Raw genomic sequence first — 52,510 nt, forward strand, 5'->3', positions numbered from 1 at the left:
GAGTTCATCTTGCTCTCGATAAAAATCTATTTCACCTAATAAATGCTGTCTATGACCAAATGAATTTTTAAAGCCGTCCCAAACATCTTCTGCATCACTGTAACCACCAGCTATGGCTTCCACTTGATTACTCATCGCACCACCGTAATAGCTAGGCAGTTGATAATTTACTTCACGTAGTCGCTCATTAGGGCTGCCACCAAGATTGTGCATCACTAAACCGCTTTTCACCATTAACTGCGCTTTATCGGTGGCGACTTTCGTCAACAACTTATTACAGCGAATAACGCTTCTTTGCTGTTCGGCATCCTTAATGATCATTTCAGCTAACAGTCGAGCTTGTTCATTATTACCGCACGCTGCAAAATTATCATTGGCGTAAGCAAGCACACTAAACATGCTTAATGTTATGCAGATAAATATTTTCAAGTGAAATCCTTTTAAGTGTTTTTAAACGAAAAATTAACGAGTTATGCCGTTAATATTAAAATCATTAAACGTTAAAATAACTTTAATTGCCAATAGCCAACATCAAGCCACTGATCAAATTTATAACCAACGTCTTTAAAATGTGCCACTTTTTCCATGCCAAATTTTTCATGAAGTGCCACGCTGCTTTCATTGGGTAAAGTGATCCCACCAATTAATATTTTTATCGGGGTAGATTTAAGTTGTTGAAATAATGCTTGATATAAAAGACTACCAAGCCCTTTTCCTTGTGAATCTTTTGTCAGATAAATGGACACCTCACTGGCAAATCGATAAGCAGAACGGTCGCGCCATGGCGCAGAATAAGCATAACCCACGATTTTATTGTCAACTTCGGCCACAAACCAAAAATGACCTGCTCGTTGAATTTTTTCAATTCTTTTTTCAATATCTTGAGCGACGATCACTTGTTCTTCAAACGTGATCACCGTGCTTTCAATATAATAATTATAGATATTGGCTATTTGCGGAGCATCATTTAGCTCTACTTCTCTTAATATTGTATCAACCATAAACCTTAAGTGTCTTAGAGAACTGTTTGGAGAGTAATTTGTTATCAATTTTTCAATAACTTAATGAAAATAACGGCAATTGAAATTTTTGGCAAGTAGAAATGTAAATAACATAAACGAAATGAGGCGAGTTATCTTCAATATAGCGTTCATCCTGAACATCGTCGCTCATTGACATCCTTGGCACCGCGACATACCGTTCATCCTGAACATAAAAAAGGCTATGTATTGCTACATAGCCTTTCTTAAATGTTAACGTGCTAAATTATGAAGCGTTTTTTACAAAAGGCTTGATAAAATTGTGTTGAACGTTTCACTTGGACGCATAGCTTTTTCAGCTAATGTCGTATCTGCGAAGTAATAACCATCAATATCCATTGCTGGACCTTGAGCAGAGTTTAACTCATCAACAATTTTAGCTTCTTGCTTAGTTAATGCTTGCGCAACTGCCGTAAATGCAGCTTTAAGCTCTTCATCAGCGGTTTGCTCTGCTAATGCTTGTGCCCAATACATACCTAAGTAAAAATGAGAACCACGGTTATCTAATTCACCCACTTTACGTGAAGGTGACTTATTTTCATCTAAGAATTTACCCGTAGCCGCATCTAAAGTATCTGCCAGTACTTGCGCTTTAGTATTGCCCGTTGTTACCGCTACATGCTCTAAAGACGCTGCCAATGCTAAAAATTCACCTAGTGAATCCCAACGTAAATGGTTTTCTTTATTGAATTGCTGAACGTGCTTAGGTGCTGAGCCACCTGCACCCGTTTCAAATAAACCACCGCCATTCATTAATGGCACAATTGATAACATTTTTGCAGACGTTCCTAATTCTAAAATTGGGAATAAGTCAGTTAAGTAATCACGTAATACGTTACCAGTGACAGAAATAGTATCTTCACCTTTAGCACAACGCGCTAAGGTATATTCACACGCTTGTACAGGCGCTAAAATTTGAATATCTAAACCTGTTGTATCGTGGTCGGCTAAATAAGTGTTAACTTTTTTGATCATTTGGGCATCATGGCCACGGTTTTCGTCTAACCAAAATACTGCCGGCATACCACTTGCTCTTGCACGGGTAACCGCTAATTTAACCCAATCTTGAATAGGAGCATCTTTCGCCTGACACATTCTGAAAATATCACCTTGGGCAACATTTTGTTCGATTAATGTTTCACCATTTTCAGTAACAACACGAACGGTACCATTACCTGTCATGGTGAATGTTTTATCGTGTGAACCATACTCTTCAGCTTTTTGAGCCATCAAGCCAACGTTTGGCACTGTACCCATAGTTGTTGGGTTGAATGCACCATTTTCACGACAAAAATCAACAACTGCTGAGAAAACACCAGCATAGTTACGATCTGGGATCATAAACTTAGTATCTTTTTGTTTTCCGTCAGGGCCCCACATTTGACCAGAAGCACGAAGCGCTGCCGGCATAGAAGCATCGATAATTACATCGCTTGGAACATGTAAGTTAGTAATACCATTATCAGAATCAACCATCGCCATTTCTGGACGAGAAGCATAAACCGCGGCTAAATCTGCTTCAATTTCTGCTTTTTTATCAGCAGGTAAACGCGCTATTTTCGCGTAAACATCACCAATACCATTATTAGCATCAACACCTAACTGTTCAAAAGTTTCTGCATGTTTTTCAAAAACATCTTTATAGAAAACTTTAACACAATGGCCGAACATAATTGGGTCTGAAACTTTCATCATGGTCGCTTTTAAATGAAGCGATAATAAAACATCTTCTTCTTTCGCTTTGGCAATTTCAGTTTCGTAAAATTTAACTAAAGCATCTTTACTCATCACAGAAGCATCAATGACTTCTTTATCAAGTAACGGTAAATTTGATTTTAATAAGGTAACGTCACCATTGTCAGCGACAAATTCAATGTTTACGTTTGTAGCACCATCAACAGTTACCGACTTTTCGCTGCCGTAAAAATCACCCGATGACATATGTGCCACATGTGATTTAGACTCTTTAGACCACGCACCCATTGAGTGTGGGTTATTACGAGCATATTGTTTAACAGAACCTGGCGCACGACGATCAGAATTACCTTCACGTAATACCGGGTTTACCGCTGAACCTAATACTTTCGCATACGTTAATTTGATTGACTCTTCTGCTTCATTTTGTGGTTCTGCAGGATAATCAGGTAATGCATAACCTTTATCTTGCAATTCTTTAATAACCGCTTGTAATTGAGGAATTGATGCAGAAATATTAGGTAATTTGATAATATTTGCTTCAGGCGTTTTCGCTAATTCACCTAATTCACTTAAAGCATCACCAATTTGTTGCTCTGGCGTCAAATATTTAGGAAAATTAGCAATAATACGACCTGCTAAAGAAATATCGCGTGTATCTACATCAATACCTGATGACGCAGTAAATGCTTGGATAATGGGTAATAGTGAATAAGTCGCCAGTGCTGGCGCTTCATCTGTGATGGTATAAATAATTTTAGATGATTCTGTGGACATTTTTCTTCCTACTTTGATCTGCGAGCGTGCGACAAAGTGAATATTCATTCAACTTAAATAGGTTGATATCCACCTTATCAAAAATTTATTTAGCGCGCGCATAGTATAGGAAATCATGCCATATTTAAATAGCTTGATAAGAACGATTAGTAATAAAACGGAGTAAAAAAGCGTGGTAGAAAGAAGAAATTGGCAAAATAAAAGAGCAAAACCAAGCCATGCAAAAAAGGTCAGACCAGTGAACGATGAAAAAAAAATAGTTTTGCTTAACAAACCTTTTAATGTTTTAAGTCAATTTACTGATGATGAGGCAAACCATAATAACAAAAGAAAGACTTTAAAAGATTTTGTGCCAATTAAAGATATCTATGCGGCAGGACGTCTTGATCGAGATAGTGAAGGTCTACTTTTGCTGACCAATGATGGTAAATTACAGCATAAATTAGCGAATCCCACGCAGAAAACTGAAAAAACCTATTGGGTACAAGTAGAGGGGGCGCCGCAAGAAACAGATCTAAATTTATTACGCCAAGGCATCGAGTTAAAAGATGGCATGACAAAACCGGCTAAAGTAACTGTGATGGATGAACCCAATATCTGGCCAAGAACACCGCCTATTAGAGAAAGGGCAAACATTCCTACCACCTGGCTTGAAATATCAATTACCGAAGGCAGAAACAGGCAAGTAAGGAGAATGACCGCCAATATCGGTTTTCCAACCCTTAGGTTGATTCGTTATAGCATAGGGAAATATACCATAGCAGGAATAGAAAATGGCCAATTTAAAACTCTGAATATAAGGAATAATTAATGAGTCACTTAACCCAAGGACATGGCAGCGAACAATTTAAACCCAATACAACGGTTGCCGCAGTTATTGTGCATCAAGATAAGTTTTTATTGGTGGAAGAAATTGAAAATAACCAACGAGTTTTCAATCAAGCTGCTGGTCATTTAGAAGCTAATGAGAATTTAATTGATGCGGCTAAACGGGAAGTTTTTGAAGAGACAGGCTTACTAATTGAACCTCAATATTGTAGCGGTATCTATTATTTTCATCGACCTGAGATTGCACTGTATTTTTTACGTTTTTGTTTTGTCATAGAGTTAACCGAGCCGCTTAAAAGCTCCCCTAATGATGAGGAAATAATTGCGACACATTGGCTAACTTATGATGAAATTAAATCAAAAGAAACGCAATTAAGAAGCCCAATGGTTCTACAGTGTATTGACGATTATTTAGCCGGCCAAAAAGTAACATTAGACATTTTCAAAACCAATCTTTAACTTTTATCGCCTGTGAAATAGCGCAAATAGACCTTCCAAAAAATATATAACTTTCATCGTGAGAATCTCTTGTTAGGTACTATGACCAACTCATTGCCCGTGCTATAATTTCGCGCCATTTTCTTTAGGCCTTTTGTAATACAACATAAACATTAGGAAAAACGAGTAATCAATGTCTATTAGTGAGCCATTAAACGAAAAACGTCCACAAGATACCAAAGTCATTGTTGGTATGTCAGGTGGAGTAGACTCTTCTGTATCAGCACATCTGTTGATTGAACAAGGCTATCAAGTTGAAGGCTTGTTCATGAAAAATTGGGAAGAAGATGATACCGATGAATACTGCGCCGCTGCTGAAGACTTAAAAGATGCTCAACAAGTGTGTGAAAAACTCGGTATAAAGTTACACACAATTAATTTTGCAACCGAATATTGGGACAATGTTTTTGAATATTTTTTAGCAGAATACAAAGCCGGTCGTACACCTAATCCTGATATTATGTGTAATAAAGAAATTAAATTCAAAGCTTTCCTTGAGTTTGCATGTGAAGACTTAGGTGCTGACTACATCGCGACAGGCCATTATGTTCAACGAAAATTTATCACTGATGAACAAGGTAATGGTCAATGGGCTATGTTACGTGGCTTAGATAATAATAAAGATCAAAGTTACTTTTTATATACGCTAAGCGATAAACAAGTTGGTCGTACTTTATTTCCCGTTGGTCATATCGAAAAACCTGAAGTGCGCGCTATCGCTGAAAAAGCGGATTTAGTTACCGCCAATAAAAAAGACAGCACGGGAATTTGTTTTATTGGTGAACGTAAATTTAAAGACTTTCTGGGGCAATACTTACCTGCACAACCGGGAAAAATAGAATCTGCTGAAGGTGAAGTTATTGGTGAGCATGACGGATTAATGTATCACACACTAGGCCAACGTAAAGGACTTCGTATTGGTGGTTTAGCAAATGCGGGGGAAGAGCCTTGGTACGTGGTTGAAAAAGACCTGTTAAGAAATGTGTTAATTGTTGGACAAGGTCATAACCACCCTCGTCTATTCTCTAAAGGATTAATTGGCAATCAGCTCCATTTGGTGAATCGCAAAAAACTTGATAAGCCGATTTCTTGCACGGTAAAAACACGCTACCGCCAAGAAGATGTTCCTTGTACTCTAACTCCGGTAAGTGAAGTTGAAGGTACTTTTCAGGTTATGTTTGATGAACAGCAAAGCTCAGTTACACCCGGTCAGTCTGTCGTATTTTATCAAGATAATATTTGCTTAGGCGGCGGCATTATTAATACTCTTATTCGTTAAGCGCATGGGTTAAGGTTAATTATATTTTATGCAAGCATTTGAAGAACAAACTATAACACTCGCAGCAGTTTGCCAAGTTGCATTGTTAGTACAAAAATTATCTAGACAAGGACAAACACTCGACGAGGAGTTTGTTACTTTATTAAATAGTGTAATGGTTACCTCTCCTGACAGTACATTAGAAGTTTATGGTCGAGATATCAGTCACTTATCTCTTGGTTTACAAACCTTGATGTCGCATTTAGGTAACCAAACAACCCAAAAAGATCCGGAAATTACTCGCTATGTTGTCAGCTTATTAAGTTTAGAGCGTCGATTAAGTAAAAAACCTAAACAGCTTGCTGAATTAGGGAATAGAATCGAACAATGTCAACGCCAATTAGCCCATTATGATATTGATAGTGAAACGCTCGTTGCAAGTTTAGCTAGTATTTACAGCGATATAATTAGCCCGATTGGCACCCCTATTCAAGTGGCCGGTAACCCAGAAATATTAAAGCAACCTGTTAATCAACATAAAATTAGAGCGTTATTACTTGCAGGTATTCGCTCAGCGGTTTTATGGCGACAAGTAGGTGGTAAACGCAGAACTATTTTATTCTCACGTTCAAAAATTGTTGGATGTGCAGAGCAATTATTAAAACGTATATAAATATTAATCATGTTAACGACGCTTTAATTTAACCATTAAATAATTACAGCCAGTTAACGAAATTAGGAAATATTATGGAACTTTCAGCATTAAGTGCAATTTCACCAGTAGATGGTCGTTATGGTAGCAAAGTAAAATCATTACGCCCTATTTTTAGTGAATTTGGTTTAATTAAATATCGCGTAACGGTTGAAGTACGTTGGTTACAAAAATTAGCAGCAACACCAGAAATTAACGAAGTTCCAGCCTTTAGTGCTGAAGCGACAGCGGCATTAAATGCGATTGTTGATAACTTTAGTGAAGAAGATGCATTACGTATTAAACACATTGAAGCAACAACTAACCATGATGTTAAAGCGGTTGAATACTTTTTAAAAGAGCAAGTGGCCAACAACGAAGAATTAAATGCGGTAACTGAGTTTATTCACTTTGCCTGTACCTCTGAAGATATCAATAACTTATCTCATGGTTTAATGTTAACTGAGTGTCGTGAGCAAGTTTTACTGCCGGTAATAGATGACATATTAACAGAAATTAAAGCACTAGCCGTTGAATATAAATCCATCCCTATGATGTGCCGTACACATGGTCAGCCTGCCTCACCGAGTACTATGGGTAAAGAATTCGCCAATGTTTATGTACGTTTAAAACGTCAACGTGATCAAATCGCTAATGTTGAATTTTTAGGTAAAATTAACGGTGCAGTCGGTAATTACAATGCTCACCTTTCCGCTTACCCTGAAGTAAATTGGCATAGCTTTTCTAATGAGTTTGTCACCTCATTGAACTTAACGTGGAATGCCTTTACTACCCAAATTGAACCACATGATTATATCGCTGAATTATTTGATGCGGTTGCTCGATTCAATACTATCTTAATTGATTTCGACCGCGACATTTGGGGTTATATTGCCATTGGTCACTTCAAACAAAAAACAATTGCGGGTGAAATTGGCTCTTCAACAATGCCACATAAAGTAAACCCAATTGATTTTGAAAATTCGGAAGGTAACTTAGGAATTGCGAACGCATTATTCGCTCACTTAGGACAAAAATTACCTGTGTCACGCTGGCAACGTGATTTAACAGACTCGACCGTTTTACGTAATTTAGGTGTCGGATTTGCTCATTCTTTAATTGCTTACGGTGCAACACTCAAAGGTATTAGCAAACTGCAAGTTAATGAAGAAAACTTACTGGCTGAATTAGACAGCAACTGGGAAGTATTAGCAGAGCCCGTACAAACGGTGATGCGTCGATACGGTATTGAAAAACCGTATGAAAAATTAAAAGAGCTTACCCGTGGTAAACGTGTGAATGGCGATTCAATGCGTGCCTTTATAGACAATTTAGACATGCCTGAAGAAGCAAAAGCATCTTTAAGAGAAATGACACCTGCTAGCTACATTGGCCGCGCCGTTTCATTTATCAATGAATTAGACTAATAAGCGTCATACCACGCTGATTTAGGTAACTAAAAAAGGAACCCATAGGTTCCTTTTTGTTTTTAACGATCAACACATTATTGAGTAAGAGTGAACGATTATGGAAAGTATTCAATGGGGTGCTCTAACACCTGAAACATTCTTAACAGAATATTGGCAAAAAAAACCATTGCTCATCAAGCAAGCCATCCCTAATTTTCAAGGAACAATTGAAGCTGATGAACTTGCCGGTTTAGCGATGGAACAAGAAATTGAATCCCGTATTATTGCTCAAAATCCAGATAATTCTTGGCATGTTGAACATGGCCCTTTTGATGATTTTACAAAGTTCGGTGAAACAAATTGGACCTTGTTAGTTCAAGCGGTAAATAACTGGTCGCGCGATACCGATCGTTTAATTTCGTTATTTACCTTTATTCCACGTTGGCGCATTGACGATGTAATGGTAAGTTTTTCAACACCAAACGGTGGCGTAGGTGCGCATTTAGATCAATACGATGTGTTCATTCTTCAAGGTGAAGGTAAGCGACGTTGGCAAGTGGGTGCTCCAAATAGTACATTAGAAACGTTAATTCCCCACCCTGATTTAAAACAAGTCAGTGATTTTTCGCCTATTATTGATGAAATAACAGAAGCTGGCGATCTATTATATATCCCGCCAAATCATCCACATAATGGTGTATCAATCGAAAATTCTGTCAATTATTCAATCGGTTTCCAAGCACCCAGTAATCAAGATTTATGGTCGGCATTTGCCGATAAAATGATTGATGAAGAATTAGGCGAGCAGCGTTTTTCTGATGCAGACAGACAAGTTTCAAGCAGCCCTTATCAATTACATGAAAAAGATATCAATCAAATAAAAAACTTTATGTTGAATCAACTTGCTGATGAACAATTTTTTTCAAACTATATCAGTGAATATTTAACACAAAGTCATCATACCCTAGAATTGTTAATTCCAATGGAAGCATTTACTACTGAACAAGTTTCAGGTTTTTTAGAAGATGATGAGATTCAATTTTCGCCGGTTTCTGGCATAAAAGCGTTATATTGCACAACGCCTTTAGCTAGTTTATTTATTAATGGCGATAAATTTGAATTATCAGAAGAAACTATCGGATTAGGTCAATATCTTGCTGGATCTGAGCCAATGACAACAAAAAAAGCAAAAAGTTTCATGACTTGTTTGAAAAACACTCAATTGTTAACTAGTGTGTTAAATAAGGGTTATTGGTATATAGAATAAAATCATGTCATATAGTATAGGACGAGTGCAATGGGAGAAAGCAGCTCCCTTGCTTAAAAACGTAAGAGAAAAAGTTTTTATATGTGAATGGCGCATGCCAAAAAAAATAGTGTTTGATAATAAAGATCGTCACGCTGTTCATTTACTGGTGTGTGACGATGTTACCCAAGAGCCTATTGGTACAGGACGCTTATTAGCCACAGGAGAAATATCTCGGATTGCTGTATTAAAGGCATACCGTAAAGAAAACGTTGACCATATCATTATGCATGGCTTATTAGCCATCGCCAAAGAATTAAACTTAAATGAAGTTTTCATTTATAGTCCGTTAGAAAATATCGATTACTTTAGAAAGTTTAATTTTATTAGTGCCGGTGCGGTGTTTATGGAGGCAGGTATGCCTAGACAGAAAATGCAATGCTCAATTAACGCCATTAAAAGTGCAAAATATTACCTTAGCCATTAACCATATGTGGTTAAATTATTTAGGCTTTTAGGTAATATTTATTTTATCTATCAGCTGGCACTAAGTTGATCACCAAATCTCATCTTTCGTAAATATTTTATATAAATTCTCTGCTCTACTGATCAATATATTGGCAAACTCTTGCTGCTCAGCTATACCAGCTTGTAATAATTGATCCGCTTGCAATTGCCATTTATAAGAAAAATGACGTACGGCTTCTCTCGCATCTTTTGCAGCAGTGGTTTCAATATAATCAGTAGGTAAATCGCCCGCTATAACCCAAACACTTGATTTATCGATTAAATTTAATTTCCAAACTGAAAAAAGTGGAATGATATATCTACTGTCAGCATCAGACACACTGACAGTAACTAAACCTTTATCTGCTAAAAATTTAGTCGCTACTTGATATTTATCTTTTAACCATTGCTGTTTTTCTTCATCTGTTAATTGAGAAAGTGAACTCATACTGCTTTGCCTTAACTACTTATCGTCTGCGAGTGAGGATATATAAAGATTTATTTTGACGCAAGCTATCCTTGAACTCTTCATTTTTTGCTCCTGAACTTGTGTACAAAATTCGCCACAAAGTTAAGTCAGTATACGTACAGTTTATTTTATCCCTGACTAGCTATAGCTCATGCTAAGTGGTAATGTGCGCAGCAAGAAATATTACAATATAGGTTTCAAAGAGACCAACTTAGCACACGAGGATCAAGTAGTGGCATTTTTCGATTTAGTAGATTTTGATGATCATGAACAAGTGGTATTTTGTAGTGATAAAGCAACTGGCTTAAAGGCCATTATTGCTGTGCATAACACAGCATTAGGACCTGGTGCTGGAGGTTGTCGTTTCTGGGATTATGATAATGATGAACAAGCACTAACCGATGTATTAAGACTGTCTAAAGGAATGACCTATAAAAATGCAATGGCGGGCTTGAAACTCGGTGGCGGTAAAGCTGTCATCATTGGCAATCCAAAACAACTTAAGTCAACAGCGCTTTTTGAAGCCTTTGGTCGTGCGGTTAATAATGTAGGTGGTCGATATTACACAGCTGAAGACGTTAATATCACCACCAGTGATATGGCGATTGTAAATAGCCAAACAGAATTTGTAGCAGGACTAGACGGAAAAAGTGGTAATCCTGCGCCATTTACCGCTTTAGGGACCTTTTTAGGCATTAAAGCAGCCGTTAAATTTAAACTCGGTAAAGATGATTTATCAGGATTAAAAGTCGCTGTGCAAGGTTTAGGAAGTGTTGGTTACGATTTATGTGCAAAATTACATGCAGCAGGCGCTAGCTTAGTGGTTACTGATATCAACCAAGAAGCCTTAGATAAAGCTGCCAGTGAATTCGGTGCAACTATCGTCGCTTTAGATGATATATATCATCAAGACGTTGATGTATTCTCTCCTTGTGCTTTAGGGGCTTCAGTGAACGATGTAACCATTGATTTATTTAAAGCTTCAATCATAGCTGGCTGTGCTAATAATCAATTAGCCGCGGCTAAACACGATCAACTATTAAAAGATAAAGGGATATTATACGCTCCTGATTATGTGATAAATGCAGGGGGCATTATCAACGTAGCATTAGAGATTTACCCTCAACCTTATTGTGAAAATGAAGCGACAAAATTAGTCGAAAAAATTTACCATACTTTAATGAATGTTTTTGATAAAGCGGCCAATGAGAATAAACCAACGGGGATTGTTGCCGATGAAATGGCCCGTGAAATTATCACGCGTGGAAATCAAGATTAATATTACGAGGGATTTCTTTACGTAATATAGTTTTTGATAAACATAACATTAAAGTATTCGCTTGATTTTAAAAATAAAAAACCGATCTTATGATCGGTTTTTTGCTTTATCCTTTCAGGTTTAATCTTTAACGTTTATCACTTAATGTTTAAGAATCAAACAGCACACGTATTAAGCAAGGGAAGCCACTAACACTTCAACAGGATGTTTGGTTTTTAAATGACCTAATCGTTTAACTTGGCTACGACATGAATAACCGGTAACAACCACTTGTTCTTCTTTCACCTTCGCTAATTTAGGCTGCCAGCTTAACTCAAAAAGCCCTTTTGAATTTGCCAAGTTGACGTGTTCATGACCATAAGTACCTGCCATACCACAACAGCCAACCGACACTTTATTTAATCTTAAGCCAAAATAATTAAAAATGTTTACCCACTCTTGTTCACTGCCTGCCAGCGCTGTTTTTTCCGTACAATGGGCAAATAACTGATAATCAGTATTATCTTCAAGCAACTTTTGTTCAATTTCTAGTTTATTGTGATCGATCATCGAAATAAGCCATTCATGAGCAAGTAACACAGTAAAGTCGCCACGCTCACTACCTAAAATTTGCTTGTATTCATCGCGATAACATAACGCTAATGAAGCATCCATACCGATCATCGGAATCGCTAATTCATGTAACTGATTTAAAAAGTCCGCTGTATTTTTTGCAGTTTTTGCAAAGCGCGTTAAAAAGCCTTTCACGTGTTGTGGTTTACCGTTAGGTTTAAACGGCACCAACACCGGTTTAAAACCTAATTTATCAATCAGCTGCATCAGTTTTTCAACGACGCCCGCATCATAAAAGGATGTGAAAGGGTCTTGCACTATCAACACATACGGTGCTCTTTGTTCTGCCGACAACGCTTTAAACCGTTCTAAATCAAAACGCTCAAATCCATTTCTTTCAGTTCTAATTTTTAATGTAGGCACCGATAATAATGGTGTATCAACGTAACCTATTGTCGCTTTTGACACGTTTTCGTATAGTTTATTGTCTAACACTAAGTTAACAAAGTTTGGCGCTTTTGCCATGATCGGCGCAAGTTGTTCAACATTGGCGACTAAATGATCTTTCAACGGGCGAAAATACCGTGAGTGATAAACATTTAAGAAACGTGCCCTAAAGTCTGGCACATCTACTTTTATCGGACATTGACTTGCACAAGCTTTACAAGCTAAACAGCCTGACATGGCATCCATCACTTCATGTGAAAAGTCTTGTTGGTTTGCTTTACCAAGTTTATTTTTCACTTTATTGAGTAACTGTTTAACTGACCAACCGTTAATATTTTTTTCTAGCGATAAAATATCAACACCTTTATTTTCTAATAAACGTAACCACTCACGCATTAAACCCGCTCGCCCTTTTGGCGAATGTCGACGATCCCGAGTAATTTTACTGGATGGACACATAGGACTATTCGCATCGTAATTAAAACATAAACCATTTCCGTTACATTCTAAGGCGGATTTAAATGAGTCTTTAACCTCAATAGGAATTTGTCGGTCAAACGTCCCGCGTTTTACTGCATCTACCGAAACTAATTGCTCAGTAGACTCTATTGGCGTACAAATTTTTCCTGGGTTCATTTTATTGAGTGGATCAAAAACAGTTTTAATTTTTCTTAATTCATTAAATAGTTCTTCACCAAAAAATTCAGGACTATATTCACTACGATAACCTTTACCATGTTCGCCCCACATTAAGCCCCCATATTTAGCGGTTAACGCCACCACTTTATCGGAGATTTCACGCATAATGACTTCTTGCTCAGGATCACACATATCAAGTGCCGGACGAACATGTAATACCCCCGCATCAACATGACCAAACATTCCGTAATGTAATTGATAACTGTCAAGCAATTCACGAAACTCTGCGATAAAATCGGCTAAATTCTCGGGAGGTACTGCAGTATCTTCTGCAAACGCCAATGGTTTTTGACTACCTTTGGTATTCCCTAACAAACCCACTGCTTTTTTACGCATCGCATAAAGCTTATCAATACTGGCAAGATCAGAAGTTACTTGATAACCAATAACCCCCGTTTCATTGACAATATCTTTGTCTAATTGAGTGGTTAGTAATTTAATTTCTCTAGCTAAAGCTTCAGGACTTTCACCGTTATATTCAACGATATTAATACCATCCATCACTTTATCTTCAACATCAGTAATTAACTCACTGACTGAGTGCCAAACAATGTCTTGTTTAGCTAAATTTAAGACTTTCGAATCTATGGTTTCAACTGAAGTAGCATTCGCTGCAACTAAGGTTGGAGAATGGCGAAGTGCAGAATCAAAGCTATCATATTTGATATTAATTAAGGTTTTTGCTTTGGAAATAGGCGTTAAATTTAACTTTGCTTCACAAACAAAGGCTAAAGAGCCTTCTGAGCCAGTGATCAAACGTGATAAATCAAGCGTTTGTAAATCATCACTAATAACATGCTCAAGATCATAGCCAGTCAAAAAGCGATTCAATCGTGGAAATTTATTTAAAATTTTATCCCGTTTATCAACACTTGTGGCAAGTACTTGTTTCAGGATTCTCCCTAAGGTGGTATTTTCAGTTGCTAACTCAACCGTATGAGCAACTGACATCGGTGCGGTAGAGATAGCTTCACCATTGGCCAGCACTGAGGTTAAACCAAGAACATGATCTGATGTTTTACCATAAACTAACGAGCCTTGACCTGATGCATCAGTATTGATCATGCCGCCAATAGTCGCCCGATTACTGGTTGATAAATCAGGCGAAAAGAAAAAGCCATGTGGCCTTAAAAAATCATTTAATTGATCTTTAACAACTCCTGCTTCAACTTTAACCCAGTTTTCTTCAACGTTTATTTCCAAAATACGATTCATATATTTTGATAAATCGACAATTATGCCCGGCGTTAAACTTTGGCCATTGGTACCTGTACCGCCTCCGCGAGCACTAAATTTTATTTCTTGAAATTTATCTTGGCTCGCAAGTTCAGTGATTATTTGAATATCATGTTGGCAACGCGGATGTATGACTAATTGCGGTAATTGTTGGTAAATACTGTTATCGGTTGCCACAGCTAAACGTGCGCCATAACTCGTACTGATATCACCAGTAAAGTTAAGCAAAGACAAGGTTTTCGCGTAATCTTGATATAACGGAGCAACAAGCTCTTGAGGATCTAACCGAGGTAACATAACAGCTTTAATACTTACAAAAAGAAAAGTGCAGAAAGTATATCATGGTCATTTTAATTTTTGACAGGCAGATATCAAAAACCTTAAGAACTTTTTCAACTATTATGAATATTTTTTTACTCAAAAAACCATGCAAATAGCAATGATGTTGTTCAGCCAGTGCATCGCTAAATTAATTTTTAATGCACTCTTTTAAACAACTCAAATGATCAAGAACCGTGAATAGAATTTACCATGAGGTAAAATGAACGTTTTTTTGCAAAGAACACTTTATGTTATAGCCCGTCAAGACAACAACATTATTAAAATAAGTCCTGAAATTGAAATGGCATCATTTATTACAACGAATAATTAAAGACATAAGAATGAACTCCGTTTTCTTGAATAATATCTAGCGTACCAGAAAGATCACTGAATTCCCCTTCACCTGAGCCAGCTAAAACGGTGACGGTTAACGATTGTGATGTTTTATCCATAACGCCACTATGAACCAGTGTAAACGCGCCCGTTTTCCTCTTTAATTGGCCAGAAAACTCTTCAATAGCGTAATATACCGCAGTCCCTGCTACCGTTCTTTTGCTGATCATTTGGCCAATACCTGTGCCAGTTAAATCGCCGGTATAAGTTTTATCTATTAACATTCTACCGGCTGGGCTCTCATCGTCTTGAGGTGTTAAACTTATATTGAACTGGCCTTTAGCTATCATCATATCTCTCGGTGCGTTATCTGTTATTTAAAACTTGTTAATATTGACTTAATGTTGGTTAGATAAAGTTAAATGTCGAATTTATTCATTCGATTTATCTTTATCTGTCTTAGAACTTTTTTGTAATTTAGTGCCAAGCGCAATACCTATCGCGATACCAATTGCTAAACCAACACCTATATTGCCTGTTGCAGTTCCCATTGCCACACCTACGCCAATTCCAATTGCAATTCCAGCTCCCATATTTGTTTCGTTCTTATCTTTTTGTTCAGATTTTTTTTCTTGTTTTGAGTTATTCATATCTGCCCCTTTATTAAAGATTTTATTGATTATAATAATGATACTTGTTGATATAGTTAAACGGATTTCTCATAAGCTAACACTAACCATTTGACCACTTCATCATCAATATCTGCAAGTTCACTTAATAGTATTCTATGACTACACATAGTGCCAAAGGGGCCAGAATCGGCTAACCGACTTTGAATTTCAACATCTTTAAGTTTTAATCCCAAATCAATTCTTGTTTTAGTGGCCGGCTTAATTAAAGCAAACTGTTTTTTACGAATAATACTAACACTTGTTTTTTTCGGCGTTATAACAACATCATCACCAAAACTTTCAACAATAGAAATCAATTTTTCGTAAAGAGGTAATAAATTTTCTTTTCCTTGATATTGAGCTTGAACAAGGTCTTGTTGTGACGAATCATCCTGTTTCGACAATGTTACTATGGTATTAGCAAAACCATGGGTAACACCGTATTCAGACTTTAAAAACTTGACGGCAACCCCATGTTTCTCAAAATTTTCTTTTGCTAATATGACAAACCATTCTTCCAGCGTTTTACCTGTTTTTTCAGGCATATTATTGATCATAGTTTCTAGCGCTTTATCCATGGAGTCACCTAAATTTTTATTGTAAAAATTGTTGTTCTTCACTAATCATACAAGCCTCAATCTCTTCAGGACGATTGTTTCTATCAATAAGCCAGCATTCGTCATAAATCGAACAATAACAAAGTTCTATGCTGATTGAATTATCCGCCTCTGCAATCTTTTGAGCATCTTTACCTTTATATGAAACAGGTGTAATGCTATTTTGTGGCGATAAGGTTCGATTACTTAAATGTGACTGTCTAATATTTTTAAACGCTTCAATGTCTTTCCAATGTTTTAAATATTTGCTGCCATCATAAACTTTAGCATATTTGATTAGTGCTGGGCCTGTACCACTATTATTTACACCATAACTAAAAGAACTGCCGTTAAAACTTCTGAATATTTCTAATCTCGGCCAAACAGAAGCACGTGCATATTCTCGGTCAACATAAGCAGAATAGATAGAAGTAAAGGCAGTGACCAAGCCGATGATAAGTGCCGATAAAGCAACTATCATTTCTGGGTTTTTATACCAAGGAATGTTTGCCATTTTGATAAAGTTCCTCACCTTAAACAATAAAATATGATGTTAACTAACATGCAATTAACTATAGAGCTAGCTTAAGGGAGAAAAATGAAAAAGCCAATGATGTTGGCAAAAGAGAGAATAAATAATTTCTATTTGTCTTATACGGGTGATTAATTGCGCAAAACCAAGTTTTACGCAATTACTGAATACAATTTAATAAGGAGAATCAAAAAAATAGTTTAATAGGTCTCAAGTTATCTAAAAATAAATTAATCCCAATCATCAAAATAGTCTTCTTCTAACTTTCTAAGCCGTTTCGCTTCTTGTAGCTGTTCGATTTTCTTTTTAGCCAAGAAGTTACGTTTATGATTTTGACGAGAGTTTTTAACTTCAGATGACCCCGTACTTAATTCAAAATCAGCAATGTTATTATCTAACTCTGGGTAATCGTCATCACCGTTAAAGTTTAAATCGTCTGAGGAATCCATTTCATATTGAGTAGCAATTGCCATGTTATTCACCAAAAAAGTTAATCTTGTTCAAATCGGATAATCTATGTTTTTTTCAGGTAAGAAAAGTAAAATATTTTTTAGTTTACGATAAAAATTTTTTACTTTATTCAGGCATAACTTTTGCGTGTGAAATCAAGGATGCTTTTACATACAAGTGTTGCTAAAAAAACCATCAATGTCATTCTGGTTATGGCGTCATGATAGCCGGTGCTTCTGGATCGTCTTTTCTCAATAAGTTTTTAATTTCAATAATACGTTGCTCATTTTCATTTTCTTTATGAAAAGCACTAAACACTTCACGTTCAAACACCGGTAATTTCGGGATTTCAAATAAGGTGCCCTGCTCTATAAAGGGCCTTGCTAACATATCTGGTAAATATGCGCTGCCTCCACATTGCAGCATTAAATCAAGCGCGATACGAGCGGTACTGGTTCTTATTGCGGGAATAGAAATTCCTAACACTTCTTTTGCGTGCCAGTTAATAAAACTCGTCCCCCAATCAATCATGATGTAACGCTCAACATCTGATCCTTGTTCAATCACATGATCAAAAGTGGTAACGGGGATCAATTTGAACATGTGCAATGATTCAATTTTTAACTCTTCAACTTTAGGTGGATCAAATAAAATAGCGACATCTAATGAGCGTTCCAATAATTGCCGAGTTAATTGCTCACGCGATAGAATTTCTGCAACTAAACTTATCTGAGGTTGATAATTATAAATTTTTGAGATGGCATCATGAATATATACATCCCAAGTATTGGGAGTTCCTGCAATGGAAATTTGAGCAACTTGATCAGACGCTAAGGCTACATCTTGCTTTGCCATCCTTAAGGTATTAAGCATATTCTCCGCATGGGGTACTAATCTTTCGCCAGCAGGCGTTAACTGAATGTTATTTCTCGCACGATGAAATAAAGAAACACCAAAATATCTTTCTAATTGTCGAACTCTTGTGCTGATTGCTGCTTGCGTGAGATATAAGTTTTCGGCGGCTTTGCCAAAATGTCGGCAATCTTTTACTTCTAAAAAGGTTTTTATTAACTCAACATCCATTATGTTATCTCTTATCGAAACGATAATTATTATTTGTTTTACACCACTAATACTTAGCCGCATAATCTTCGAAAATATCTCCCCTGTCAACAGAGGTAAACATGACAACAATACACGGTTTTATTCAAACAGATAGATTTTATGATGATGTGCATTTTCCTCGTGGTTTTAGTAAATCAGGCGACTTTACTATTGCAGATGCAGAGCTGTTAAGTGTCATAGGAAAACGATTATTGATGTTAGAACAAGGTGAAGTATTACCTGAAAATCAAGTTGAAGAGAAATTTGTCTTTTCATGTAAATCGGGTAATGAAGGCGAGACAAAAATTGAAATATTGTGGCAAAAATATAAAAAACTAACACAGTACAAACCGTTTCATAGTTTACACCGCTGCGCATAAGTTATTTCTAGTGGGATTGCTTGACTGTTGCTTGGTTGAATAGAGCAATCAAATAAACTCAACACTGTATTTATACGAATAACTAGGCTTTAAAAGACATTCTCTTCAACAAAATGGCTTTCATCACGCCATAAAAAACAGCATTATTAATTTTCTTTAATAATGCTGTTTTATTCTTTACGGTTAATTGAACCTTTCTACTTAACTTTTAGCGTGTTGCTCTGCTAAATAAAGCCACGTCGGTAAAACTGTATCTGGGTTTAACGACACGCTATCAATGCCTTCGTTAACAAGCCATGCGGCAAAATCAGCATGATCAGAAGGACCTTGACCACAAATACCAACATATTTACCACGTGCTTTACATGCCTTGATAGCCATTGACAATAAGGCTTTTATGGCTGGATTTCGCTCATCGAACAAATGGGCAATTAAACCAGAATCTCTATCAAGTCCTAACGTTAATTGTGTTAAGTCATTTGAGCCAATTGAAAAACCGTCGAAATGATCGAGAAATTGATCCGCTAATAAAGCGTTTGATGGTAGTTCACACATCATAATGACTCTTAGGCCATTCTCTCCACGTTTTAAACCATGCTCAGCTAAAATTTCAATCACCTGTTCCGCTTCTTCAAGCGTACGGACAAATGGGATCATCACTTCAACATTAGTAAGATCCATCTCATTTCTGACACGTTTTATTGCTTCACATTCTAGTGCAAAACATGCTCTAAAATCTTCAGAAATATAGCGTGAAGCCCCCCGATAGCCTATCATCGGATTTTCTTCATCAGGTTCAAAATGCTCACCACCAACTAAATTAGCGTATTCGTTAGATTTAAAATCTGACATACGAACTATGACTTTTTCCGGTGAATATGCTGCCGCTAATGTGGAAATGCCTTCGGTTAACTTAGCAATATAAAACTCGGTAGGACTTGCGTATCCGGCAATAATATCGTTTATTTCATCTTTTAAATCAGCAGGTTGCTCATCAAAATTTATGAGCGCTTTAGGATGAACACCAATCATTTTATTAATGATAAACTCTAATCGAGCCAAACCTATCCCCGCGTGCGGTAAACGAGCAAATGCAAATGCTCTATCAGGATTGCCAACATTCATCATTATTTTTAGAGGTAACTCAGGCATATCATCTACTTGAGAAGTAGTGACAGTAAATTCTAGTTTACCTTGATAAATAAAACCGGTATCTCCTTCTGCACAAGAAACGGTTACTTCATCACCCGTAGCAATTTTACTGGTTGCGTCGCCACAACCAACTACCGCAGGAATTCCCATTTCACGAGCAATGATAGCCGCATGACATGTTCTACCGCCACGATTCGTAACAATCGCAGAGGCTTTTTTCATAATGGGTTCCCAATCAGGATCTGTCATGTCAGTGACTAACACATCACCTTTTTGTATTTTATCCATCTCATCAAGTGAAGCTAAAACTTTCGCTTCGCCGCTGCCTATTTTTTGCCCGATAGAGCGCCCTTCGCAAATAATATCGGCTGTTGATTGAAGTTGGAATTGCTCCATTACATTACCTACTTCACGACTTCTAACAGTTTCAGGGCGTGCTTGCACTATATACAACTTGCCGTCTAAGCCATCTTTTGCCCATTCAATATCCATTGGCCGTTGATAGTGCTTTTCGATTATAACCGCTTGTTTGGCCAGTTCTTGAACTTCGTCATCGGTTAAAGAAAACTGATTAGAGATGCGCTCATCAACATCGATCACTTCGACTTGCTTGCCGTGCTCTTGAGCATCGGTATAGACCATTTTAATGGCTTTAGAGCCGATATTTCGACGAACAACTGCAGGTTTATTTTTTGCTAAGGTTTGTTTATGAACATAAAATTCATCTGGATTCACTGCCCCTTGAACAACCATTTCACCTAAACCATAGCTTGATGTAACAAAAACAACGTCTTCAAACCCTGATTCGGTATCAATAGAGAACATCACACCTGAAGATGAAATATCACTGCGCACCATGCGTTGGATACCTGCAGAGAGCGCGACACCACGGTGATCATAGCCTTGGTGAACACGATAAGAAATTGCTCGATCGTTAAATAACGAAGCAAAAACATGTTTAATGGCGATCATGACGGCGTCTAAACCACGGACATTTAAAAAGGTTTCTTGTTGACCAGCAAAAGAAGCATCAGGCATATCTTCCGCAGTGGCTGAAGATCTCACGGCAAAAGATGCGTCTGCAGAAAATTCACCCGCTAACTTTTCGTATGCTTGTTCAATATTTCGCTGCATTTCAGGTAAAAATGGCGTGTCTATTATCCATTGACGAATCTGGTTACCACAGGCTTCTAATGCGTGAATATCACTTACATCGAGCGTATCAAGTAATTGATAGATTTTGTCGTTTAAGCCGCTTTGCTCTAAGAATTCGTTGAATGCAAAAGCGGTTGTTGCAAAACCACCTGGCACTTGCACCCCAACATTTGAAAGGTTTGAAATCATTTCCCCAAGTGATGCATTCTTCCCGCCTACGCGATCTACATCACCCATACCTAACTCTTCATACCAAAGTACATATTCCTGCACGACAAATTCTCCGATGTGGATAAAATTAAAAAGGTTATTTTATAATAAGGTCTGTTGAACTTTCATTTTACTCTCTGCTATTGGTTAATTTTTAAGATAACAAGGCGTAAAACGTGTAATGTAGTCATACGACTTAAATGTTTTTTCAACCTTTTTTAACCTTTGTAACATACGTTAAGTTTTAAATTAGCCATAGCCTTTGGGTTGTAGTGAAATGGAGTCTCTCTTGGTTGCTTCATGGGGATTTGGAATATCCAAACCTTACCTAAAGCGTCTCGATTACTATTTTTTCAAATACAACAGTGTTTTAAACTGTAAGTTCAACAGACCTAAGTTTCATTGTAGCTGAGATCATTTTACACTGGTTATTGTTCAAACTAAAAGATATAAAGAAAACTTTCATATCACATTACGAAATATTAATATCATTAAAATTATATGAGGACCTAAAATGCGCACTGCTTTTTATATCTCTGATGGCACAGCTATTACATCTGAAGTATTTGGTCACGCCTTACTCTCTTTGTTTCCTGTAGATTTTGCACATGAAACGATTTCTTTTGTAGAAACTAAAGAAAAAGCCCTTGAGGTGAAAGCGCTTATCAACAAAACCGCAAAAAAATCAAATGAACCTCCTTTGGTATTTCATACCTTTGTCAATCATGAAATAAGAGAAATAATAGACAGTTGCGATGGTATTATTTACAACTTTCTTGAGCATTTTGTTTCACCTTTAGAAAAACAACTTGGTATTTCCGCTAAACCTAAAGCTCATAGAACGCATAGTATCCATGAAAATAGTTACGATTACCGAATTGATGCTGTTAATTACTCTTTAGCAAACGATGATGGCTCGAATATTTCAAACTATGAACATGCCGATGTCATTTTAGTAGGCGTTTCTCGTTCAGGTAAAACCCCCTCGTCGCTATATCTTGCCCTTCAATACGGTATCAAAGCGGCTAACTATCCGTTTACAGACGACGATATGGAAGAGCTAAAACTCCCAAGCTTTTTAGTACCGCATAAAAAGAAACTGTTTGGCTTAACCATTGATGCACAGAGATTAATGGATATTAGAGAAGGACGCATGTCTAACAGTAAATATTCTTCTGCTCGACAATGCCGTATGGAATTGAGAGAAGTTGAAAAACTCTATAAGAAAGAAAAAATACCTTTTTTAAATACCACGAAACTTTCAGTGGAAGAAATTACGGCAAAAATACTTAATCAAACAGGGCTGCAAAGATACAAATACTGATTTATATTAATTTAACATGATTAATACCGTGAAAGCGGTTCACAATGGTGTCGATTTTCTGTATGTTAGCGCGATGATTTATCCTTACTGTACTTAGCCTTATTACCTGTATTTAGCTTTTAAAGTGACAGTAATTACCAAAGTAATATGACATGACTATCAAAACCGATGAATTTAGAACGACGCTAATCGAGAATTTAGTATCTCCTGCCCAACTAGCTGAGCAAATTCCACTCTCTGATGATACTGCTAATTTTATCATTCAAAGCCGGAAAGACATTGAAGCAATTATTAATGGAGAAGATGATCGACTATTAGTGATTATCGGGCCATGTTCTATTCACGATACTGATGCAGCTATCGACTATGCGAAACAGCTGAAAGCGCTTCATGAACACCATAAGAATGAATTACTCATTGTCATGCGGGTTTACTTTGAAAAACCTAGAACAACCGTTGGCTGGAAAGGATTAATTAGTGATCCTGATTTAGATAAATCTTTCCATGTAGCAAAAGGTTTGAATTTAGCGCGTAATTTATTAATGGAAATTAACGAACTAGGTTTACCCGCTGGTACTGAATTTTTAGACATGGTTACTGGTCAATATATTTCAGATCTAATTTGTTGGGGCGCTATTGGCGCAAGAACCACAGAAAGCCAAGTCCATCGAGAATTAGCCTCGGCACTGTCATGCCCGGTAGGCTTTAAAAATGGAACCGATGGCAATATACAAATTGCAATTGATGCAATAAAAGCGTCCAGTGTACCGCATGTACTTTATTCTCCTGATAAAAGCGGGCAAATGTGTATTTATCAAACACATGGTAATCCTCACGCTCATGTGATCTTACGCGGAGGTAAAACGCCAAATTACCATCCAGATGACATAAATAGTACGTTAGAAAAATTAACTAGCAATAACATCAATGCAGGAATAATGGTCGATTGTAGTCATGGCAATAGCTATAAAGATCATAATAAACAAATTGATGTGGCGAAATCGATTGCTAGTCAAATAATCGCTGGCAATAAAGGTATTTCAGGGGTGATGGTTGAAAGCTTTTTAGTCGAAGGTAACCAAAAAGTCATTGATAAAGATTCATTAACCTATGGTCAAAGTATCACAGATGCCTGCGTTGATTTAACGGCAAGTCAAACAATGTTGTCTTTATTAAGCGATGCGATTAAGCAACGTAGAAATTAACTTACAGACCTCATCTATGGCTAGGTAAACCAAATAATTTACGTGTTATCTGGCCATGATTCCCTTGGCATAAAATTAAATATTTAAAGGTTAGTTCTCAAGCGTGTTTAAATTAAAATCTTTCGGTAAAATCCAATAGTCAGGGTTATTTGCAGTTTCTCCTAATTCAAGAAAATCATTAGGCAATTCAAAATAAACTGATCTATGCTCATCTTTAAAAGGATAAACACTGGCAGTTAACGGATGCGTTTGCATTAACTTTTCAATTTCACCATTTTCCGCTAAAAGTATGAGTCCTTTCTCTATCCAACGGGCTAATTCAACATTCGCTTTACTGGTAAAAAAATAAACCGCGAAAGGATAATGTAAAATAATGTCTTGATAATTGATTAAATCAGGATACATTTGTGCCCGTAATGCCAATTCAGTTAATGAGTCATGAAAACTTCGAGGGAAATAATCACATCGCTTATGATTTAGCATATTAAAGATGTCTTCATAATGAGTAGAAGTTGTAACTAGTAGATCAGCCGCGCGTAAAATCTTAGTATCTGGCCAATGAGCTCCTTGGCAGGCTGAGAATTTTTTTAATTCATCAATCGTTTTTATCTGGTCAAAACTAGCTACAGAATCTTGATGAATAGTAAACTTTCGATAACCTATTAATCCTCTTGTTGTCGGTATTTTAATCGCTAGTAAGTCTTTCTCAAGACTTTTACTACTTCCTAACCAATAAACATCTAAGTTTTCGCCTTTTTTTAGTTCTACAATCGCTCGCCCTTGCGACATTTTTATCGTATCAAGAATCTCGGGAATTTTTCGCCCTTCAGCCGCTTTGTCCAGCGCCATTTTTAACAGTTGTTTATGATAGTCATGTGAGATATCAAACGTGGAGCGTTGTTGTGGTATTTTGATCGTTTGCTCAACTGCTACGGATTGTCTCGAAACAACAGAAAACGTTAGACAAATGGCTAAAGTAAGTAGTGTTATTAAAGCACGAAAAATATCGCTTCTGCTCATAGATGACAGATAGATGAAAATAATGTGACGACATTATTACTTAATTTATATTCCATGTCCATGTTAGCCAACCAGCGAACTAACGATAAAACAAATCATTATTTAACAGTGACTTACAATGTGATTTCACGTTAAAAATCAAGAATTATAGACGATATTGTACATACAAATGAAAACAACCAACCGCTGCTACTGTTAAAGTCATTTTCATCAATGATATATTGTTAACTTTACGATGTATTCAATTACATAATCGTTGTAATAGTGGTAATGACTATTGCGTTTAACTTACGTGTCTACTCAAGTACGTAACAATATTGAACTGGATAAGAAATTTTAATCACCAAATAACTTAACTCGAAAACAGTATTTGGTAAATTAGCTTTAAAAATATACAAGCCTTTACCATTTATAGGTATTTACCCCATAAGCAATCGTGCAGGCTTGATTTTAGTTTTTAGCTTAGATTAAAGTTCAGTATGGTTTTAGTTAAGTTTCATTTTTCTCAAATAATTCCATTAATCCAATTAATGCCGCAAATAATACCGCACCAACCGGCCATATTATCCAAGTGACACCCCAATCCATTGTCCACAAACTCCAACCTAGAAAGATGGCAACTAATAATGGCCAATAAAATGCCGCAAGCTTTTCGGCACGTTTTGCTCTTTTTGATTTTTCCGTTTCTTTAACATTGTCTTTTAAAATATTGTTGTAAGCATCAAATTTTGCAGATACAGGCGACACAATACAAATACCAATAGCAATAATTATAAACAACACAATCAACATCATTAAGGTTAATCCTTCACCTTGCATAAACATACTAGCCACTAATAAAGGCACAAAACTAATGATGAACATAAAAATCCCTAGAGATAAACGAAAATGATAAATATTCTGAAAATCCTTTAGTTTTTCTTGAAAAACACTATGAACACCATAAGACAATTCAAAAGGCTCATTTTCTATGGAATCTATTTCAGCTTGATACTGGTTCGTTTTTATAAAATAACTAACGGCAACAGACACCATCAGTAATATACTGACAATGCCTGCCACAGCAGCAACATTACCAGTCATATTTAATCGTCCTGTTTGGGCCATAGCCAAAAAGAAAAATAATGGGATCACCGAGCTTATACAAAACACCACGCCTTTCGTGATTAAAGACGACACAAGTCGCTTCGTTTCTACATAATGTAAAGCTTGTTCTAAATTAATCTGAACACTACCCGGTTCTTTTCCATCACTTTGAAGATCCGGTATTTCGATGTCATCTTTTAATAAATAATCAGTCGACACATCAAAAATTTCGGCTAACTTAATCACTTTATTTAAATCAGGAATACTATTTGTACTTTCCCATTTAGACACTGATTGTCTGGACACATCCATCTTCTCAGCAAGCTCTTCTTGCGACCAACTCAATTGTTTTCTTAGTTTGATAATTTTTTCGGCTAAAATCATTATTAACATTCCTTTCTTTATTTTTGAGTTGCAATCATAGGAATACAGAGGGTTGCAGACTAGCAAGCCAACTTGTAAATTTGTCAACCAGCAGTTGCAATTTAGCTTTTTTGAGAATATTTCTTTCTTTTTAACGTAAAAATCGAAAATTTACCATGTAAAGTTTTTGTTTTGCTATGGACTGGTTATGGCTTTCCAGATTGATCAGATCATCGTTTTATAATCAGCTTAATTTTAAATAAACCTGCTTTATTACAACTAAACATTTTAGTTCAAAGCGACAATCGACTAAATACTTTCAAAAAGAATTAACTTAGAATAAGGTGATACCACAGTAGTATACTAATTATCTTTCCTGAGCGATTATGAATAAAACCACACGAATAAAACCATTAAATAGCTTTTTGATCTTATGTTTCATTACCGCATGTTCATCACGTTATCAGGTACAAACCAATTTAGATAACCTTAATTTTAAAGATTATTATAGCCCTGCAGCTGTGACAATTTATCAAAATGAACAAAGCATGCTCAAGAATAAAAATACAGAAAGTTCCCAAGCTGCTCCTAAATATCAATATTTAGGAGCTGTAGAAGGCGATGATTGCCAAGAAAAAGCCCATCATCAAGCACCTGATGAAATCAATGCCAGAACAAATGCTCGTAGAAAAGCGTACGACTTGGGCGCCAATGCCATTATTTTTTCAGGCTGTGCTTTGATAGAAAAAAATGAAGCAGATAAAAAGTGTTTAGCTACCACTGTTTGTTATGGACGAGCGTACCTGTTAAGCGTAAACAGCAATGAATAATACGATTAAAACAACCGAGAAAGTGAACAAACGTTAAATCAAAATACCAATATTAATGTCGAGATTATTGCACGGGTATTTTCCCCTTATAAAGAAAAGTTTGCCATCCCTCGACAACCTGGAATAGTCACTGCTGCCACAGGAAAAGTAGTTTTACTTAACAAGGCAAATAATATCGATTTAGTCAGAGATTTAGCACAATTTAGTCATATTTGGCTCATTTTTGTTTTTCATGCCACTCATCAACAAGGATGGAAACCTTTAGTGAGGCCTCCTCGTTTAGGGGGCAATAAAAAAACAGGTGTTTTTTCCACTCGCTCTACTTTTAGACCAAACCCAATTGGCATGTCCGTGGTACGTTTGGAAAAAATAACTTATATCAACAAACAAGTTGAATTGCATATTTCCGGTTTAGACCTGCTCGACCAAACCCCTATAGTCGATATAAAACCTTATATTCCCTATTCGGATGCTATACCAGATGCGAAAGCAGGCTTCGCTCAAGAGCAACCTAGCAACAGTAAACATGTAAGTTTTGCTCAAAAAGCAAGGAACACATTAGATTCTGTCCAAGTAGAATTCCCCAATTTACAAACTTTAATTGAACAGGTTTTAGCACAAGATCCTAGGCCCGCATATAAGCAAAATAACTCATCGACTCTTCATGAAGCGAGTCTAATCGATAAGACTAATTTTGATGATAAAGTGTACGGCATACGACTTTATCGCTTTAATATAAAGTGGCGTCTGATCTCCGCCAGTACCATTGAAGTTTTCGAGATACACTAGGCTTCGTTGATTTTAACAGGTACGCAGCACTATTACCTTTTTTGATAAAAAACCAATACTATCAATGACTAAAGTAAAACAATAACAGTCCTTAAACTTGTGTTCAGGCAGATACATGATTATACGTCCAACAATTGAATTACCTTTGCTAGCAGCCATTTGGGGAGCTTCATTTCTATTTATGAAAATCGGTGGCCCTGAATTTGGCCCGATTCTCTTTATGGCCATGAGAACCTTCGTAGCAAGTTTATTGTTAGTGTCGTTATTAGCATATAAAAAACAAATCCGTTTATTATTTCAACAAAAAACCGCGATTTTTATCGTTGGTTTGTTAAACACAGCTATTCCGTTTTCGTTATTTGGCTGGGCAACCTTAACTTTAAGTGCCGGAAGTACTTCTGTACTAAATGCAACAACCCCGATGTTCGGGGCTATCGTTGCTGTAATTTGGTTAAAAGACACCTTTAATAACAGTACCATTTTAGGATTGCTCATTGGTTTTATTGGCGTATATTTTTTAATGTTCGAAAAATTAAATATGCCTAACTCAGAGGTAATTTTACCGGTGTTTGCGGTAATGTTAGCGTCATTATTTTATGGTATTTCCGCCAATTTCACTAAAAAATATCTATCAAAGGTTAAACCTTTAGTTTTAGCTACCGGCAGTCAAATATCAGCAAGTTTAGTGTTAGTCCCGATCAGTTTATTCTTTATCCCTGATACGATGCCCAGTATCGCTGCAATAAATGCGGTCGTTGTATTAGGCATTGTCTGCACGGGTTTTGCCTATATAATTTTCTTTCGATTGATTTCAGCGTTGGGCCCAACAAAAGCTATCTCTGTGACTTATTTAATTCCAACGTTTGGTTTGTTATGGGGATGGATTTTCTTACAAGAAAACATCAGCATGATGATGTTATTTGGCTGTAGTTTAATTTTATTTGGTGTCGCGTTAACGACAGGAATATTTTCGCTGAAAAATAAATTAAGTATCACAGTGAGTAAGTGATCAGTGTTGTGGCGATTTACCTTCAATAACAGCGCGTTCTAACATTCTATTGATGATAAACGACTGGTAAAATAACACTCACCAGTCGTCATTAATTAACGAAAGTTTACTTAGACTTGATAACTTCACCAGATTTCATCACAAAATCCACATCTAAAAGCTCATTAATATCAGTTAATGGACTAGCATGCATCGCAATAATATCAGCAATTTTACCGGCTTCAATCGTCCCTAGACTCGCAGACTTGTCAATTAAATCCGCAGCATTAACTGTGGCAGATTTGATCACTTGAGCGGCAGGCATACCGGCTTTATACATCAAAACAGCTTCTTGCGCGTTAATGCCATGTTTAGAGACGCCACTGTCGGTACCGAAAGCAATTTTAACCCCCGCTTTATAAGCTTTAGCGAAGTTACCTTTCATGTCGGTTCCCACTTTGATCGCTTTTGCTTTTTGAGAGTCAGATAACACATCGGTATTTTTTGCCATCTGTAACACCGTTTCACCGGCAAGTAAGGTTGGCACTAAATAAGCACCTGACTTTTTAAATAATTTATATGATTTTTTACCAGCATAAGTACCATGTTCAATGCTAGCAACGCCGGCTTCTAATGCGGCAATAATACCATCTTCTTGATGTGCATGGCTTGCTACTTTCGCCCCCATACGTTTGGCAGCTAAAACAACTTCTTTCAATTCGTCCATTTCCATCTGTTGGCCGGTGCCGGTAGCGCGATCGGTTAATACGCCGCCAGTTGATGTGATTTTTATTAAGTTAGCGCCATATTTAATGGCATGACGCGCCGCACGACGACAATCATAAGGACCATTACAAACGGTTTTATTGCTTTCATCATGAAATTCCATTAGTTCAGGGCTGACACCACTGACATCAGCATGACCGCCAGTAATTCCAACCCCACCGGCGGCAATGATTGTTGGTCCTTGCATCCAACCTCTATCTATAGCATCTCGCATAGCATACATTTCTTGCGAACTTGAGCCTACATCTCTAACGGTGGTAAAGCCTGCGTTTAATGTACGCATAGCAAACATATGCGAACGCATTTGCATCAACTGTGATGACATTTTTAATGCTTCACTGTCATTATTTGGTCCTAATTCCCCTTGTAAATGGACATGCATATCCATCATACCAGGCATAACAAAACTTTTTGATAAATCAACAAGCGTGGCATCTTTATCAATTGATTTTGCAGAGACAAAGCCTTTTTTAACCGCTTTAATTTTGCCATCCACAATTACAACGGTTTGTTTTTTTAAAGGGGCTTTACCTGGTACCGCTAATAATTCACCGGCATGTATAACCTGAGTGTCGGCTAGTACTGTAGTAGATAAGATAGATGTTAGTGCAATTGAGAGTAACGATAATACTTTCATTGTTCGTCCTTTAATCTTGTTATTATTAAATATTGCGAGTTTTTGTAACTTAAACCATAGCAAGGAATATCGGATTTAGGAAAACAAAATGAGACTAACCTCAGTTTTCTTGAGATAAAGCTCGGTGCTTTCATGAAAGATAAAACAGATGAAAAAAACTCACTCTATCAGCAATAAAGTGAGTTTATTTAAGAAAACTTAACCAAGCAGACTATCGGTTACGAATAATCTAGTGGTGATGGCCACCAACACCGTGAGCATGACCGTGTTCAATTTCTTCACTTGTCGCTTCACGAACATCAACCACTTCAAGATCAAAAGTTAATACTTTGCCAGCCAACGGTGGATTAATATCAACAGTCACCATAAAACGGCCTGCTTTAATTACCGTAACTTGACGTTGGCCTTGTTCTGTTTCAACAACAGCAGTCATCCCCGCTTTCCACTTAGCATTTTTACTAGGTAAACCGAGTAAATGCTTAACAGGTACACGCTGAACCATGTCTTCTTTTCGTTCACCGTAGGCATCTTCTGGTTGCAGGGTGACAGAAAATTTATCACCGGCTTGTTTATCTGCAAGGGCGTTTTCGACACCAACAAGCATATTATTGTAACCATGAAGGTAGGCTAATGGATCTGAGCTTAAAGAAGATTCTAACTCTTTCCCTGCTTCATCTTTTAAGGTGTAGTGAAACTGAACAACCGTTTTATCGGTAATTTTCATATTGATTCCAAGAAATAAAGTGCCACAAATAATATGCAGCTTAAAATTTTACGCGAGTTTATCAAAAAGCAGTTAAAGCCTCTATATAAAATCAATGTAACCTGACTTTTATGCCCAAAGTAATAATATGGCGACACTGGCAATAATTAAAAACATACCTAGGTATTCCATTTTAGTGATTTTTTCTTTAAATATTCGGTAGGTTAAAAATAAAGTAATAAAGAACTCTACTTGCCCAAGCGCTTTAACATAAGCCGCATTTTGATAACTCGCGCCAGTGAACCACCCTATTGAACCGATAACGCTTGTTATGCCAACAAATAAACATAATCGCCACTTTGTTAACATAGTAAAGATTTGATTTTTATCTTGAAAATATACGTATACCATAGAGATAATTGACTGAACTGTGATCATAAAAACTAACGTGACTGCGGCACTGACCATTAAATCTGTATTAAGCGCTAAACTCGCTTCACGAATTAATAATGTTGTTACGGCTAAAGCGAGTCCTGATGCTAAACCAAAGCCAGCCCCAGGGTTTTGAAAAACATCCGCATAAGTAAATTTTACCTTTGAGACGACTAACACGCCAATAACCCCGACAATCACAGATAGCCAACCTAGTAAGCTTAATGCGGTAGAAAACACTAATGCTCCAACAATGGCCACTTGTATCGCTTCTGTTTTTGCTAAACTAGTTGCTACAGCAAAATTTCGATATTTAAATGCAGCAACCAAACATGCGGTACCAATAATTTGCATAACACTGGCTATCATTGCATATTCAATAAATGAATGATTAAAAGTTGGCAATGCTATTTCACGATGCTGTAACAGCCAAAATAAATAAAGCGCAGCAAAAGGTAAGGCATAGACATAACGTACAGCTGTCGTCGCCATAGCATTTAAATGGCCTGACAACTGTTTTTGTCCCGCGGTTCTCACCGCTTGCATAAATGCCGCTAATAAAGTGAAATAAATCCAAGTTTCCAAGAGACTTCCTCTAAAAATGAAGGGTTAATAATAAATTTATCAGTAAGCCTTTGCTTGCCAACGAAACTCCATCTGCTTCGCCGTTTTTAATGCGATATTATGACTAAAAAGCTTTTCAACTAAATATAAGCTCATATCTATGCCTGCAGAAATTCCGCCAGAAGTGAACACTCTTCCTTGTTCAACCCAACGCACATTAGGCATTACAGTTACCTCGGGGTAACGCTTGGCTAGAGTATCAATATCTTCCCAATGAGTGGTCACTTCTAACCCTTTTAAAACGCCGGCTTCAGCCAATAAAAAAGCCCCCGTACAAACAGATGCGATATATTTTACGCTTTCATTTTGATGTGAAAGCCATTCAATTACTGCTGTTTTCTTAATTTCTTGATCATGAATTCCGCCCACGACAATAAGTAAATCAAGCTTTGGATGATCAGCAAAAGTAAAATGCGGAACAATGTTAAAACCGCCTCGCGCGCTTATTGTTTGTGATGTTTGGCCAATGAAAAAAACGTGATTCTCATTTGGTAAAAAACGATTAGCCGTAGAAAAGACTTCAAACGGTCCTGAAAAATCTAAAACTTCCGCATTTTCATAAATATAAATACCAATATTCAAGTTATTTCCTTATATAATCTCCGCACGATAATTTACATTTTTATTCTTTAGAGCCGGATATAAAAGCATATTGTTTGTCCAACTCACTGAAACCTAAACCACTCTTTTTATGAACCTTAATCTGTACACCTATGCGCTCTTTAAGCGTCTCAACGTGGCTTATCACACCTATCATTTTGCCGTTTGCGTTTAAGTTATCTAACGCATCTAACGCAATTTCTAACGTGTCATTATCGAGCGTGCCAAACCCTTCATCTAAAAATAATGAATCTATACTCGTTTTAGCACTTGCCAGATCCGAAAGCGCTAAAGCAAGCGCTAAACTCACTAAAAAGCTTTCACCGCCAGATAACGTTTTGGTATCGCGTATATGATCTGCTTGCCAAGTATCAATCACTTCTAAAGCTAAATTTTCTTTATTTTGACACTGTAATTGATAGCGAGCATGTAAGCGTGACAACTGGACATTAGCCAAATGTACTAAATGCTCTAAGGTTAAGCCTTGGGCAAAACGTCTAAATTTATCACCAGAAGCAGAGCCAATTAAACCATTTAAATATGAAAGATCATCAACATCTATTTGCTGCTTAGCGATTTTATCGATAATTTCACTTTGCTTGCAGCGGAGTTTTTCGTCATTCGTTAATTGCTGATTTAACTGTCCTTGTTTTACTTGACCTTGTTTTAATTGCTCGGCCAGTGTCGCCAATTTTTCTTCAATCACAGTTAATTCAAAAGGCGTAACATTGGTTTCTTCAAGGGTTTTAATTTCACGATTAATCTGCGTTAATTGTTGATTATGTTGATTAATAAGGGTATTAGCTTGTTGCGATTGCTCTTTTAACTTTTGAGCTAAACTCGTTAATTGTTGCTTTTCATCACTTGGTAATAAAGCATTAACAAACGACGGTTCATCGCTAAAAGTACTCGCTGTTAGTACGTCTTGCCATTGTTTTTCGAGAGAAGCTAAGTGTTTTTCACTTTCTAGCAACTGTTGCTGATTGCTCCCTATTTTCCCTGTAAGTACCTGATGTTTTTCTTTAATTTTCTCAAAAACATCTTGTATTTCGACTATTTGCTGTTGGATCTTTATTTTAGCAGCAGATAATTCGTCCCTAATTTCATTAATCCCTTTTTCACCAACTAAGCTAACTCGTTGTTCTTTTAAGGCTGCCTTTTTATTTGTGATAGCGTCAATGTCTTCACGAATACTTTTTAAGTGCTGAGTTAAGCCATTCAGGTTTGATTCTGCTATCGCAAATGCTTGTTCTAGTTTGGTTAAATTTTCAGTCAAAATCGTCTGTTGTTCAATATTGTGTTTATATTGCGCTAATTGCTGATTTTGGTTATCGAACCAATGCTGAAACCTATCAATATCTAACAAGACTTCAGGTGCAGTTCTGTCAATCGACGAATTAGCTTGGATGAAATCAATATTATCTTCAGAAAAATATTGCTTTAGCGACTGACTAAAGAGCTGGTACTCTGTGAGCAAGCTTTCCTTCTTAGCGCTGAAAACTTCTTTATTTCGTTGTAGTATTGTGAAGTTATTCGCCAGTTGATTATCGATAATATTTATCTGATGTTGAAGTGTGGCAAACTGTTTTTCATCTACATTTAATTCTGCGGTCAGGTTTTTAATATTTTGCGATAATTCATACACTTGCTTAACATCGTTTTGGCTAAGTTCTAACTGTTTTGACTGTTGTTTCGTAAATTGGTTAATCACATCTAATTCAGCAATATCGACTTCGACCGGTAAGAGTGTCATTACTTTTTGCCATTCGTCATGTACCCCTTGTTGTTCAGTTAGGTATTGCTGATGAGTTTGTGTTAATGAGTGTTTCTCGTAGCTGAATTTTTCTTGTTCACTATTGGCTTTATCACCTTGTTGTTTTAATTGCTCAAGATTTGCTTCCAATTCTGTCAATCGTTGTTGATGGTGATTTTCACTGTGATTAACCTTTTGATATTGTTCGATTAAGGGGTGTTCTTGCGAGCCACACAATGGGCAAGCCTCATCAGGTTGAAGTTGTTCACGATGTGCCGTCAAGGATAATATGGTTTTTTGTTGCTCAACAATCACAAATACATCATCTCGTTGACGCTTAACTTGACGATATTCTGCTCTAAGTTCTTCAGTTGCTTGGTGATTTACTTGCATGCGCTGTTCAATATCAGCAATGTTGGCCTGTAGTTTAGCCAGCTCGGTTTTAATTGTTTGATAGCGTTGGGCGTGAGTGATCGCAATAGAAAAATTTGCATGTACACTTTGTAAGTGCTGAATATATTCCTGACAATCTTGTTCTGATTGACACTTAAGCGATGACAATAAATTAATTTTGTCATTTTCTAAAACCGATAATTGCTCTTTCTTTGTCGAGATAATGTTTTGATGATTAACAATCGAATTTGTCAGCGTTTTTTTATTTGACTCTTTGTCTTCATTATCTGCATTTAATTGATTTTGCTCGTTTAAAAGCTGTTTTATCTCTTGTTGTTCTTGCACTAATTGTTGAAATTGATGTTGCCACAAAGGTAAATTTTCACTCAATAAATGTCGGTGTGGATGAGCAACCGATTGCTCATTTAACAAGCTAAGTTTGTTTTTTACTTCATGACATTCAGCGGTTAATTGTTGAAGTGTTTTTTCGCCGTTAACTTCTTCCTCTAATGCTTGTTGCTCTTTTTGTTTTAATTGTTTTAATTGTTCTGCTTGATGATTCATTTCACTTTCAAGCGGAATGACTTGATTAACCAGTAAATCTTCTGTTTCTTGTTGTGTTTGCGCTTGTTGCTCTTGTTGACTGAATAACCTTGATAATTGTTGCTCTTTGGCAGATTTTTCTTCCGTACTTTGTTTTAATGCGTTTTCTAAGTGGCTCGCAGTAGACCTTAAATTATCATGAAGCTCTTTTTGACGATAATAAGCTTGATAATCATCTTTTATAAGTGCAGCAGGCTCGGCTAAAGTCAGTTTAGCTAACTCCGTTTTACTGGCTTCTTCTTGCTGTTGCGTTTGCACAAGTAATGCCTGTGCTGAGTCTAATAAAGATTGTTGTTCAGTCCGTTGTTGATGAAGTTGTTTTGCCAATAACCATTGTTGTTGCTGTTGAGTTAAGGTTTTGTCTTGTAACGATAGGTCCTGCAATTGTTTCGTGAGTTCATCAAGTTGTATTTTATCTAACAATTCAATGTCTTGACTTTGACTTTGTAACCTTTTTAACTCTTCATTGGCTTGTTTATGGTTTTCATATACTTGTTGTGAAATCAAACTATATATTTCGGTACCGGTAAGTTGCTCTAACAGTTCGGCTCGGTCTTTATCATGCGCATTTAAAAAAGCAGCAAATTGTCCCTGCGACAGCATCATTGACTTGGTAAAACGGTTAAAATCAAGCCCAGAAATTTGGGCAATTTCTTGGCGTACATCTGACACTTTACTGGCAATAATTTTCCAGTTATCCCCTTTTTCATCAAATAATGCTAATTCAGCTAACGGTTTTTGTAAGTTGCCATCAATACTGTTTTTTGCTCGCCTTTGGCTCCAAAACGCGCGATATGCACGACCTTTAATTTCAAATTCAACTTCCGCTAAGCAGTATGGAGTTTGCCTTGTCATCAATTGATTTTGACTATCAGACACTTTGATCCTTGGAGTTTGATGATAAAGCGCCAGGCATAGGGCATCTAAAATGGTGGTTTTGCCAGCCCCAGTTGGACCGGTAATAGCAAATAAGGTATTGGCGTTAAAGGGCGATTGGTTAAAGTCAATTTTCCATGCACCTTTTAAAGAATTTATATTCTCAAAACGTAACGATAAAATTTTCACGATACTTCACCATCTTTGGCTGGTTTTAGCGCAACACGTTCTGATCCATCAAGTATTTCTTGCTGTTTCCGCTCTGATTCTACTTGCGAGACGGTTGTTAAAAACAGTTCGTTTACACGTTGTTTTCTGGCTATTTCTTCATCAGATAACCATGTTTCTTCTGCAAGACGAGTTTGAAAAACATCGGCTACTTTTAACTCGTCCAAAGTCACTTTTGCTTCGCTAGTGATCATCGATTTCCGTGCTTTCTTGGTTCGGCGGGTTAATAACACATCAACCGGATATGCTTGTGTGATTTGTTCAATTTTATGACTTAAATCAGCCAAATAATCAGCACTTTCAATTTCAATATCTAACCAGACATTTTCACCGTTGGAAATTGCAAGCTTAGCCCCTTCATTACTATCAGCTTGGCTTGAGTCGCTTTCACCGTTATCAATAGTTTCAAGCAATGATTTCACCGCTTGTTCTAAATCGTCTAGGTTAGTTTTTATCATCGCCATCGCTTGAAATCGCGGAATAACCAGTGGTTTCACAGTCGATAGTGCCTTTTGATTAAATTCAACTAACAACACTTGTTTATCTTGAGAGACTTCATCAAAACTTAGTGGAATAGGCGAGCCGCAATAACGAATATGCTCTGTTTTACCAACCTTTTGGCTTCGATGTATGTGACCTAATGCAATGTAATCTGCTTCAGGAAAAGCGCTTGTAGGGAAAGCTTCAAGAGTGCCAATATAAATATCTCGCACTGAATCAGAGCTAGTGACTCCAACGGCGGTTAAATGCCCAGTTGCGATAATTGGTGCTTCTCCTTTTGTGATGATTTTCGCTTGCTGATATAACTGTTGGTAATGTGCTGTGATCGCTTGCTGTAAAGCTTGTTGCTTTTCTTGCGATGATTGACCCGCTTGGCTTAATAAAACATCACGAGGACGAATAAAAGGAATGGCACAAATAACAGCTTGTAAATTGTCATTGCTATCTTTTATTTCAATTAATTGCTCATTGATATTTTCAGATGCTGTGGTGATCACCCGACACGACAACGCGGATAACACAGCTTTAGATTCACTTAACATGGCGACAGAGTCATGATTACCGGCCAAAATAATTAATTGGCAGTTAAGCTGATGAATGTTGACAATAAAATCAAAATACATTTCACGTGCATAACTCGGTGGAGTTCCCGTATCAAAGATATCACCTGCTACAATAACCGCATGTATTTGATGCTGACTAACTTGCGCTAATATCCATGTTAAAAATTGCTGATGCTCTTGAGCGCGACTCTTTCCATAAAAATATTGGCCAAGGTGCCAATCAGAAGTATGTAAAATACGAAATGCCATGAAAAATTAAACTTTAAAAAGACGAGTTATTATGGGTGAAATTCTATCTTACTTTACTTAAGATACATATCCTATTTGCAAAATAGCTAAATAACTCGCATATTAAGTTAACTAATTGAATGGCAATATAAATGAGATGAACAATGAACAATCAAATTGTTTGGGTTGACATCCCTGTTACAAATTTAGATCGCGCTATTGACTTCTATTCAGCCTTGTTAGCTGGAGAAGTAATAAAACAAACATATAACGAGTTTAACTTTGGTTTACTACCCCATGCCGATACTAGTGTTTCTGGCTGTTTAATCGAATCACCAGTGGAGCATATTAATGAATTTGGTCCATTGATTTACTTCAATGTTGAGGGACGAATTGCCCAAGCAGTAGAAGTTGCCAAACGTTTTAATGTAAAGATAATCGAAGAAAAATTTCAAATGGGCGAACACGGTTTTCGCGCAGTAATAAAAGATACCGAAGGAAATAAAATAGCCTTACACAGTTCTGTTGGCTAGCGAATACAAAAAATGACTCCTGCCGTTAAATTACTCGACAAATTAAAAATAGCTTATCAGTTACATCAATATCATCATGATGAGTCAGCAGCATCATATGGCCTTGAAGCGGCGGAAAAATTAGCTGTTGATGCCAAAAAAATATTCAAAACGTTGGTAGTTGAAATGGAAAATAAATCGCTAGCAGTAGCAATTGTGCCCGTTGAAAATCAATTAACGTTAAAAAATGTCGCTAAAGCGTTGAAATGCAAAAAAGTAACAATGGCTGATCCTAAACGTGTTCAAACCACTACCGGTTATGTGTTAGGTGGTGTAAGTCCTTTAGGGCAAAAAAAACGTTTAAAGACTGTAATAGATAAGTCTAGCCAACAATTTAGTACAATATTTGTCAGTGGCGGAAAAAGAGGATTAGAAATTGAGATATCACCTAATGATTTAATCCTCGTACTCAGTGCAATAGTTGGCAATATTAAAACCAATGAGTGTTAGTGACTTCTAGCTAGTCGAAGTTTATAACCGTGTATCTCAGGTGAATCAGGGTCTAGCAACTCAAGCGCATCGATCATTGCTGCTAATCCAGCCTTATTTGGTGCATTGAAGAAAATAATCAGCCCATCCCCACTGCCTTGATAATAATAAGCAATAGAAACTACCGTCCAGTTAGTTCCTCTATGACCAATAAGCATATCATCTTCTAATAAAGACATACTCCAACCTAACCCATAGCCAAGTTTAATCGGGCACAGAATATCATTAGTATCACCGCAATCTATTTCGCGTTGTGTAAATTGAATACCTTGCATAGTGTTTCTATCATTATTGAGTTTAGGAGGTAAACCATCGCCGTTCATTGAAGAAATCAAAAACTTCGCATAATCGGCTACTGAAATAACCAAATTTGCCGCAGCAGAATAACTCCCTTCTTTGCTGCAGTACCCTTGAGGATGACAGTAATACCCGTAAAAGTTTCCCTTTTTATCTAGGGGTTTTGCGATTCGATTAAAAAGTTTCTTATCTACAATAATTGAGGCGTTATCCATACCTAACGGATCAAAAATAGTCGCTTGAACGAGTTGATCGAACGAAACCCCCATTTTGTTTTCAGCATATTTTGCCAAATATTCAAATCCTTCTCCTGAATAGCCAAAGGATGTACCGGGCTTATGAATAAAATCTAATTTTCCATCATCAGCGAAATAACGCCAATTCATAAATCCACTCATATGAGAAAGTAACATTCTAGGTGTTAAATTATGAACATTTAGGTTGTCCTTGAGATCTGGATCTAGCCAGTAAGGAGCTACTGATTCATCTAGCGACAGTTTGCCTTGTGCAACTAGTTTAAGCACTGTTTCTGCGGTTATCGTTTTAGTCAATGATGCAATGTTAAATAATGTATTGGTAGACGCAGGAACACCGGGAGACTGAAACCCATAATGATTCAGCCAAACAACCTGACGACTTTTAATCAAAGCAACGCCCGCTGTGTTTATTTTGTGCCTGTTAACTATTTCGGTAAAAGCTACGTCTAACATTAAGGCCCTAGAATTTGAAATATCTTCAATATCAGTGCGCTTAATTTTTACTTGTCCACTACTACCCATAGCAACAAAGGTGCATATTATTACGGCATTAATAAATCGTTTTTTAAATATCATATTATTCAACTCAGTATAAATTTAACGCCTCGTTTAGTGCTGTTAATTGTTGACTAAAATAACGAACGAAATAAAGTTAGCCAACTGTTTTTAGTCAAAATAGAGTGACTTGTATAACTTTATGTACCAAGCAATATAGGTATTTTATTTTTTGTAACCTCATATCAAAGTAACACCGACTAAACTAATAGCAGTACTACTTTAATTTTTAAAGATGTTACTCATTTAACCGAAGTGTGAGTTTTGCCACTCTACGCCCTAAATGTTTTGCTGTTGCAAGATCAACTTCATGAACAGAGCCTTTAGTCGCTTGAGAAACGACACCCAATTGGCAACCTAATCTGTTTAGCTTATTATTTTCCACACCATAAGATGAAGCTATATTGACCCATAACATTCCATGCTGACTTGCTAAGGTTGACATATATTGTAAGGTACTTGACTGATCACCATTTAACCCAGTTCCCGTGGTAAAGCCAGCAGAAATTTTATCAGCCCATTCTTGCTCTTGCCAATATTCACTTGAGGCATCAGCAAAAGCCTTAAATTGAGCAGAAACACTTCCCATATATGTAGGACTTCCAAAAAGAATTGCATCACATGACTTTAATTGTTGAAATAATTCGGGGTTTTCAAAACGCCCTTCAATTATCTCTTGTCCTGCAATTCTATGTAAAATTACAGTTATTCCGTCTTCTTGTTTTATGCCAGAAACAATCGCTTCAGCAATTTTCTCAGTAACATTACTTTCAGTAAAATATACTATTGCAATACGAGTCATTAATTAGAAATTCCAGTAGTGAAACTTTATGTGTTAAAAATATAGCTGAAATAAACGCAGTTTATTAAGCTTTGTTTGATCAAAATCAGTTGATTTTATGCGTGGGTCAGTGGTGCATTATTTTTTGTTTCAATAATTGCTCCCCTTATATACGCCAATAATTCTATGTTAAGTAAAGTGGGCATTGGTTGTCAGTGTTCATGCAACAAGGAAATTGCTTGCGGTAATTTATCACTAATCATTAACCATTCAATAGCTAGAAGCGATTCTATTTGAGGTTAACAGATCTACTTACCTTAAGTTGAACACGATTAAGCATTTGGCTTTAAAATCACTTTTCCGTCACTTTTATGCTTTGCATAATAATCGAGTGCTGCTGGAAAATCGTCAAAATTTACACTGGCATAAATATCGGTTTGGAAAATCCCTTGTTCAAATAATTTTTGTACTTTTCGGCTTAACGAAATCACTTGCCATGGTTTCGCATCTCCAATGTATTTTGCTAACCAAAAGCCTTCAATCTTGATATTTCTGAAAATCACATCAGCTACTGAAAATAAGCCACCTACCGGATCAAACGTTTCTGTTAAACGACCATAAACAATCGCCGTAGCATTATTCGGCATAGCTTTTAACAAATTAGGTGTATCTTCTGCGGCAACAGAATCAAGCAACACCGTAGCTTTAAACTCTTTACAAGCAAGCCTTAACTTTTCTGAAAAATCATCATTGGTGGTTAATAACACACAATCAGCACCTAGTTTGGTCAGAACCTCAACATTACTTTCACTACGCACGGTGGCAATAGTTTTTATACCAAGCATTTTCGCATAGCGGATCACGCCCTTACCTACCTGACTAGCCGCTGCGTTAATGACGATTGCTTTGGCTTTTAATGCAATAGCGCGGTCAACCAAACATACTGAGGTACAAGGATTAACGATAATGGTTGCCGCTTGTTCGTCAGATAACGATGGACGTACCGGCAAACAAAAGTTTGCTTTTGTAATAGCATATTTTGCCCATACACCATCAATACCAGGCTGAGCAGACACCGCAACTCGTTTACCAATCAACCATTTCCCATATAAACCGGCATTCGCATCTAGAACAATACCGCAACCTTCAAATCCAACATAAGCACCATTATTAGGCGCCAAACCATATTTACCTAACAAATAAACTAAATCTGACGGATTCACAGGTGAAGCCAACATTTTTACTAACACTTGGCCTTTATTCAATTTAGCTAGCGGTTTATCTAATAAGGCTATTCGAGCAGACGAAGGTAATGATTGATCGTCATTTAATTTTAATGAAAATCCGGTGTTAATTGTTGGTAATGACGTTGATGAAGACAAAATGAAGCTACTCTCATTGGATAAACTAATAGCAGGCTATCAAGTCTTTGTAAGGAATAAAAGCTTAATTATCTGACACCGTGTTAAATGTTGAAATATTGCCATAATAATGCGCTTGTTTAATTGAAGAGTCGCAATATATCAATAAGTTATATATAACTCTTAGCATAATTTTTATAAGCCATGTTAATCTTATTGTCAAATGACATGGTAAAGAGCTTCGTGATGAATTATATCGACATTAATGCCCCTGCAATCAAATCAATTTCTTTAGTTGCTCATGATAATATGAAAGTTGAGCTAATTAATTGGTGTCAAAAATATCAAGATGCCCTTAAACCTCATACGTTATATGCAACTGGTACAACTGGCTTACATATTGAAAAACAAACTAATCTCGCCATAAACAAGTTAATTAGTGGTCCGTTAGGTGGCGACCAACAAATTGGTGCATTGATAACCGAACAAAAAATCGACATTATGATTTTCTTTTGGGATCCCTTAGAAGCTCAGCCTCATGATCCTGATGTAAAAGCACTTTTAAGATTAGCAGCAGTTTGGAATATACCTGTCGCGTGTAATCGTGCCACTGCTGATTTACTGATCACTTCACCGTTATTTTCGTCAAGCTATGAGAAGTCGATTCCTGATTATCAAGCATATATTGCCTCGAGAAGCTAACCAAACTATTGCAACGTTTTAACCTTAGGAGACGTTTTTCTCCTATTACTTGTCGAATAAACGCTAAGTTTGACAAAAGGCTTATTCATGTCTAAACCTAATTAGGTTACTTATACGGATTCATGTTGTCGTTAGGAGCTAGTAACAAATGGAACTTCACTTATAAGGATATCAATCATGAATAAGCAAATATTTAATTTAATTGCCATTATTTTCACCGTCATTTCATTTCACTCTATCGCTAACAATGAGGTAACAGCAGAATCGAGTCAAACTGCTGAAACCCTGTTGGTGATCGATATCAATAATGCTAAGCCAAAAGACTTAGTAACGTTGAAAGGCGTAGGGATGAAAAAAGCGCAAGCGATAATCAGTTATCGTCAAACCAATGGCCCTTTTGCTTCAATCGAAGATTTATTGAAAGTACAAGGTATTGGCAAACATGTATTAGCTGAAAATAAGAATCGATTGAAACTGAAGTAAACAGATGACATTGATGCAATTTTGACCCTTTAAGTACTAAACACCTCAGTTTAGTACTTATCAAATAATAGGTATTAAAGTTCACATTCTCCCCTGTTATAATTCCCGTAAGTTTCCCACTAAATAAAATAATTAATGAACTATATCCCTTTAGATGAATTTAAATACGCTTGGATTTTCCGTCATAAAAGCTTAGCCATCGACAGTAAAGAATTAAACAAAATCAAGCCAATGGCAGAGCAAAGAGCGATGGTTTTATGGGATAGTTTTATTAGTAAACAAGCTGATCATCCTGATTTTTTCAAACAAGGTGATTGGGCTTTTGATAAGGCGAATTGGCATGAATCAGGAAAATGGGAAGGTATTTGGGACAGCGATGAAGCAGCATTACCTGATGCAATTTTAGAAAATATTCAATGGGATCCTAATACCATTGTTTACTATTGTATTAATCGAAAGCTAGTGATTGAAACAACTTGGCTTACTTTCAAAAACTGCTGGAAAAATTTTTTATTTATCGATGATGGCACCATTTTAATTGGCAAGAAACGCGCAGAAGCAATTCAATTTAAGTCCAATGGGCAATTTAAAATTGGTAAAAAATCGTAGCAATACCAACATGGTAAATCAGGATACTAATGAGTTAAAATAACAGTGTTACTTTAACTCCTGAATAAACTTGACTGTCGGCTTGCCAATATTCACCATCTATTTGCCGATAACGAGCAAAACCTTCAACAACAATCTGATCAAATTTAACCCCCACGCCTGAGCCAATATAGCCATCTATATCATTGGAACTATCGTAATCTTGATAATAGTCAGCATAACTATGATGTTGAGTATAACCATCGGTGGCAAGGTAAGTTAAAAATTCACTAAAGGTTAAATTATGATCATATTCATCTTTATCGCGATCACTTAATACCATTTCGCCAAAATCAAAACCAAGTTCCGCATAAACAAAGATATCGTCAAAGTAACCAAATTTTATCCCCAAATCCCACGCTAAATAATGATGTTCAATCGATAAATCATCTGTCACTTTTGCATTGCCAAGTGAACTGTTAATTGCCAAGCCAACTGATGAGTTTGGATTTATTAACCAATACTCACTACCAATGCCATTAATATAATCGCCATCGTTAAATTCACTCTTTAGAAAAAAACCGATTTGTTGATCTATTGAAGCTACGGCCAAATGGCATACAAGTAACAGAATTAAACCAATAATACGATGACAAAAATAAGACATTTAACTTCCACTGTTTAAAAAAGACAAAATATAAAAAACAAATTAGTGCGGCTAACAAGTATGAAAAAAAGCACTACCTAAAGATTCATTTCTTTCATGAATCACTAAATAATTAGCATTTCCCAATATTATCTTCATACACTTGAGTAATACTCGATACGCTCACCAGCAAGCAACCGGATGAAATATCCACTTTTTGTTTTTGAATTAACGTAAATGCACCTAATTCAGGCGTATACAAATGGTACTCATAGGCTTTACTATCCCCTTCTGATAAACGGGTAAATAAGCCACCAAAAACCGCACCGACAATTGCACCACTGATAATATCATCACTATTACCATCCGCTTGATCAAGAGCACCTATAATGCTGCCGCCAATTATACCTGATGGAACATCAGAAGCGAGCTGTACTTCTTTTCTATGACTGACTTCTGCGTAATATTCTTGAATCACTAAATTTTGATTGTCGCGATTAACGCCGTTAGTGCTACAACCAGTGATTAACATACTAAATAAAATATATGGTAAAAATTTCATGGGCTACTCAACTGTAATTAAAACCTATTTAAAGGCGGTGTAATTGAGTTTATTATTTCAATAACGGCTGTTAGTTTCAGTTACAAAGATGTTAAAAATGACGAGTAGAATGTTAAAAATTGTAAGCAGGCAATGGTTTAAGTTGTAGCAATAAGCTATTACCTGCTTGGTGTTATTCGATCGGATATTTAACGAATAGACTTATACTGTCTTCGTTTTTTCAACCATTTCTTCGCTCGAATATTCGGATAAGTTCTCACCCGAAAGCATCACCGCAAGCCAACGACCTTCTTTTGATGTTTCCAAGGCTATTTTAATGATCATGGTTAAAGGAACCGACAGGAGCATCCCCACCGTGCCTAATAACCAGCCCCAAAATATTAAAGATAAAAATACGACTAAAGTTGATAAACCTAGGCCTCTTCCTAAAAATCGAGGCTCTACCGCATTGCCCATCACGGTATTAATCACTAAATAACCTAAGCCAATAAAACCGGCTTCCGGTGCACCAAGTTGTAATACGGCAAGCGACATGGCCGGAACAGCCGCAATAATTGAACCGATATTAGGAATATAATTGAGTAAAAATGCTAACACCCCCCACAACAAGGGGAAATCTAAACCAAACGCCCAAAGCATAATAGAAACACATGCACCAGTTGCTATACTGACTAAGGTTTTAATCGCTAAATAATTATTCACTGATGATAAAAAACGATCAATTTGTCTCATGCGCATTTGCGGATCATCAAACGCTAAATGTAGCTTTTTCGGCATTGAAGAGGCTTCTGACAACATAAAAACGACAGTAATAATGATTAAAAATAAATTTGCCATAACATTGCCCAAACCACTTAACATATCTGCAGCAAGACCCATAGCTGCCGCAGGATCAACATATTCAGTGATCAGCTCCGAAGAGAGGATAATGTTGTAAGAAGCAAGTTTTTCGATTACCCAGGCTAACTGAACCGTTAATTGCGCTCGGTATACTGGCATTAACGCGGATAATTCAGTTAATGATTTTCCAACTAATCCCGCTAACGATAAGACAATAATAACAAACATTAAAATCACCAATAACACGGCAATGCCTTTTGGCACTTTATATTTTTGTGCATTAGTCACTAATGGATTACAAATAATAGCGATAAAGGTTGAAAGTAAAAACGGTACTAAAATATTGGTTGCTGTTTTCACACCCGCTAAAACAACAAATAATGCTGCAGTCACTAATAACGCTTTCATTACGCCATTGGTATTTTCAAGAGAAGCCATAAGTAAATTTTTATTTTTTTGATAATAGTTAAAACTATACGGTAAAAGCGTTATGAAAAACAGATACAATCATGGATAGAAAATAAAAATCCCGTTATTTATTATTTAATTAACGGGATTTAAAAGGATTATTGCTGTCAAACTAATCAAATCGACAAAAAGAAATTACATCGTTCTGCGGATCAAAGTTACGCTGGTCAAATTTAACAAGCGATAACAACTGAGCATGCCTATAAAACCGACAAATGCAGCACCGGATAAAATTCCCACTAACCAATATGAAAAATGAAAGCTCCCTGTCATGTCAAAAGTTTGCGTTTGTAAAAAGAAAACGCCAATTTCCATGCCGATACTCGCCATCAAACCTGCAATGCCTCCTAAGGCAATAAACTCAAATAAGATGCTATTTCGTAATAAACTCCCCTTCGCCCCAAGTGTACGTAAGATGGCCAATTCTCTTTCTCGCTCTTCCATACTCGCTTGTACTTGAGCGACTAACACTAAACTGCCAGCAAGAACAACTAACACTAAAATTAACTCAATGGCGATAGTGACTTGTTCAATCATTTGGTTCAACTGCTTCATGATATTATCAAAATCAATCATTGAAATAGTTGGATACTGTCCAATGAGTTGATAAAACGCGTCTTTTTTCTCTGGTGCAACATTCCAAGCAGATATTGACGTAGCAGGAAAGTCAGCCAGCACAGATTGATTAAAGATCATAATAAAATTGAGTTGACGTGTTTTCCAATTAACTTCTCGTAAACTGGTCACCGATGCGGAAATTTCGCGGCCGCCAATATTAAACGCTAATTCATCACCTAATTTAATATCAAGCCGCTCCGCAACGCCTGACTCTACTGAAACTTGCGGGGTTGTATCGCCTTTCTGCCACCATTCCCCTTCGAGAATTTTATTTTGTTGTGGCAAGTCATGTAACCAAGTTAAGCCAAGCTCTCGCCCCATTCCTCTTCGACCTTCGGGTTCAGAATCTTGCGTTTCTTTTTCTTCCTCTTCCGATAAATCTTGATCTTTATTATCTTTGATACGAATGGTTTGCTCACCATTGATTGACGTTAACCGACCTCGGTATACCGCAAAAAAGCCTCGGTGTGGAATATCGTTTTCTTCAGTGAAGCGTTCAAGTGGCGCAATTTGCTCTTGGGTAATATTCACCAAATATTGATTCGGTGTATCTTCTGGAAACTGAGCTTGCCACTCGTCAATAATCGATGTTTTCATTACGGTAATTAATAATAATAACTTTATCGCAATAGTAAAACTGACTAATTGAACACTGTTTTCATTGGCGCGTCGTTTTAAGTTTGCTAACGCTAAATGCCATGATTGTCCCGCCTTTGTGCCGACACTCCGGCCAGCATTCATCACCAAACGACCTAATCCGAGCAATATAATAGAAACCAATAAACCACCGGCTAATAAAGAAAAACTCATAATGATGTCGCCACTAAACATTAACAATAAAGTCAGTAGCGCGACTAAAGGGATTAATTGATGCCAACCAAATTTAACATTTTTTGGCGTTGAGAAACCCCGGATAACCGACAGTGGTGAAGTATGAATTAAGGTTTTTATCGGATGAATAGCAAAAGCTACGGCGCATAAAAGGCCAGTGACAATCGCAGTAATGAAAGGTGTAAACGTAAGCGGTGAATCATCCAATGACAAATACTGTTCAATGGCATTCGCCCCTAGGAGAAGTAACACGTAACCTAAGAACAAGCCCGCGCCAATGCTAATAACACTTAATAAAGTCCAATGTAAGCAATACAGTTTACGAACATGTGAAATTGATGCACCAAGAGCTCTAAATACGGCAACAACGGATTGATGACGTTGTCCGTAGCGTCTACTAGCAACCGCAACCGCAACCGCTGCTAAGACAATACCCAACATACTCGCTAACGATAAAAACCGCTCAGCGCTATCAAGGGTAGTTGATAAACGATTTTGCGCGCGCTTAGCATCATACCAACGTTGGGTATCGTTAACCTGAGGTTTTATCCATTCATCAAATGTTTCTATTGCTTGAGGATCACCAGCAAACAAATAAGAATGCCACATGCGACTCCCTGGTTGGACAATATCAGTTGCTGGGAGGTCTTCAATATTCATTAAGATGGTCGGCCCTGCCACTAAAAAGCGATAAGAGCGATCGGGAATATTCGTCAAAATACCGGCAATCTTTAATGGGGCTACGCCAATTTCTACGGTATCGCCAATTTCTACACCTAACCGACTGAGCACACTGCGTTCCACCCATAACTCACCACGAGCGGGTCCACCAACTACCTCTTCCACACCGTTGATGGCACGTTGAATTTTTAATTCACCGCGTAAAGGATAATTAGTGGAAACAGCATCAAGTTCACTGAGTAACATATTGTCACCAAAAAAGACCATCGAATCGGTGGAGGCTTTTAACGCAACATTTAGATTTAACGCTTCACTTTTAGAAATAAATTTTTCATCAATCGGACTGCTTGCCCCAAAGACACGATCGGCGGCGATGGTATTCGTACTATTGGCGACGATGGCGTGTTTTATTTGGCCTGAAAACCCCGTTAATGAAAAAACAGTCGCAACCGCTAAAACAATTGCCAAGAAGATTATAGTTAATTCGCCTCGACGTAATTCATGATCAAGTAAACGCAATGATTGTTTGTACCAGATGTTATTTGAACTTGTCATGGTTAACCTACATTTGCTGCTGAATTTTCTTGACTAACATAAACACTGTTTTCTGACGCTTGGGTGAGTACACCACTGTCCATTTCTACTTGTCGCTGACAACGAGCAGCAAGCTTAGGATCATGAGTCACCAGCACTAAGGTAGTGCCTAATTGTTCATTTAAGTCAAATAACAACTCGGTTATATGTAAGCCTGTTTTGGTATCTAAATTTCCTGTAGGTTCATCGGCAAACAAAATATCCGGTTGACTAATAAAAGCTCTCGCAATCGCAACTCTTTGCTGTTCTCCACCCGAAAGTTGTGACGGATAATGATCAAGCCTGTCAGCCAAGCCTACTTTTTCTAATAATTCTATGCCGCGTTGCTCAGCTTCATCAATATTGGCTAACTCTGCAGGCAGCATCACATTTTCAAGAGCCGTTAAACTATTTATTAATAAGAATTGTTGAAAGATAAAACCAACATGATTTGCACGAACTTGACTACGTTGTTCTTCATTAAGCTGGTGTAATGCATGGTTTTTAAGATAAACTTCTCCAGACGTTGGTAAATCAAGCCCGGCTAAAATGGATAACAAGGTGGTTTTTCCTGAGCCTGATGAGCCAACAATCGCGATGGTTTCACCATTGTTTACCATTAAATTAGTCGGCTGTAATAACGCTAAGGTTTTACCTTCTAACTGTACTGATTTGGTAAGAGAACTAACTTTTAATATGCTTTCGGCTTTTAATTCGGATTGGACCTTCATGAAAAAATACTCATCTATTGCTTTATTTCTTTTTGGCTATTTAACCTTAATGACCACCAGTTGGGCAACTAGTTCTATCTTATTATTAGGAGATAGTGTCAGTGCAGGCTATGGAATGGAAGAAAAACAAGGCTGGGTGCATCTATTAAACGAACGATTAATGGCTAAAAAATTACCTTACAAAATTATTAATGCCAGTGTCAGTGGTGAAACCACAGCCGGCGGTTTATCTCGGCTTGAAGGGGTATTGAAAGAGAATAAAGTTGACCATTTGATCATTGAGTTAGGCGGTAATGATGGTTTACGCGGTTACCCCCCTAAATCAATCAAAAAAAATTTGTTACAAATGATAAACATAGCGAAACAAAAAGCTATTCCCGTTAGTTTAATGAAAATTAAAATCACGCCAAATTATGGCACAAGATATTTAAAAATGTTTGAAGCAGTGTTTGATGAGGTAGCTGAAGAAACGAATAGCACTTTGTTACCTTTTTTTATGGAACAAGTGGCATTAGATTCTGATTTAATGCAACAAGATGGCATTCATCCCAATATTAAAGCGCAACCTATCATTGCTACTTATGTTGAAAAACAATTAACTCATTTAATGGAATAGGTATAAAACACTCATGGAATTTATTTGGATTTTATTTGCTTTCGCTTGCGGATTTATTGCAAAACTAGCCAGTTTACCCCCTTCTATTGGCTATTTATTAGCTGGTTTTATTTTGAACTTTTTAGGTTTTCAAGCCGACAACTTAGTGCTAGAACTTGCCAATATCGGTATCACATTAATGTTATTCACCATTGGCTTAAAATTAAATATATCTGATTTAGCGAAAAAAGAAGTGTGGGCAGGTAGTATTTCCCATTCACTGATTTGGCTAATTGCTGGCTGCTTGTTTTTAAAAGGGTTAGCCTTTGCTAGCATCCCATTTATTTCGTCAATCACCTATCAATCAGCTGGACTAATCATTTTCGCATTATCGTTTAGTAGCACGGTTTGCGTGGTCAAATTATTAGAAGATCATGGTGAAATGAAAACACGCCACGGTAAACTTGCCGTGGGTATTCTTGTCATGCAAGATATTTTTGCGGTGATTTTTCTTGTCGCTGCAACGGGTAAAATACCATCGGTGTGGGCTGTTCTCTTATTACTATTAATTCCCTTAAAACCACTTTTCTCTAAACTAATTGATAAAGTCGGCCATGGTGAATTAATCCCGCTGATGGGCTTTTTCTTAGCATTCGGAGCATACGAGTTATTCGAACTAGTCAGTGTAAAGGGTGATTTAGGCGCTTTATTAGCAGGTATGTATTTAGCTAGTCATAGTAAAGCAACCGAGATTAATAAATCATTATTGAGTTTTAAAGACATTTTTCTTATTGGCTTCTTTTTATCGATAGGTTTTGCTGCGTTACCCACGTGGGAAATGTTAGGTATTGCCATATTACTCACCCTAATGCTGCCGTTTAAATTCCTATTATTCTTCTATTTATTTAACCGCTTTAGATTGAGGGCTAGAACTTCATTTTTAAGCGCTTTAGCGTTAACTAACTTTAGTGAATTTGGTTTGATTGTCGCGGCAATTAGTACAAAATCTAACTGGTTAGATAAAGAATGGTTAGTGATATTATCATTAGCCGTTTCGATCTCTTTTGTCATTACCAATGTGTTATATAATTATGCTCATGACTTTTATGCGCAATATAAATCTTTATTCAATCGTTTTCAGCATCCAAAGAAATTACCCGAAGATAGCTTTGTTCAACCATGTGACGCACCGGTCGTTATTATTGGTATGGGGCGAGTTGGTATGGGGGCTTATAAAGCCCTTGAAATGCAAACCCCCAATCAAGCCTGGGGATTAGATACCGATAAAACTAAACTTGCTTTATTACATGATATGAATATTCGTGCATATCAAGGAGACGCTGAAGACGCCGACTTTTGGGAAAATATCGACTTAGATCAAATCAAATTAGTGTTACTTGCCCTGCCTTCGGTCCAAGACATCATGAATATCACCTCTCAACTCCAACATGCTAAGTTTAAGGGTAAGATAGCCGCTATCGCGCGATACGATGATGAAAGAGAAGCCTTAGAAAAGTTTGGTGTAGATAAAGTATTTAACTTTTATAGCGAAGCGGGTGTAGGTTTTGCTGAAGAAAGTATTAATTTAGTTAAAGGACAATTACCGAATTAAGTCGTCATTTTACCCAAGATTCATATTCGCTTTACTATTTAAGCCTTAAAATAGTAAAGCGCTTTACGGGGGGTTGCGAAACCTAAAAAATAGCAACAAAAAAGCCGACATTATGTCGGCTTTTTTGTACTTGAAAAGTGGCATCCCTAAGGGGATTCGAACCCCTGTTACCGCCGTGAAAGGGCGGTGTCCTAGGCCTCT

General features: G+C 36.9%; 49 protein-coding genes (1 of these 49 running past the window's edge). 21 read left to right on the top strand and 28 right to left on the bottom strand.

The window, feature by feature from the left end:
• The 3 genes from RM573_RS16515 to RM573_RS16525 form a co-directional block, all read right to left on the bottom strand.
• Positions 1-429, bottom strand: partial view of a CAP domain-containing protein gene (locus RM573_RS16515; RefSeq protein WP_311584595.1) — the 5' portion only. It extends 186 nt beyond the left edge of the window; the window shows 429 of its 615 coding nt (coding positions 1-429); it begins with the start codon at positions 427-429; its stop codon lies beyond the left edge, outside the window.
• A gap of 71 nt (positions 430-500) precedes the next feature.
• On the bottom strand, positions 501-1,001 hold the full coding sequence (locus tag RM573_RS16520) for a GNAT family N-acetyltransferase (protein WP_311584598.1): 501 nt from the start codon (positions 999-1,001) through the stop codon (positions 501-503).
• A 279-nt stretch (positions 1,002-1,280) separates the two neighbouring features.
• Complete coding sequence (locus RM573_RS16525; RefSeq protein WP_311584601.1) at positions 1,281-3,512, bottom strand: NADP-dependent isocitrate dehydrogenase; 2,232 nt, start codon at positions 3,510-3,512, stop codon at positions 1,281-1,283.
• A 172-nt stretch (positions 3,513-3,684) separates the two neighbouring features.
• Here RM573_RS16525 and RM573_RS16530 point away from each other — a divergent pair, with 172 nt between their 5' ends.
• The 7 genes from RM573_RS16530 (at position 3,685) to RM573_RS16560 (ending at position 9,929) form a co-directional block, all read left to right on the top strand.
• A complete protein-coding gene (locus RM573_RS16530) occupies positions 3,685-4,323 on the top strand; it encodes a pseudouridine synthase (protein WP_311584604.1) in 639 nt (212 codons plus the stop codon).
• Positions 4,323-4,799, top strand: coding sequence for an NUDIX hydrolase (locus tag RM573_RS16535; RefSeq protein ID WP_311584606.1), 477 nt, complete (start codon positions 4,323-4,325; stop codon positions 4,797-4,799). Before RM573_RS16530 ends, RM573_RS16535 begins: the two co-directional genes overlap by 1 nt.
• Positions 4,800-4,971: 172 nt before the next feature.
• Complete coding sequence (gene mnmA, locus RM573_RS16540; RefSeq protein ID WP_311584609.1) at positions 4,972-6,117, top strand: tRNA 2-thiouridine(34) synthase MnmA; 1,146 nt, start codon at positions 4,972-4,974, stop codon at positions 6,115-6,117.
• Positions 6,118-6,145: 28 nt separating this feature from the next.
• Positions 6,146-6,769 carry a high frequency lysogenization protein HflD gene (gene hflD, locus RM573_RS16545; RefSeq protein ID WP_311584611.1) on the top strand — a complete coding sequence of 208 codons (624 nt, stop codon included), beginning with the start codon at positions 6,146-6,148 and terminating at the stop codon, positions 6,767-6,769.
• Positions 6,770-6,843: 74 nt separating this feature from the next.
• Positions 6,844-8,214, top strand: a complete 1,371-nt coding sequence (gene purB / locus RM573_RS16550) for an adenylosuccinate lyase (RefSeq protein ID WP_311584613.1) — start codon at positions 6,844-6,846, stop codon at positions 8,212-8,214.
• A 100-nt stretch (positions 8,215-8,314) separates the two neighbouring features.
• Entirely contained in the window at positions 8,315-9,463 is a 1,149-nt protein-coding gene (locus tag RM573_RS16555; protein WP_311584616.1) for a cupin domain-containing protein, read from the top strand.
• 4 nt (positions 9,464-9,467) lie between these two features.
• Positions 9,468-9,929: a GNAT family N-acetyltransferase gene (locus tag RM573_RS16560; RefSeq protein WP_311584620.1), complete on the top strand. Its 462-nt coding sequence runs from the start codon at positions 9,468-9,470 to the stop codon at positions 9,927-9,929.
• Positions 9,930-9,998: 69 nt separating this feature from the next.
• Here RM573_RS16560 and RM573_RS16565 read toward each other — a convergent pair whose 3' ends face one another.
• The gene (locus tag RM573_RS16565; RefSeq protein ID WP_311584623.1) at positions 9,999-10,397 is read right to left on the bottom strand and encodes a DUF4826 family protein; all 399 of its coding nucleotides are present in this window, start codon (positions 10,395-10,397) and stop codon (positions 9,999-10,001) included.
• Positions 10,398-10,650: 253 nt separating this feature from the next.
• On the opposite strand from RM573_RS16565, the gene RM573_RS16570 reads away from it, so the two are divergent.
• Positions 10,651-11,697, top strand: a complete 1,047-nt coding sequence (locus RM573_RS16570) for a Leu/Phe/Val dehydrogenase (RefSeq protein WP_311584626.1) — start codon at positions 10,651-10,653, stop codon at positions 11,695-11,697.
• 171 nt (positions 11,698-11,868) lie between these two features.
• Here RM573_RS16570 and ydiJ read toward each other — a convergent pair whose 3' ends face one another.
• From ydiJ to RM573_RS16605, 7 genes are all read right to left on the bottom strand, one after another.
• Entirely contained in the window at positions 11,869-14,928 is a 3,060-nt protein-coding gene (gene ydiJ, locus RM573_RS16575) for a D-2-hydroxyglutarate dehydrogenase YdiJ (protein ID WP_311584629.1), read from the bottom strand.
• Positions 14,929-15,266: 338 nt separating this feature from the next.
• Complete coding sequence (locus RM573_RS16580; RefSeq protein ID WP_311584632.1) at positions 15,267-15,638, bottom strand: DUF3224 domain-containing protein; 372 nt, start codon at positions 15,636-15,638, stop codon at positions 15,267-15,269.
• Between the two features lie 78 nt (positions 15,639-15,716).
• Positions 15,717-15,935, bottom strand: a complete 219-nt coding sequence (locus tag RM573_RS16585) for a glycine zipper domain-containing protein (protein WP_311584635.1) — start codon at positions 15,933-15,935, stop codon at positions 15,717-15,719.
• A 56-nt stretch (positions 15,936-15,991) separates the two neighbouring features.
• A complete protein-coding gene (locus RM573_RS16590) occupies positions 15,992-16,534 on the bottom strand; it encodes a DUF4287 domain-containing protein (protein ID WP_311584638.1) in 543 nt (180 codons plus the stop codon).
• Between the two features lie 16 nt (positions 16,535-16,550).
• On the bottom strand, positions 16,551-17,066 hold the full coding sequence (locus tag RM573_RS16595; protein WP_311584641.1) for a hypothetical protein: 516 nt from the start codon (positions 17,064-17,066) through the stop codon (positions 16,551-16,553).
• Between the two features lie 248 nt (positions 17,067-17,314).
• The gene (locus tag RM573_RS16600; protein ID WP_311584644.1) at positions 17,315-17,557 is read right to left on the bottom strand and encodes a hypothetical protein; all 243 of its coding nucleotides are present in this window, start codon (positions 17,555-17,557) and stop codon (positions 17,315-17,317) included.
• 187 nt (positions 17,558-17,744) lie between these two features.
• Positions 17,745-18,617 carry a LysR family transcriptional regulator gene (locus tag RM573_RS16605; protein WP_311584647.1) on the bottom strand — a complete coding sequence of 291 codons (873 nt, stop codon included), beginning with the start codon at positions 18,615-18,617 and terminating at the stop codon, positions 17,745-17,747.
• 101 nt (positions 18,618-18,718) lie between these two features.
• Between RM573_RS16605 and maoP the strand changes: the two genes are divergently transcribed.
• Complete coding sequence (maoP, locus tag RM573_RS16610) at positions 18,719-19,018, top strand: DUF413 domain-containing protein (RefSeq protein WP_311584649.1); 300 nt, start codon at positions 18,719-18,721, stop codon at positions 19,016-19,018.
• 201 nt (positions 19,019-19,219) lie between these two features.
• On the opposite strand, the gene ppsA is transcribed toward maoP, so the two are convergent.
• Positions 19,220-21,598: a phosphoenolpyruvate synthase gene (gene ppsA / locus RM573_RS16615; RefSeq protein WP_311584652.1), complete on the bottom strand. Its 2,379-nt coding sequence runs from the start codon at positions 21,596-21,598 to the stop codon at positions 19,220-19,222.
• Positions 21,599-22,049: 451 nt separating this feature from the next.
• Here ppsA and ppsR point away from each other — a divergent pair, with 451 nt between their 5' ends.
• Positions 22,050-22,859, top strand: a complete 810-nt coding sequence (gene ppsR, locus RM573_RS16620; protein WP_311584655.1) for a posphoenolpyruvate synthetase regulatory kinase/phosphorylase PpsR — start codon at positions 22,050-22,052, stop codon at positions 22,857-22,859.
• A 152-nt stretch (positions 22,860-23,011) separates the two neighbouring features.
• Positions 23,012-24,064 (top strand): 3-deoxy-7-phosphoheptulonate synthase, encoded by a 1,053-nt coding sequence (locus tag RM573_RS16625; protein WP_311584657.1) that lies wholly within the window; start codon positions 23,012-23,014, stop codon positions 24,062-24,064.
• A 90-nt stretch (positions 24,065-24,154) separates the two neighbouring features.
• On the opposite strand, the gene RM573_RS16630 is transcribed toward RM573_RS16625, so the two are convergent.
• Entirely contained in the window at positions 24,155-25,084 is a 930-nt protein-coding gene (locus RM573_RS16630; protein ID WP_311584660.1) for a hypothetical protein, read from the bottom strand.
• A 489-nt stretch (positions 25,085-25,573) separates the two neighbouring features.
• Positions 25,574-26,554 (bottom strand): helix-turn-helix domain-containing protein, encoded by a 981-nt coding sequence (locus RM573_RS16635; RefSeq protein ID WP_311584662.1) that lies wholly within the window; start codon positions 26,552-26,554, stop codon positions 25,574-25,576.
• Between the two features lie 365 nt (positions 26,555-26,919).
• Here RM573_RS16635 and rcsF point away from each other — a divergent pair, with 365 nt between their 5' ends.
• From rcsF to RM573_RS16650, 3 genes are all read left to right on the top strand, one after another.
• Positions 26,920-27,363 carry an Rcs stress response system protein RcsF gene (gene rcsF, locus RM573_RS16640; protein WP_311584664.1) on the top strand — a complete coding sequence of 148 codons (444 nt, stop codon included), beginning with the start codon at positions 26,920-26,922 and terminating at the stop codon, positions 27,361-27,363.
• A 63-nt stretch (positions 27,364-27,426) separates the two neighbouring features.
• The gene (tsaA, locus tag RM573_RS16645; protein ID WP_311584727.1) at positions 27,427-28,152 is read left to right on the top strand and encodes a tRNA (N6-threonylcarbamoyladenosine(37)-N6)-methyltransferase TrmO; all 726 of its coding nucleotides are present in this window, start codon (positions 27,427-27,429) and stop codon (positions 28,150-28,152) included.
• 115 nt (positions 28,153-28,267) lie between these two features.
• A complete protein-coding gene (locus RM573_RS16650; protein ID WP_311584666.1) occupies positions 28,268-29,161 on the top strand; it encodes a DMT family transporter in 894 nt (297 codons plus the stop codon).
• 106 nt (positions 29,162-29,267) lie between these two features.
• Here RM573_RS16650 and RM573_RS16655 read toward each other — a convergent pair whose 3' ends face one another.
• From RM573_RS16655 to sbcD, 6 genes are all read right to left on the bottom strand, one after another.
• Positions 29,268-30,563, bottom strand: a complete 1,296-nt coding sequence (locus RM573_RS16655; RefSeq protein WP_311584669.1) for an amidohydrolase family protein — start codon at positions 30,561-30,563, stop codon at positions 29,268-29,270.
• A 229-nt stretch (positions 30,564-30,792) separates the two neighbouring features.
• Positions 30,793-31,287 carry an FKBP-type peptidyl-prolyl cis-trans isomerase gene (locus RM573_RS16660; RefSeq protein WP_311584672.1) on the bottom strand — a complete coding sequence of 165 codons (495 nt, stop codon included), beginning with the start codon at positions 31,285-31,287 and terminating at the stop codon, positions 30,793-30,795.
• Between the two features lie 108 nt (positions 31,288-31,395).
• Positions 31,396-32,283 carry an EamA family transporter gene (locus tag RM573_RS16665; protein WP_311584674.1) on the bottom strand — a complete coding sequence of 296 codons (888 nt, stop codon included), beginning with the start codon at positions 32,281-32,283 and terminating at the stop codon, positions 31,396-31,398.
• Between the two features lie 39 nt (positions 32,284-32,322).
• On the bottom strand, positions 32,323-32,904 hold the full coding sequence (locus RM573_RS16670) for a DJ-1/PfpI family protein (protein WP_311584677.1): 582 nt from the start codon (positions 32,902-32,904) through the stop codon (positions 32,323-32,325).
• Between the two features lie 40 nt (positions 32,905-32,944).
• Positions 32,945-36,736, bottom strand: a complete 3,792-nt coding sequence (locus RM573_RS16675) for an AAA family ATPase (RefSeq protein WP_311584679.1) — start codon at positions 36,734-36,736, stop codon at positions 32,945-32,947.
• Positions 36,733-38,088, bottom strand: a complete 1,356-nt coding sequence (gene sbcD / locus RM573_RS16680) for an exonuclease subunit SbcD (protein ID WP_311584681.1) — start codon at positions 38,086-38,088, stop codon at positions 36,733-36,735. The genes RM573_RS16675 and sbcD overlap by 4 nt, the downstream gene beginning before the upstream one ends.
• 143 nt (positions 38,089-38,231) lie before the next feature.
• On the opposite strand from sbcD, the gene RM573_RS16685 reads away from it, so the two are divergent.
• Together RM573_RS16685 and ybaK are read left to right on the top strand one after the other, a co-directional pair.
• Positions 38,232-38,600, top strand: a complete 369-nt coding sequence (locus RM573_RS16685; protein WP_311584685.1) for a VOC family protein — start codon at positions 38,232-38,234, stop codon at positions 38,598-38,600.
• A 12-nt stretch (positions 38,601-38,612) separates the two neighbouring features.
• Entirely contained in the window at positions 38,613-39,089 is a 477-nt protein-coding gene (gene ybaK, locus RM573_RS16690) for a Cys-tRNA(Pro) deacylase (protein ID WP_311584688.1), read from the top strand.
• Here the strand turns inward: ybaK and RM573_RS16695 are convergent.
• The 3 genes from RM573_RS16695 to RM573_RS16705 all read right to left on the bottom strand — a co-directional run bounded on the left by RM573_RS16695 (position 39,086) and on the right by RM573_RS16705 (position 42,400).
• Positions 39,086-40,258 carry a serine hydrolase domain-containing protein gene (locus RM573_RS16695; protein WP_311584691.1) on the bottom strand — a complete coding sequence of 391 codons (1,173 nt, stop codon included), beginning with the start codon at positions 40,256-40,258 and terminating at the stop codon, positions 39,086-39,088. The genes ybaK and RM573_RS16695 overlap by 4 nt on opposite strands.
• 217 nt (positions 40,259-40,475) lie before the next feature.
• Positions 40,476-41,039 carry a flavodoxin family protein gene (locus RM573_RS16700; RefSeq protein WP_311584693.1) on the bottom strand — a complete coding sequence of 188 codons (564 nt, stop codon included), beginning with the start codon at positions 41,037-41,039 and terminating at the stop codon, positions 40,476-40,478.
• Positions 41,040-41,350: 311 nt separating this feature from the next.
• The gene (locus RM573_RS16705) at positions 41,351-42,400 is read right to left on the bottom strand and encodes a zinc-binding dehydrogenase (protein ID WP_311584695.1); all 1,050 of its coding nucleotides are present in this window, start codon (positions 42,398-42,400) and stop codon (positions 41,351-41,353) included.
• Between the two features lie 225 nt (positions 42,401-42,625).
• On the opposite strand from RM573_RS16705, the gene RM573_RS16710 reads away from it, so the two are divergent.
• From RM573_RS16710 to RM573_RS16720, 3 genes are all read left to right on the top strand, one after another.
• Complete coding sequence (locus RM573_RS16710) at positions 42,626-43,081, top strand: methylglyoxal synthase (protein ID WP_311584730.1); 456 nt, start codon at positions 42,626-42,628, stop codon at positions 43,079-43,081.
• A gap of 177 nt (positions 43,082-43,258) precedes the next feature.
• Positions 43,259-43,564 carry a ComEA family DNA-binding protein gene (locus tag RM573_RS16715; protein WP_311584697.1) on the top strand — a complete coding sequence of 102 codons (306 nt, stop codon included), beginning with the start codon at positions 43,259-43,261 and terminating at the stop codon, positions 43,562-43,564.
• 135 nt (positions 43,565-43,699) lie between these two features.
• On the top strand, positions 43,700-44,173 hold the full coding sequence (locus RM573_RS16720) for a DUF2947 family protein (protein WP_311584700.1): 474 nt from the start codon (positions 43,700-43,702) through the stop codon (positions 44,171-44,173).
• 34 nt (positions 44,174-44,207) lie between these two features.
• Here the strand turns inward: RM573_RS16720 and RM573_RS16725 are convergent, their stop codons facing one another.
• The 5 genes from RM573_RS16725 to RM573_RS16745 form a co-directional block, all read right to left on the bottom strand.
• On the bottom strand, positions 44,208-44,819 hold the full coding sequence (locus RM573_RS16725; RefSeq protein WP_311584704.1) for a hypothetical protein: 612 nt from the start codon (positions 44,817-44,819) through the stop codon (positions 44,208-44,210).
• A 112-nt stretch (positions 44,820-44,931) separates the two neighbouring features.
• Positions 44,932-45,360 (bottom strand): hypothetical protein, encoded by a 429-nt coding sequence (locus tag RM573_RS16730; protein WP_311584707.1) that lies wholly within the window; start codon positions 45,358-45,360, stop codon positions 44,932-44,934.
• 201 nt (positions 45,361-45,561) lie between these two features.
• Positions 45,562-46,638 carry an AI-2E family transporter gene (locus tag RM573_RS16735; RefSeq protein ID WP_311584710.1) on the bottom strand — a complete coding sequence of 359 codons (1,077 nt, stop codon included), beginning with the start codon at positions 46,636-46,638 and terminating at the stop codon, positions 45,562-45,564.
• Positions 46,639-46,803: 165 nt separating this feature from the next.
• Positions 46,804-49,353, bottom strand: a complete 2,550-nt coding sequence (locus RM573_RS16740) for an ABC transporter permease (protein WP_311584713.1) — start codon at positions 49,351-49,353, stop codon at positions 46,804-46,806.
• 2 nt (positions 49,354-49,355) lie between these two features.
• A complete protein-coding gene (locus RM573_RS16745) occupies positions 49,356-50,102 on the bottom strand; it encodes an ABC transporter ATP-binding protein (RefSeq protein ID WP_311584716.1) in 747 nt (248 codons plus the stop codon).
• On the opposite strand from RM573_RS16745, the gene RM573_RS16750 reads away from it, so the two are divergent.
• Both RM573_RS16750 and RM573_RS16755 read left to right on the top strand, forming a co-directional pair.
• On the top strand, positions 50,101-50,718 hold the full coding sequence (locus RM573_RS16750) for an arylesterase (RefSeq protein ID WP_311584719.1): 618 nt from the start codon (positions 50,101-50,103) through the stop codon (positions 50,716-50,718). The two genes, RM573_RS16745 and RM573_RS16750, sit on opposite strands and share 2 nt — an antisense overlap.
• 13 nt (positions 50,719-50,731) lie before the next feature.
• Positions 50,732-52,309, top strand: coding sequence for a cation:proton antiporter family protein (locus RM573_RS16755; RefSeq protein ID WP_311584722.1), 1,578 nt, complete (start codon positions 50,732-50,734; stop codon positions 52,307-52,309).
• The last annotated feature ends 201 nt before the right edge of the window (positions 52,310-52,510 follow it).

This window comes from Thalassotalea castellviae (assembly GCF_031846185.1).
Classification (GTDB): domain Bacteria; phylum Pseudomonadota; class Gammaproteobacteria; order Enterobacterales; family Alteromonadaceae; genus Thalassotalea_H; species Thalassotalea_H castellviae.

What these genes read in the sequence shown, in the direction of transcription:
- RM573_RS16520 (WP_311584598.1), bottom strand. Translation starts at nt 1,001, where the DNA reads ATGGTTGATACAATATTAAGAGAAGTAGAGCTAAATGATGCTCCGCAA.
- RM573_RS16525 (WP_311584601.1), bottom strand. Translation starts at nt 3,512, where the DNA reads ATGTCCACAGAATCATCTAAAATTATTTATACCATCACAGATGAAGCG.
- RM573_RS16535 (WP_311584606.1), top strand. Translation starts at nt 4,323, where the DNA reads ATGAGTCACTTAACCCAAGGACATGGCAGCGAACAATTTAAACCCAAT.
- mnmA (WP_311584609.1), top strand. Translation starts at nt 4,972, where the DNA reads ATGTCTATTAGTGAGCCATTAAACGAAAAACGTCCACAAGATACCAAA.
- hflD (WP_311584611.1), top strand. Translation starts at nt 6,146, where the DNA reads ATGCAAGCATTTGAAGAACAAACTATAACACTCGCAGCAGTTTGCCAA.
- purB (WP_311584613.1), top strand. Translation starts at nt 6,844, where the DNA reads ATGGAACTTTCAGCATTAAGTGCAATTTCACCAGTAGATGGTCGTTAT.
- RM573_RS16555 (WP_311584616.1), top strand. Translation starts at nt 8,315, where the DNA reads ATGGAAAGTATTCAATGGGGTGCTCTAACACCTGAAACATTCTTAACA.
- RM573_RS16560 (WP_311584620.1), top strand. Translation starts at nt 9,468, where the DNA reads ATGTCATATAGTATAGGACGAGTGCAATGGGAGAAAGCAGCTCCCTTG.
- RM573_RS16565 (WP_311584623.1), bottom strand. Translation starts at nt 10,397, where the DNA reads ATGAGTTCACTTTCTCAATTAACAGATGAAGAAAAACAGCAATGGTTA.
- ydiJ (WP_311584629.1), bottom strand. Translation starts at nt 14,928, where the DNA reads ATGTTACCTCGGTTAGATCCTCAAGAGCTTGTTGCTCCGTTATATCAA.
- RM573_RS16580 (WP_311584632.1), bottom strand. Translation starts at nt 15,638, where the DNA reads ATGATGATAGCTAAAGGCCAGTTCAATATAAGTTTAACACCTCAAGAC.
- RM573_RS16585 (WP_311584635.1), bottom strand. Translation starts at nt 15,935, where the DNA reads ATGAATAACTCAAAACAAGAAAAAAAATCTGAACAAAAAGATAAGAAC.
- RM573_RS16590 (WP_311584638.1), bottom strand. Translation starts at nt 16,534, where the DNA reads ATGGATAAAGCGCTAGAAACTATGATCAATAATATGCCTGAAAAAACA.
- RM573_RS16595 (WP_311584641.1), bottom strand. Translation starts at nt 17,066, where the DNA reads ATGGCAAACATTCCTTGGTATAAAAACCCAGAAATGATAGTTGCTTTA.
- RM573_RS16600 (WP_311584644.1), bottom strand. Translation starts at nt 17,557, where the DNA reads ATGGCAATTGCTACTCAATATGAAATGGATTCCTCAGACGATTTAAAC.
- RM573_RS16605 (WP_311584647.1), bottom strand. Translation starts at nt 18,617, where the DNA reads ATGGATGTTGAGTTAATAAAAACCTTTTTAGAAGTAAAAGATTGCCGA.
- maoP (WP_311584649.1), top strand. Translation starts at nt 18,719, where the DNA reads ATGACAACAATACACGGTTTTATTCAAACAGATAGATTTTATGATGAT.
- ppsR (WP_311584655.1), top strand. Translation starts at nt 22,050, where the DNA reads ATGCGCACTGCTTTTTATATCTCTGATGGCACAGCTATTACATCTGAA.
- RM573_RS16625 (WP_311584657.1), top strand. Translation starts at nt 23,012, where the DNA reads ATGACTATCAAAACCGATGAATTTAGAACGACGCTAATCGAGAATTTA.
- RM573_RS16630 (WP_311584660.1), bottom strand. Translation starts at nt 25,084, where the DNA reads ATGAGCAGAAGCGATATTTTTCGTGCTTTAATAACACTACTTACTTTA.
- RM573_RS16635 (WP_311584662.1), bottom strand. Translation starts at nt 26,554, where the DNA reads ATGATTTTAGCCGAAAAAATTATCAAACTAAGAAAACAATTGAGTTGG.
- rcsF (WP_311584664.1), top strand. Translation starts at nt 26,920, where the DNA reads ATGAATAAAACCACACGAATAAAACCATTAAATAGCTTTTTGATCTTA.
- RM573_RS16650 (WP_311584666.1), top strand. Translation starts at nt 28,268, where the DNA reads ATGATTATACGTCCAACAATTGAATTACCTTTGCTAGCAGCCATTTGG.
- RM573_RS16655 (WP_311584669.1), bottom strand. Translation starts at nt 30,563, where the DNA reads ATGAAAGTATTATCGTTACTCTCAATTGCACTAACATCTATCTTATCT.
- RM573_RS16660 (WP_311584672.1), bottom strand. Translation starts at nt 31,287, where the DNA reads ATGAAAATTACCGATAAAACGGTTGTTCAGTTTCACTACACCTTAAAA.
- sbcD (WP_311584681.1), bottom strand. Translation starts at nt 38,088, where the DNA reads ATGGCATTTCGTATTTTACATACTTCTGATTGGCACCTTGGCCAATAT.
- RM573_RS16685 (WP_311584685.1), top strand. Translation starts at nt 38,232, where the DNA reads ATGAACAATCAAATTGTTTGGGTTGACATCCCTGTTACAAATTTAGAT.
- ybaK (WP_311584688.1), top strand. Translation starts at nt 38,613, where the DNA reads ATGACTCCTGCCGTTAAATTACTCGACAAATTAAAAATAGCTTATCAG.
- RM573_RS16695 (WP_311584691.1), bottom strand. Translation starts at nt 40,258, where the DNA reads ATGATATTTAAAAAACGATTTATTAATGCCGTAATAATATGCACCTTT.
- RM573_RS16700 (WP_311584693.1), bottom strand. Translation starts at nt 41,039, where the DNA reads ATGACTCGTATTGCAATAGTATATTTTACTGAAAGTAATGTTACTGAG.
- RM573_RS16710 (WP_311584730.1), top strand. Translation starts at nt 42,626, where the DNA reads ATGAATTATATCGACATTAATGCCCCTGCAATCAAATCAATTTCTTTA.
- RM573_RS16715 (WP_311584697.1), top strand. Translation starts at nt 43,259, where the DNA reads ATGAATAAGCAAATATTTAATTTAATTGCCATTATTTTCACCGTCATT.
- RM573_RS16720 (WP_311584700.1), top strand. Translation starts at nt 43,700, where the DNA reads ATGAACTATATCCCTTTAGATGAATTTAAATACGCTTGGATTTTCCGT.
- RM573_RS16725 (WP_311584704.1), bottom strand. Translation starts at nt 44,819, where the DNA reads ATGTCTTATTTTTGTCATCGTATTATTGGTTTAATTCTGTTACTTGTA.
- RM573_RS16730 (WP_311584707.1), bottom strand. Translation starts at nt 45,360, where the DNA reads ATGAAATTTTTACCATATATTTTATTTAGTATGTTAATCACTGGTTGT.
- RM573_RS16735 (WP_311584710.1), bottom strand. Translation starts at nt 46,638, where the DNA reads ATGGCTTCTCTTGAAAATACCAATGGCGTAATGAAAGCGTTATTAGTG.
- RM573_RS16740 (WP_311584713.1), bottom strand. Translation starts at nt 49,353, where the DNA reads ATGACAAGTTCAAATAACATCTGGTACAAACAATCATTGCGTTTACTT.
- RM573_RS16750 (WP_311584719.1), top strand. Translation starts at nt 50,101, where the DNA reads ATGAAAAAATACTCATCTATTGCTTTATTTCTTTTTGGCTATTTAACC.
- RM573_RS16745 (WP_311584716.1), bottom strand. Translation starts at nt 50,102, where the DNA reads ATGAAGGTCCAATCCGAATTAAAAGCCGAAAGCATATTAAAAGTTAGT.
- RM573_RS16755 (WP_311584722.1), top strand. Translation starts at nt 50,732, where the DNA reads ATGGAATTTATTTGGATTTTATTTGCTTTCGCTTGCGGATTTATTGCA.